The following is a 56,342-nucleotide window of genomic DNA, read 5'->3' on the forward strand; positions in this document are numbered from 1 at the left end:
GGATCGCCTTTTCGACGGCGGTCATGTCGGCCAGCGCCAGCTCGGTCTGGATGACGGCGATGTCGTCCAGCGGGCTGACCTTGCCGGCGACGTGGATGACGTTGTCATCTTCGAAGCAACGCACGACGTTGACGATCGCGTCGGTTTCGCGGATGTGCGCCAGGAACTGGTTGCCCAGGCCCTCGCCCTGCGACGCGCCGGCCACCAGGCCCGCGATGTCGACGAACTCGACGATGGCGTTGACGATGCGTTCAGGCTTGACGATCTCCGACAGCTGCTTGAGACGCGGATCCGGCACTTCGACCACGCCGACGTTCGGCTCGATCGTGCAGAACGGATAGTTCTCAGCCGGAATGCCGGCCTTGGTCAGGGCGTTGAACAGGGTGGACTTGCCGACGTTAGGCAGGCCGACGATGCCGCATTTGAGACTCATGGGAAGACTTTCTAATTCGATTGACGGTGGCGCCCCGCACGCAGGTGCGCCTTAACCCCACATTGTACCCTGCGAAGGCCCTTTTAGCCCCAAAAAGCGCGGAGTTGGCAGCTTGACAGCACCAGCGACGTGTCAGATCGGGCGCAACAGATCGGTGTCGGGCCGTGCGCTGAACGCGGCCAGTTCGTCGCGCAGGCGTTGGCCCTGCGACATCGCGATCTTCCAGTTGCGGATCCGCTCATCATGGTTGAGGCCGTAATGCTTGAAGTCCTTGCGATCGGGCAGCTTGCCAAGTGGCAGCGTGCGCAGGAATGCCGGCGTCGGCGCCACGATCACGACATTGTCGAGCCAGCCGCGGTTCGGGCCGCGCGCCGTGCGGCGCCACGGCAGGCCCTTGTCGAGCCAGCCAGGCACGATGTGTTCGGTAAAGTGCGGGTACAGCACCAGCGAGCCGTCGCCGTCGCCATGTGGCAACCGCGAATACGGCAGCGCGAGGTGGTAGTCGATGATGCCGCCGTCCCAGTAGGCGCCGCCGGGCGCACCGGCGATATCGCGCACCGGCCTCATGATCAGCGGCAAGGTTCCGGACGCCAGCAAGGCCGATGCGAGGTTGCCGCTGTCAAGATGCGAAAAATGCGTGGTGAAGGAATCAAACTTTTCGCGCAGCCATGGCGAGGTGTCGCGGCGGTCGCCCACCACCACGCGTTCGAGCATGTGGGCCAGCCGGTTGCGCGAGGCCAGGTTGAGCAGCGACGCCGTCGCAAAGCCGCGCATCTCGGCGCGCGGGTGGGCGGGCGAGGCCAGGCCGCGCAAGCCGCGCACCGTCAGCAGGTTGAGGCGGTAATGCGGATGGTTCAGGATTTCGTCCTCGCGCCCGCCGACAAATTCGCGCAGCAGGTTCTGGCAGACACCGTCGATCTCCTGCTGCGATGGCTTGGCCGTGTAGCGCTGATCGCAGTACAGGTCGCCAAGCCGCTGGAAGGCGCTCACCGGATCGGCCTGGCAAGCGGCAGCCATGCGCCAGGCGCCGATCGACGAGCCGATCAGGGTCCGTTCGCGCGGCGCCGAGGCTAGCCAGCTGCCGAACACCCACTGGTCCAAGGCCTGGAAAATCAGGCCTTTCGGCCCGCCGGCAGCAGCGGGGACGACCGCAATATCTCTGGCTTGCAGGCCGTGCTTGCGGATGTGCGCAAGGGCGCGCGGGCCGGCATGGAAGGAAAGTGCGTTCATTGTTCGATTATCGTAGCTGAAAGCGAGATCGTCCAGCGAGCGTCACGTCGAGCCACGCGCTGTTATCGGTGATATATTTGCATTATCTGTCCGTTTATCTGCACAACCAACCAAAGGATGTGAAACATGCGTGTACTCTCGAGAATGAACAAATCTCTCCTCGTCGCCTTCGCCGCGTCGGTCGTGTCCGTCAGCGCACTTGCCCAGGGCTGGCCGACCAAGACCGTGACCGTGGTCGTGCCATGGCCGCCAGGCGGCCCGTCCGACATCGCGGCGCGTCCGCTGTCGAAGGGCCTGACGGAAAACCTCGGCGAGTCGTTCGTCATCGACAACCGTGCTGGCGGCGGCGGCAACATCGGCACTGCGGCCGTGACCCGCGCGGCACCGGATGGCTACACCCTGCTGATCACGTCGAGCGCACCGATCGTCATCAACCCAAGCCTGTACAAGAAAATGACCTTCGATCCCTTGAAGGACCTGGTTCCTGTCACCAACCTGCTGCGCGCGCCGCTCGTGCTGGTCGTCAGCCCTACGCTGCCCGTCAAGAACCTCAAGGAACTGATGGCGCACATCAAGGCAAGCAACGGCAAGTTCTCATACGCCTCGTCGGGCAACGGCACCCCACAGCACCTGACCACGGAACTGTTCAGCAGCGTCACGAAACTGAACATGACCCACGTGCCGTACAAGGGTTCCGCGCCGGCGATCGCCGACGTGCTGGGTGGCCATATCCCGATGATGTTCGACAGCACGATCGCGATCATGCCGCACATTAAGAGCGGCAAGGTCCGGCCAATCGCCATTTCGGGCGCACAGCGTTCGCCGTTGCTGCCGGACGTGCCAACCTTCGCCGAAGCGGGCGTGGCGGGCATCGAATCGTACGCCTGGTATGGCCTGTTCGCGCCAGCCAATACGCCAAAGGATGTGATCGCCAAGATCAACGCCGAAGCCGTCAAGGTCATGAAGCAGCCTGAGTTCACGAAGATTCGTAGCGAAACCGGTTCGGACTTCGTTGGCGACACGCCGGAAAACTTCAGCAAATTCGTTCAGGCCGAAGCGGCGCGCTGGGGCAAGGTCGTCAAGGAAAGCGGCGCAACTGTCGACTAAACGACGCACTGGCCGGACCAAAATGGGATCGCAGTTCGCTGCGGTCCCTTTTTTTCGCCGATCACTTTAGCTTGCGAGGTGTCAAACGGAAACAGCACGGCATCGGTAGCATGGATTCTTTGGTCTTGCCGGAGAAATCACAATGCTGCGATTGCTTGCGATGCTGTGCCTTGCACTCACGGCGCCCTCTTCCTTCGCGGCCCTGCCCGACACGGGGACCGATTCCTCGCTGGTGATGGACAGGCAGCGCCAGCATTTTGTCGTCAATCCGGATGGCAGCTTTGTGTTCACGCTGGACATGACGACCACCATCGTCGAACCTCGCGCCGTGCCGGCGGCAAGCCAGCGCGCGGTGTCCTACAACGCCACGCTGGAAGAAATTGTCGCGCTCGAAGCGCATACGCACAAGCCCGATGGCCGCATCATCAAGGTGACGAAAGAGCAGATCAAAGACCAGCAGGAAACCAGCTCCGCCGACGCGCCGATGTTCCACGACACGCGCGTCAAGGTGGTGGTGTTTCCCGATGTCGCCGTGGGCGACAAGCTGGTGCTTCACTTCGTACGCAAGCGCCACACGCCATTGCTGCCGGGGCACTTCGAGGATTTGTCGGCGGCCGATTTCTTCGTCACCAAACAGTTCGAGCTGATCTACGACATGCCTGCGTCGATGCCTTTGTACGCCGATGCAGTGGGTTTCGAAACAGTGAACATTGACAGCGCTCCCGGCCGCAAGCGTTACCAGTGGCGTTTCGTCGATGGCCCGAACCAGCGCATGGAGGCAGATTCGGTCAGTTATTTTGACTACGGCAAGCGGCTCGCGGTATCGACCTTCGCCGACTATCCGGCCTTCGCCACTGCCTATCACGCGCGCGCCGGCGACAAGGCCGCAGTCACCCCGGCCATCGCGACACTGGCGCGCAGCGTTACGTCGGGACTCGCACAACCCCGCGCGAAGGCGCTCGCCTTGTCCGACTGGGTGCGTAAAAATATCCGTTATGTCGCTGTGTATGTTGGCGCGGGCGGCGTCGTGCCGCACGCCGCCTCGACGGTACTCGATAACCGCTATGGCGACTGCAAGGACCATGCGGTCCTGCTTGAGGCGATGCTCAACGCGGTCGATATCGCGAGCACCCCGGCGCTCATCAATTCCGGGAACGCCTACCGGCTCCCATCGGTGCCGACGCTGGGCGTCTTCAATCATGTGATCACTTACATTCCCGGCCTCGATCTCTACCTCGATTCGACGGCGGCCGATGTCGCCGCTGGCTACCTGCTCAACGACGAACTTGGCAAACCTGTGCTGCTGACCAAAACCGGCACGATCGGCAGAACCCCGGATGCACAGGCGATTCGGCACCACAACATCGCCACCTACAGCGTGCAGGCGGACGGGAAGACCGGCATACGCGTGCACAAGACCGCCGGCGGTGCCATTGCCGAGCACTTTCGCCGCATCGTCCGCGATACCGACCAGGCCGATCGCGACATGCTGGTCGAACGGCTGCTGAAGGAAATGGGCCAGCAAGGCAGCGGCGTGTTCGATCCCGGCAACGTTAACGGCGCGGACGGCGACTATGCGTTCGGCTTCAAGGGAAGCAGCGACAATTTCATCAACCTGCCGGGACCGACGGGTGTGCGGACGTCGATCAACTTCTGGGGCGGCCTGGGCGACGCGGCCTACCAGCTTGCCAGCGAAAACAAGCGTCACCAGAATTTTTCATGCTTCGGCTATGACGTGGGCGACGAGACGACGTTTGAATTCGCGACCGGCATCGAGATACTCGCCGTGCCCGCGCCGTTTCACTTGGAGGATGCGTACTTCACATATGACGCAAGATATATCCGCAAAGGAAATTCAGTCGTGGTCAGCCGTGCGCTCAAGTTCCACACCAACAAGGCCGTGTGCACGCCGGCCGATTTCGAGCGCTTCAACCCGACGCTCCAGCGCATCATGCGCGACTTGAAAGGCCAGATTATTGTCCGGGGAACCTGACGCAGTTATTTATGGTCAATCGTGACAGTAGGTGACTTTTACCACCAAGGCATTCTGCTATGCTAAGCGGAGCGGCCGGTCAGTGAGACCGCATTCACTTAAACGGACTTCAACATGACGGATAATCTTTGGGTGTGGGTTGGCGCACTCGGAGTGGCAGGGATCGTTGCACTCTATCTCGCCTTCCATTTCTCAAAACAACGCTGGCCGCGCGCGCTAGCCGTGACGGTTGCAGGCGCGATCGTTTCAGTTCTTATCGGAGATGGCAGCGCTACCATACCGATTCTGCTGACCGGCGTAATCCTCGCTGTTTGTTCCGCGGCGACGAGCCGCAGCTAGTTGAGGATGCGGTGAGAAACGCTCAAGGTATCAGGCGCTCGGCTCGCAAGCGCCCAAACAGATCGAAGAACGACATATCGGTCGCCTGGTAGGCTGAAAACCCGAGGCGGCGGCTATTTGCCATGTCGGTCATGACTTCCAGCGGCCGTCCCAAATCGAGGTCGGTGTGCCACGGCGATGCCAGGCGGTCGAGCTCGGGTTCTGCGAGGCCGTGCCTGGTAGCGATCTGGCGCCACAGCGGCGCATCCTGCGCCATCGCCACTTCCAGCGCTTGAATCCGGCCGCTGTAGCCGGCCGCTTCGACGCCAAACCATCCGGCCAGTTTCGGCCACAGCCAGCTCCAGCGGAACACGTCACCATTGACGATGTTGAAGGCTTCGTTCTTGGCCGCATCGGTATCGGCCGCCCAGACCAGCTGCCTGGCCAGCATGCGCGCGTCGGTTACGTCGGTCAGCCCCTTCCACTGCGCTTCCGATCCGGGAAACTGGAACGGCCGCCCGGTTTCCTTGCAGAGCGTCGCGTATACCGCCAGCGTCGTGCCCATGTTCATCGCATTCCCGACGGCCAGGCCAATGATCGAGTGCGGGCGGTGCACGCTCCAGGTGAAGCGGTCGCGTTCGGCAGCGGCATACACCTCGTCTTCCTGCGCATAGTAGAAATTATCCAGCGGCAGGCGCGGCTGGCTTTCGCGCAGCGGCGTATCGGGCAGCGTGCCGGAGCTGGCATACGCCTCGAAGGGGCCGAGATAATGCTTCAGACCGGTAACGAGGGCGACGTGGCGCAAGCTTTTTTTCGACGACAGCGCATCGAGCAGGTTGCGCACGAGCGCGGCATTGACGCGGATATTTTCCGCTTCGGTTTCCTGCCGCATCCACGTCGTAATGAACAGGTGCGTGGGCGCCACATCGGCCAGCGCGGCCTTCAAGGCAGACGGGTCCAGCAAGTCGGCCGATATGTGCCGGACCCCGGGCAGATCGAGCGGTGCGCGGCGCGACAGTCCCATCACATCCCATCCATGACCCAGCAATTCGCGGGCGACCTGGCTGCCCCCGATGCCAGTAATACCCGCTACCAAAGCAATTCGTTTCATGGCATTCCCTTCCGGTTCGATCCCCTATTCTAGCTGCAGTCCAGAGGCACTGTACGTTGGGCGTCCTGTACGTGCCGTCCGGTACACCGGGAAAGGGTGACCACTCGCGCACACACCCACGGCATTCCCCCTGTTGTCGAAAATCTTTACATCTAAGGCGGATGACATCTGTAAGTGCTTGTTTTTAAGAACTTTTGCATCCTGGCATGATGATTGCTACATACGCAATTAGTCTTTCAACTAGGAAAATTAAAATGAAAAAAAGCATTATTGCATTATGTTTGATGAGCGCCGTTCTGAGCGCGCCCGCCATGGCAACCGTGATCGACTTCGATGCCACCGGCACACCACGCAATGTCAATGATTTGAGCTACGCGATCGACGGTTTTCGCTTCAGCTTCAATATGGATAACGTCGACATCGGTAGCGACAGCCCTTGGAGCGGCACCGGGCCTGCGTACAGCGGCAACTACGCCGCCCTGAACAATTACGGCTCCGCCGGCCAGATGACCCGTGACGACGGTTCCACATTTTCGTTTCAGAGCCTGTGGGTGAAAAACTGGTTCAGCGGCTCGGACCGCACCGGCAACGTCTACGGCTACCGCAACGGCATCGCTGTTGGCCACGTGTCCAGTAATAGTTCCGGCGCATGGACCCAGGTCACCGGCAATTTCGCGGAAATCGATACACTTAGCTTCGACTTCGGCAACTATTTCTTGATCGACAACATCACTGTGAACGATACGCCGGATCCAGTCGACGTACCCGAGCCAGGTAGCCTGGCGCTGTTGGGCTTGGGCCTGGCCGGGCTGTTTGCTGGCAAAAAGCGTCTGCGCTGACCTGGTGAAGGGCTGCGCGTGGGTGCTGCTGTCAGGCGGTATGCAGCTGCATCGTCGCGATATCGAACTTGCCTTCGATCGCCAGCGGCAGCACGCGCAGGCTCTTCTCGATCGATTCCTCGATCAGCACCTGCTCTTCCTTGCGCGGCCGGTGCAGCACGAAATCGGCCACCGCCTGCTGCGAATTCAGGCTGCGCGGGTGGCCGATGCCGATGCGCAGGCGCCAGTAATCCTGGGTGCCCAGCGCTGCGGTGATGTCCTTCAGGCCATTGTGCCCGCCTGACGATCCGCCCTTCTTCATCTTGACCACGCCAGGCGCCAGGTCGAGCTCGTCGTGCACGACCAGCACTTCATCCGGGTTGATCTTGAAGAAGCGCGCCAGCCCGCCCACCGACTGTCCGGAGCGGTTCATGAAGGTCTGCGGCTCCAGCAGCCACACTTCCTGGCCCTTGATCGCCGTCTTGGCGACCAGCGCGTTAAAGCGCGATTCGCGCTGCAGGCGGCAGCCGGGCAGGCTGTTGGCGAGGTTGTCGACCAGCCAGAAGCCCGCGTTGTGGCGGGTCAGTTCATATTCGGGCCCGGGGTTGCCCAGGCCGACGATCAGGCGAATTGGCATGTTGTTCCAAATGCAAAAAACACTATTATCCGTGAAAACAGACAAAAAAAACCCCGTTTGCACTTAGCGCGATGTTGAGCACGCTAAGGCCTACGGGGTTTTCCGGCACACCGCATCGCTGCGGCGTTGCGAATTACTTCTTCGCTTTTGGCTTTTCTTCAGCTGCAGGCTCTGCTGCTGCAGCTTCAGCAGCAACGTGGCCTGCTGGTACAGCTGCGGTAGCGACGGTCTGGTTGGTGCCGTGGGTGATTGCGGTCACGCCTTTTGGCAGCGTCAGGTCAGCGACGTGGATCGAATGGCCGACATCGATGTTTGCCAGGTCAACATTGATGAACTCTGGCAGGTCAGCTGGCATGCACGAAATTTCGATTTCTTGCATGACGTGCGACACGGTTGCGCCGTGCAGCTTGACCGCTGGCGAAACGTCAGCGTTGATGAAGTGCAGTGCTACTTTCTTGTGCACTTTGCTCGATGCGTCAACGCGCTGGAAGTCAGCGTGCAGAACCAGTTGCTTGTATGCGTGCATCTGGAAGTCGCGCAGCAGAACTTGCTGGGTCTTGCCGTCGATTTCGAGGTCGAGGATCGAACCGTGGAACGCTTCTTTCTTCAGCGCGTGCCACATGGCGTTGCCATCCAGGGCGATCAGTACCGGGGCTTCTGCGCCACCGTAGATGATGCCTGGGGTCTGGCCAGCATTGCGCAGGCGGCGGCTCGCTCCGGTCCCCTGCAGAGTGCGGTTAAATGCGATAACTTTCATGTGAAACTCCAAAAAATGCGGGGCTTGATCGCCCTGCGTTGTGAGACCTCCCGCGACCAGGAGGCTCAAGAATGGGTGCAGCTTCGCACCCAAGAAAGGTTAAAACCTTGAAGACACAACGGCGCGCTGGCATTTTCGCCAGCGCGCCGCATGAATACAGCTAATTGGTTCGACCGCTTAGTCGATGAACAGCGACATGACCGAGTCGCCCTTGCTGATACGCTTGAACGTTTCAGCCAGCAGCGGTGCACAGGTCAGCTGGCGGATCTTGGTGCAGGCCTGGGCCGCGGCCGACAGCGGAATCGTGTCCGTCACCACCAGTTCGTCCAGCGGCGACGCGCTGATGCGGTCGATCGCCGGGCCGGACAGGACCGGGTGCGTGCAGTAAGCCACCACTTTCTTGGCGCCGCGCTCCTTGAGCACTTCGGCAGCCTTGGTCAGCGTGCCCGCGGTGTCGACCATGTCATCCATGATCACGCAGTTGCGGCCTTCGACTTCACCGATGATGTTCATCACTTCCGACACGTTCGCCTTCGGGCGGCGCTTGTCGATGATGGCCAGGTCGCAGCCGAGGCGCTTTGCCAGCGCACGGGCACGCACCACGCCGCCGACGTCCGGCGAGACCACCAGCAGGTCGTCGTAGTTGCGCTTTTGCAGGTCGCCCAGCAGGATCGGGGAAGCGTAGATGTTATCTACAGGAATATCGAAGAAGCCCTGGATCTGGTCAGCGTGCAAGTCCATGATCAGGACGCGCTCGACGCCGGCTTCTTCCAGCATGTTGGCGACAACTTTCGCCGAAATCGCCACGCGCGCCGAACGCGGACGGCGGTCTTGGCGGGCGTAACCGAAATAAGGGATCGCTGCGGTAATCCGGCCTGCGGAAGCGCGCTTGAGCGCGTCGACCATCAGGATGATTTCCATCAGGTTGTCGTTCGTCGGCGAGCACGTCGACTGCAGAACGAACACATCTTTGCCGCGGACATTCTCGTTGATCTCGACCATGACTTCGCCGTCCGAAAATTTGGACACGACTGCCTTGCCGAGGGGGATGCTGAGATTTTTTACGACTCCTTCTGCCAACGCAGGATTAGCGTTGCCGGTAAAAACCATCAGGTTTTCGTAAGCCATGGGAGTCCCAAGAGGTAAGCGTTGAATCTTGAATGTCGCCGCCCGGGTTACCGCGCGGCGCTGTGTTAAAAGTGACTCGCGAGAGCGAGGCCACCGACTTTACCTGCTGGACGCTGACTTCGCATCGACAGACCAGGCAAAATTGAATGGCAGGGGAACAAGGATTCGAACCTTGGTATGCTGGAATCAAAATCCAGTGCCTTAACCAGCTTGGCGATTCCCCTACGCAACTGACTGCTTGTCGTACCATTCAACGTGACTCACGCCGAACAAAACGCCAAACGAATTCTAGTCTAAAACTCCACCAACTTGCAACACCTCAGCCAGTGGATGTCGTGCCAGCGATTTCGCTTTCCACGCGGTCCAGACGGCAGGCACAGTACTGAGCACCCGGTCGGCTTCGCTTTCGGTGGAAAACGCGCAAAACACGCACGCCCCTGAGCCAGTCATCCTGGCTTTGCCGAACTGCGAGAGCCATTTGACCGCCTCGGCTACCGGCGGGAACAAGCGCTCTGCTACAGCTTGCAAGTCGTTCTTTCCAAACCCGCCCGGATTCGTTTGACTCACGAGGCATCTGGAAAAGTCCGCTATTGTGACGGGTTCCGTGTTCCTTGTCAAATCCCCTGACGAAAAAATTGCCGCAGTAGGCACAGAAATGCCCGGTTCGATCACCACATACCAGGACGCCGGCACCGCCACCGGCACCAGGGCCTCGCCCACGCCTTCGGCAAACGCGGTCTGGCCGAAGATGAAAAACGGAATGTCGGCGCCCAGCGGCAAGCCCAGCGCCATCAGTTCCTCGCGGTCCAGACCGGCCTGCCACAAATGGTTGGCCGCCATCAGCGCGGTGGCCGCATCGGATGAACCGCCGCCCAGCCCTCCTCCCATCGGCAGGATCTTGTCGATCTCGACATCGATCCCCGGCGCGGCGCGGCCATGGCGGCGCTCGAATTCAGCCGCCAGCAGGCGCAAGGCGCGCACGATCAGATCTTGCTGTTCCGGCACGCCCGCCACCTCGGTCAGGCGGCGAATCTGCCCGTCGTCACGTGCGGCGAAATGCAGCGTGTCGCCATGGTCGACCATCTGGAACACCGTTTGCAGCAGGTGATAGCCGTCAGGACGGCGGCCGCACACGTGCAAAAACAGGTTGAGCTTGGCCGGCGCGGGACAATCGCGCAAGGCATGCAGCGCCATCGTTCAGCCCTGTGCGTCGATAACGATGCGCAATGCCAGCGGCTCGGACGTGGCAGTCGCGGCGCGCACGGCGTCGATGCGCTTCGGTGCTGGCTGGGCGGCGTTCTCGTCCTGCCACGACACGAAGGTCAGTTGCCAGCCATCGGCGGTGGTGACGGAATTGCTGGCCGGCGAGGCGGTAAAGCGCTTGCCGCCGGGGCCGGTGGCGTAGCCCTGCAGCCAGTCGCGCAAGCCCGAGACCGGCAGCGACCAGCCCAGCGTCTGGGCGGTGAGGCTGTCGATGTCTTTGGCCACGCGCGGGGCCTGGTCGGTCTGGGTCAGCGTTGCCGATTCCGGCGTGACGATGATTTTCGCCAGCGTCTGGCCGAGCGGGGACGCCAGCGCGACATCGATCCGCTCGCCTTTCTGCGACCAATTGAACTTGCCGGACAAGGTTTCCGGCTTGCCGTCGCGTTCGTAGTTGACCGACAGGCGGCCGGCCAGGTCGATCGCGTCGCGGTAAGCGGCGACCGGGGCATGCGACATGCTCGTTGGCGCGGTGGTGGCGCAGGCTGTCAGCAGGATAGCCGCGCACGTTGTGGTGACGAGTTTGATCAGTTGATTATTCATTCGAGCCAGTTCAGAAGCCCCGTCGTTCGCGCCAAGGCGGGAACCCATGCCGCGACGGTGTCTCACGCGGCGCATGGATTCCCGTTTTCGCGGGAATGACGGAAAAGTTTTGGAATTCGTAGGGCGGATCAGCGTAAGCGCATCCGCCGATTGCTTACCGTGTCGCCAATTATCTCAGAGCTTGAGCTGAAGCCGCGCCAGCGTGTTCCTGAGCGTATCGTTCTTGGGGTCTTTCGCGCGCGCTTCGCGCAACAGCTTGCGCGCCTCTTCCTGCGCGCCCTTACGCCACAGCACCTCGCCCAGGTGCACCGCAATCTCGGCATCCTTGCGCAGCGCATACGCCTTGCGCAGCTGGGTCTCGGCGGCATCGAGGTTGCCCATCCGGTAATGCACCCAGCCCAGGCTATCCATGATGAACGGATCATCCGGCGCCATTTTCAGCGCCTTGTCGATCAGCACCAGCGCCTCATCGAGCCGCACGTTGCGCTCGGCCAGCGAATACCCCAGCGCGTTGTACGCATGGTGATTGTCCGGCGCGAGCGCCATCACGTCGCGCAGCGCTTTTTCCATCACGTCGACGCGCCCGATTTTTTCAGCCTGCAGCGCGAAGTCGTACAGCAAATCCGGATTTTTCGGGAACTTGCGCGCGCCATCTTCCAGCACCTGATAGGCCGCCTTGCCCTTCCCCGCGTCGCGCAAAATCTGGCCCTCGGCCAGTACCACCTGCGCCTGCTGCGCCGCCTCCGATGGCGACAACCCCGCCAGCACTTTGCGCGCTCCCGCCAGTTCACCCTGCTTGGCCATCAGCTGCGCGCGCTTGACCTGCGCGCCGAAGTACAGCGCCGGGTCGTCGCTTTCGATACTGGTGATCCATTTCAACGCGCCAGCCAGGTCGCCACGCTGCTCGGCCAGCTGCGACAGCATCAGCAGCACGCGCGACGGATCGCGCTCGTCCTCCGGGCTCGCGGCCAGTACCTCGGTGAAGTGAATCAGGTATTCCTCGGCGGACGCCGGGTCGTCCAGCTGCATCGACAGGATGCCCAGCGCATACAGCGTGCCGAGGTCTTCCGGCTGATCCTTCAGCAGCACCTCGAACGAATCGCGCGCCTTCTCAAACTGTTTCTGGTCTACCAGCAAGCGTGCGTGCGCCGCGCGCACCTCGCGCGCTTTCGGATTGGCGGCGATAAATTTGGCCAGCATCGCTTCGACACTGCCCTGGTCGACGGCGACCTGCGCCAGCGTCAGCATGGCGATTTCGGAATCGGGCTTGAGCGCCAGTGCCGCGCGCGCCTCGGTTTCGGCCTGCGGCTTGTCGCCGCGGGCGAACGCGCTTTGCGCGAGCAAAATACGCGCCTCGACCATGTGGCGGTATGGCGACAGCAGGCGCTCGAACATGGCTGCCGCGGCCGCCTTGTCCTTGGCGCGGCTGAGGAACTGGCGCGTCTGGAACATGGCAGCGCCGCGTTCATCCATGGCGGCCTCGGCAAGGCGTTGCCTGAGAATGGCTTCCGCTTCCGGCAGCTTGTCGTTGAGAACCGCCAGCCCAAGGTAGGCGCGCGCGGCTTCTTCGGAATCTGGCACCAGTTCGCGCCAGACGCCGACCGCCGCCATCGCGCTCTGGTGCTCGTTCACGCTGAGCGCCATCTCGGCGGCGCGGCGCGGCAGGCGCGGGTCGCGCGTCAGCTTGGCGGCCTCGAGCAGCGCCGCGTACGGCGCCTGCCAGTTACCTTCGCGGAAGTCGAGCTCAGCCTTCATGAGCTTGTACAGCAGGTCGCCGGTCAGCGCGACTTTGGGCAACTTGGCGAACTCGCTGGCCTCCTCGGCGGCGGCATTATCGGCGTCGTCGCTGGCATCGGCGGCAGCGGTTGCATCGGCAATCGCGGCAGGTGTTTCCTGCACGGGCGGCACGGCATCCGGCTGCGGCAGTTGCGCCACAGCGCACGCCGTTAACAGACCCGAGAGGGTTACAATGACGAAAGCGTTTTTCAAAGCAATTCCAGAATGACATCGATGATTTCTGATTCTACGCCTAACCTCCCGGTCGCGTGCGCACCCGCCCCCGCTGCCCCAATGTACACGATCCAAGCCCACCCAGATGCCAGAATTGCCAGAGGTTGAAGTGACGCGCCGCGGCGTCGCGCCGCATATCGAAGGACGCATGGTCGAAGGCGTGCTGCTGCGCCGCGACGGCCTGCGCTGGCCCTTCCCCGCCGGGCTCGACAAGCTGCTGGCCGGCCAGCGCGTGCTGTCGACCGGGCGCCGCGGCAAATATCTGCTGATTCACTTCAGCCACGGCACCCTGATCGTGCATCTGGGCATGTCCGGCCATCTGCGCGTACTGCCCGACGGCACCGAATTCAAGAAACATGATCATTTCGACCTGATCGTCGCCGGGCAGGATGGCCGCCAGGTGCTGCGCCTGCACGACCCGCGCCGCTTCGGCGCGGTGCTGTGGCATGGCAACGAGGACGGCGCGCTCGACGAGCACCTGCTGCTGCGCGGCCTCGGCGTCGAGCCGCTGGAAGATGGATTCTCCGGCGAGACGCTGTTTCGCGCCACGCGCCGACGCAAGGCGCCGGTCAAGCAGGTGCTGCTGGCCGGCGACATCGTGGTCGGCGTCGGCAACATCTACGCCTGCGAAAGCCTGTTCCGGGCCGGGATCAACCCGAAAATCCATGCAGGACGCATCAGCGCCGCCCGCTATGACCGCCTGGCGCTGGCCATCAAGGAGATCCTTGCCGAGGCGATTGTGCAAGGAGGCAGCACTTTGCGTGACTTTATTGCCGTAAATGGACAATCGGGCTATTTCCAGCAGACATATTTCGTCTATGATCGTGCAGGGATGCCGTGCAGAAACTGTTTGGCCGAGATACGCCAGATCAAGCAGGGTCAGCGGTCGACTTTTTATTGTGTAAATTGTCAGAAATGACGAGGGCAATGTGAGCAAAATGGTGCAGGATTTCGAGCAGTACAGCGCGTGGCGCCAGAACGTGGCGGCGGCGCTTGAAGCGTATCAGGCCGGCGTCAGCCAGGCCGGACTCGGCGACGCCGCCAGCGAGCAGGGCGTCGCCCGCGCGCTCGACCGCATCCGCGACGACAAACTGTCGGTCGCCTTCGTCGCCGAATTTTCGCGCGGCAAGTCCGAGCTGATCAACGCCCTGTTCTTCGCCGACTACGGCCAGCGCATCCTGCCATCGTCGGCCGGCCGCACCACCATGTGCCCGACCGAGCTGATGTACGACCCGTCGTATGCGCCCTGCCTGCGCCTGCTGCCGATCGAAACGCGCGGCGCCCAGCTGTCGACCAGCGACTACCGCGACGACCCCTCCGCATGGACGGTGCTGCCGCTGTCGCTGGACGCGCCCGACAGCATGATCGACACCTTCAAGCAGGTCAGCCTGACCCGCTACGTCAGCGTGGCCGAAGCCACCCGCTTCGGCCTGTATGACGAAACCGACCCGGATGCGGCGGCATCGCTGAACGACCAGGGCGAGGTCGAGATCTCGCTGTGGCGCCACGCGATCATCAACTTCCCGCACCCGCTGCTCAAGCAGGGCCTGGTCATCCTCGACACGCCCGGCCTGAACGCCATCGGCACCGAGCCTGAGCTGACCTTGAACCTGATCCCCAACGCCCACGCGGTGCTGTTCATCCTGGCCGCCGAAACCGGCGTCACCAAGAGCGACATCGAAGTCTGGCGCACCCACATCGGCGCCGGTCCGGGCCGCATCGCGGTGCTCAATAAAATCGACGCCATGTGGGACGAGCTGAAAACCGACGCCGAGAACGACGCCGACATCGAGCGCCAGCGCGCCAGCGTCGCCCAGCTGCTCGCGCTCGACCCCGGCAAGGTATACCCGGTCTCGGCGCAGAAGGCGCTGGTCGGCAAAATCAACGGCGACATGGCGCTGCTGGAGAAAAGCCGCCTGAACGCCCTCGAAAGTGCGCTGTTCCACGAACTGATCCCGTCAAAGAAAGACATCATCCGCACCCAGCTGGCAGAGGAAATGGCCAGCGTGGTAGGTGCGCAGCAAGGCATGGTCACCGCGCGCACCCGCGACATCGTCGAACAGCTGCAGGAACTGAAAAGCCTGCGCGGCAAGAACCAGAGCGTCGTGGCCCACATGATGCGCCGCATCGACGTCGAGAAAAAAGAATTCGACGCCAGCCTGATCAAGCTGCAAGGCACCCGCTCGGTGTTCGCGCGCCTGTCCACGGAGCTGTACACCACGCTCGGCATGGACGTCGTACAGAAGGAAATCGACGGCGTGCGCGATGCGATGGCGGCCACGCGCTTTGCCACCGGCATGCGCGGCCCGGTGCGCCAGTTCTTCGACCAGGCCCGCCGCAACCTTGATTCGTCCAACATCAAGATCGGTGAAATCAGCGCGATGATGGAATCGATGTACCGGAAATTCTCGGTCGAACACGGCCTCTCGCTGTCGATCCCGATGCCTTTCTCGCTCAACAAGTACAAGCGCGAGATCGACGCCATCGAAGACGCCTACGCGCGCCAGTTCGGCACCACCACCCTGATCATCAGCAGCCGAAACGCGATCATGGAACGCTTCTTCGACTCGATCGCCTCGCGCGTGCGGCGCAGCTACCGCGCCGCCAACGCCGATGTCGAAGCGTGGCTCAAGGTCGTGATGGCGCCGCTCGAATCGCAGATCAGGCAGCACAAGGACCAGCTCAAGCACCGCCTCGCCTCGATCCAGCGCATTCACGACGCCACCGACAGCCTGGAACAGAAGATCTCCTCGTTCGAAAGCACCCAGGAAGAACTCGACCGGCTCAAGGCGCGCATCGCCCAGCTGGCGGGCGGCGTCACCCGGGCGATCGAATCCGAACTGCGCCTCCTGGAAGCGGCTGCGTGAAACGCGCGACCGAATTCGACGACCTGGCCGACCCGACGTTTTCGGCAGCCGTCATCGGCTGGCAGAAGGCGCACGGCCGCCACGCGCTACCGTGGCAAAACACGCGCGACGCCTACCGCATCTGGCTCTCCGAGATCATGCTGCAGCAGACCCAGGTCAGCGCGGTGCTTGGCTATTACGCGCGCTTCCTCGAGCGCTTCCCTACCCTCGCCGACCTGGCATCCGCCCCGTCCGAAGACGTGATGGCGCTGTGGAGCGGCCTTGGCTACTACACCCGCGCGCGCAACCTGCACGCCTGCGCCAGGCGCGTGATGGCGGAATATGACGGCGTGTTCCCGAGCGACCCGGCGCTGCTCGCCGACCTGCCCGGCATCGGCCGCTCGACGGCCGCGGCGATCACGGCGTTCGCCAACGGCACGCGCGCCGCGATCCTGGACGGCAACGTCAAACGGGTATTCGCACGCACCTTCGGCATCGACCAGTTCCCCGGCTTGAAGCCGGTCGAGGACGCACTGTGGCGCCGCGCCGACGCGCTGCTGCCGGCCGAGGGCATCGAATCGTACACGCAAGGCTTGATGGACCTGGGAGCGACGCTATGCACGCGCAGCAGCCCCGATTGCGGGCGTTGTCCGCTGCAGCAGCGCTGCGTGGCCTATGCGACCGGGCGCACGGCGGAACTGCCGGTGCGCAAACCGAAGAAGACCGTGCCGGAAAAGCAGGCGGCGCTGATGGTGGTGCTGCATGGCGGCCAGGTGCTGCTCGAGCAGCGTCCCGATTCGGGCATCTGGGGCGGCCTGATGTCGCTGCCGGAGCGCGACGGGCATCAGGCGCGCGAGCTGGACGCGGCCGCGATCGAGGATATGGTGCTGGCCGCGGGGGCGTTCGGCGACGTGGTCGAGACCGAGGCGCTGCTGCCGCTGGTGCACGTGTTCACGCATTACAAGCTGCATATTGCGCCGTATCGTATCGGGCTGGCAGAGCGCGCGGAACTCGACGCGCGTTACGTGTGGTGGGATATGGCGAAGATTGAGCAAGCGCCGCTTCCTGCGCCGGTGAAGAAGCTGCTGGCGCAGCTGGCGACACCCTCGCTGTTCAAATAGCCGTCGTTTCCGCGCAAGTGGAAACCTATGCAAGCCATCAGCGCCTGCTCGCTATGGATTCCCGCCTGCGCGCCGCTGTTGACAGTGCCGTTGCGTCAATCGGAGTCGGGGCACTCACAGAAATCGCGACGTTGAGACTTGGAATGCAAGATTCAACGTCGCCCCTGCGAAGGCAGGGGTCCATACTCGGCATGTTCGGTATTGACCCCTGCCTTCGCAGGGGCGACGTTGGCCTGCATTGCCGATTTCGTCGTGGCTGTAGCTTCTAAAACGACGCCTGGCTGCCAAGCGATTCGTCTCAAGCAGAATACTCCGGACAGCAGCGCGCCTGCGCGGGAACGACGAAGTTACAGCTCTTCCAGCGAAAAAATCCTGCGATGCTCGCGAATCGCATAGCGGTCGGTCATGCCGGCGATGTAATCGGCGATCATGCGCACCTGCCTGGCTTGGTCGCCCGTACCATCCTGATAATCCGGCGGCAGCAACACCGGCTCGGCGCTGAAGGCTTCATACAGCTCGCGCACGATCTTGCTGGCCTTTACCCGCATCCGGTTCACCTGGTAATGCCGGTACAGGTTCTGGCGCAGGAAGCGTTTGAGCTCCGTCGCATCCTTGCGCATCCCATCCGAAAAACGGATCAGCGGCGCGCTGGCGCGCACCTCATCGACACTGCCCGGCTGCGCGTCCGCCAGCAAGGCGCTGGACGTGGCGATCAAGTCGTCGGCCAGCGCGGTAATCAAACGCCGCAGCGTCTCGTAGATCGCGCGCCGCCCCGACACGCCGGGGAACGTGGTCTGCACCTCATGCCACAGCCGCGCGAAGAATTCCACCTCTTCAAGCTGCTCGATCGTGATCAGCCCTGAGCGCAGTCCGTCATCGATGTCGTGGCTGTTGTAGGCGATTTCATCGGCCAGGTTGGTCAGCTGCGCTTCCAGCGAGGGCTGGGTGCGGTCGATGAAACGCAGGGCCACCGGTCCAAGCGCCTTCGCGTTGGTCAGCGAGCAGTGCTTGAGGATGCCCTCGCGCGTTTCAAACATCAGGTTCAGGCCGTCGAACGCCCCATAGCTTTGCTCCAGCGTGTCGACCACGCGCAGGCTCTGCAGGTTGTGTTCGAACCCGCCGTGTTCCTTCATGCATTCATTGAGCACGTCCTGCCCCACATGCCCGAACGGCGTGTGGCCAAGGTCGTGCGCCAGCGAGACCGCTTCGACCAGGTCTTCGTTGAGGCGCAGGCTGCGCGCCAGCGAGCGGCCGATCTGCGCCACTTCGAGGCTGTGCGTCAGCCGCGTGCGGAACATGTCGCCTTCGTGGTTCAGGAATACCTGGGTCTTGTATTCAAGCCGGCGGAACGCCGAGCAGTGGATGATGCGGTCGCGGTCGCGCTGGAACTGGCTGCGCGAGGCGTGCGCGGCCTCGTCGAAGCGGCGCCCGCGCGCACTGGCCGATTGCACGGCATACGGCGCCAGGTACTGTTCGGGCGTCATGGCCGCATCATCCACTGCTCTTCACGCAGGCGGCGATCGTCGCCAGCAGTGTCTCGTGCGGCACCGTCGTGATGACCGCGCTGCCGAGAGGTTTCAGAAGGATGAACCTGATCGCGCCGCCTTCATTCTTCTTGTCCACTTCCATCAGCTCGAGCCAGCGTTCGGCGCCGAGGTCGGGCGCGTCGGCCGGCAGGCCGGCGGCGTTGACCAGCGCGCGCATCCGCTCGACGGCGGCGCGCTCGATGTAGCCCATGCGGCAAGACAGCTCGGCCGCCATCACCATGCCGCAGCCGACCGCTTCGCCGTGCAGCCATTTGCCGTAGCCCAGGCCATTTTCAATCGCGTGGCCGAAGGTGTGGCCGAAATTGAGGATCGCGCGCAGGCCGCTTTCGCGTTCGTCCTGGCGCACGATGTCGGCCTTGATCTCGCACGAGCGCGCGATCGCGTGGGCCAGCGCGGTCTGGTCGCGCGCCAGCAGCTTGCCGATGTTTTGTTCGATCCAGTCGAAGAACGGCGTGTCGATGATGGCGCCGTGCTTGATCACTTCGGCCAGGCCGGCCGACAGCTCGCGCTCGGGCAGCGTCGCCAGGGTGCCGGTGTCGGCGAACACGGCGCGCGGCTGGTAGAAGGCGCCGATCATGTTCTTGCCAAGCGGATGATTGATGCCGGTCTTGCCGCCGACCGAGGAATCGACCTGCGACAGCAAGGTCGTCGGCACCTGCACGAACGGCACGCCGCGCATGTAGCTCGAAGCGGCATAGCCGGTCAGGTCGCCGATCACGCCGCCGCCCAGCGCCACCATGGTGACCTTGCGGTCGCATTTGCTGGCCAGCAGCGCGTCGAACACCTGCATCAGCGAGTCCCAGTTCTTGTACTGCTCGCCGTCGGGCAGGATGATCTCGATCACTTCGCGGCCGGCTGCGCGCAGCGGCGCGGCGACTTGTTCGAGGTACAGCGGCGCGACGGTGGTGTTGGTGACGATGGCCACCTGGCGGCCCTCGACATGGCGTACCAGCAGCCCGGCGTTTTGCAGCAGGCCGGAACCGATCGCGATCGGGTAGCTGCGCTCGCCGAGATTGACGTTCAGGGTGGTGTTGGATGCTTCGTTCATCGCGCCTCGCGGTTCGGGTTTCACACCTGTCCGCGGATGCGGCGCGTTGAGCGCCTCCAGCTGGTTCAGGATGGTCTGAACCATCGATTGTACGTTAGGGCGGCCGGTGTCGATGACGAGGTCCGCAACTTCGCGGTACAGCGGCTCGCGCTGCGAGGTGAGCTCTTCGAGCCGGCCGCGCGGGTCGGCCGTCTGCAGCAGCGGACGGTTCTTGTCGTGGGCGGTGCGCGCCATGATGCTGTTGACGTTCGCGCGCAGGTAGACGACGGTGCCGCGCGCCTTGAGCAGGGCGCGGGTTTCCGGATTGAGCACCGCGCCGCCGCCGGTCGCCAGCACGATGCCCTGGCGCGCGGTGAGGTCGCGAATCACATCTGCCTCGCGGCGCCGAAAGCTCGGCTCTCCCTCGATCTCGAAGATCCACGGAATCGATGCGCCGGTGCGGGCCTCGATCTCGTGGTCGGAATCGATGAACTGCTTGCCCAGCTTGCGGGCAAGGATGCGGCCGATGGTGGTCTTGCCGGCCCCCATCAGGCCTATCAGGAAGATATTTTCAGAACTCAATTATTGTGATTTGAACGCAAACGTTTTAGCGGTTCCTTTCGGAGTCGTGACCTTCACGACCAGGCTTCCGGATGCACATGCGGAATCGGGCTTGACGGTCACCGCGTGAATTGTACCGCCGATTGCGTTCGAGGATGGAACCGATGCGGGGACCACTTCCCCAAGGCTCAGCTTGACCAGGTCGATGCCGGAAATGCTAGTGTTCTCAGGCAACGGATTGTTGTTCTTGTCGTGCAAGCGGAAATACAGGGTACGGGCACCGCAGGATGCGCCGGCCACGCCAGCGATTTCATCGACGGCGCCATCGGCTGTCGCCCAGTCGCGGCAGACGTCGCCGGTGCACACCTGGCGCTTCAGGAACGGGGTCGACTCGCTGAACACGATGACGGTCGAGGCGCTGATGTAGTTGATGCCCCACTTGCCGTTGCCGGTAGCGCGGTACACCGTGCTGTTATACGGAATCGGCAGGTCGCCTGAGGCGGCGGAATAGACGCCGTCTTCGCCCGTGTCGAGGAACGGATCGCTCAGGTCGGCAAACGGCTCGCCGCCGGACAGGCAGGTGTCGACCAGCGGACGGTAGACGGCTGGGACAGCGCCGTTGGCGTCGACGAAGCTGGTGCAGCTGTACTGGCCGTCACCATTCAGGTCGGTGAAGTTCTCGATGCCCTGGACGAAGGCCAGCACGGTGACGCGGCCGTTGGCCGGGCGGAAGTTCTGCGAGATCAGGTCAACCTTGCAGCCGCCATCCTTGGTGGTGCAGGCGCCCTGCGCCGCGGTGCCAACGGCGCCGCCTTCGGTGATGAAGTTGACTGCGGTGTTATCGGAGATCGGATTGCCGTACTGGTCGGCGAGCCTGATGTTGATTTCCGACTTTTCGCCGTCGTAGTTGCCGCCTTCGATGTTATGGCTCGAAGCGCTGATCGACATCGCCTTCATGATCGGCAGGCCGGTCGAAATCGTCAGCGCGTCGGACAGGCCGCTGATGGTCGAACCATTGCGGGTCGCTTCGGCGATCACGCGCACCGGGGTCGGGATGGTGCCCGACGACACCGTCGTCGTCACGCGGCCGGTCGCATCGGTAGTGGCGCTGGCTGGCAGTACGGTCAGGCCGCCGGTGTTGGTGGTAGCGCGGAAGTTGACGTCCACGCCGGCCAGGCCGTTGTTGTTGCGGTCGACCACGCGGAAGGTCAGCACTGCCGCTTCCTTGCGTCCCAGGCCGCCCGATCCCTTCAGCACGATCGAGGTGCCTTGCAGGTCGGAGCCGATAAACTGCATGGTGCCGATGTTGGCGGCGTCGACGTCGATATTGACGCTCTGCGACGAGTTGCCGATCGAGGCGGTGATGCGGTCGGTGCCGCGCAGGCAGCCGTTGTTGGTGTAGGTCGCGGTCTGAACGCCATTGGCGAGCGCGCCCATGACGATGGTGGCCGAGCCGTCGCCCACGCACAGCGAGGTCAGGGTCAGACCGGGTACGCTGGTGGCAGGCTGGCCGCCGCTGGTGACAGGAATATTGATCGCCACGGTGCTGAAGGCCGGCAGCTTGCCCGCTGGCGCAGGCGTGAGGGTCAGCGCGCCAACGGTCAGCGGGGCCGCGCCGACGGCGAGGTTGACGCTTCCCGTGGCGGTCTTGCCGGCGACTACGCCTTCGGCGGTGATCGCCACGGCGCCGGCCGCGGTCACGCTGGTCGGCTTGACGCTGATGACGGCGGTGCCGGTGGCATCGGTAAGGGCCGAGCCGGAGGATGGCGTGAACTCGACCAGCGCGGCGTCCGACGCGGTGAACTTGACGATCGCGTTGGAAGCGGCGATGCCGGTGCTGTCGGTCAGCTTGACGCGTACCTGGCCGGTCTGGCCGCCGGACAGCGAGTTGACCGAGGCGCCGCTGCCATCGACGACGCTGACGGTCAAGCGCGGCTCGCCTACTGCTGTGCCGGTGCCAGGAGTGGTGGTGCCGCCGCCCCCGCCCACCGCGCCGGGATTGCCGCCGCCGCCGCCGCACGCGGCCAGCGCCAGCGCCAAGGTGGCGCAGATAAGCAGTTTAAGAGGCGGGAGACCCGGAGTGACGGCGGCGGTATGCGACATGTTGAATCCTGATTTTTATTGTGTTGGGTTGTACTTAGCGGCCGGTGACGCGGTCGGCAACGATCTTCGGCGTGATGAAGACCAGCAGTTCAGTCTTGCTGGTGGTGCGTCCGGTGGTCTTGAACAGGTAGCCCAGCACCGGCACGTCGCCAAGGAAAGGCACCTTGTTTTCGGAGTTCGATTCGGTTTGCTGGTAAATGCCGCCCAGGACCACGGTGCCGCCGTTTTCAACCATCACCTTGGTCTTCACGTGCTGGGTATTGATGGCGAAGCCGGCGCGGGTTTCCTCGCCTTTCGAATCCTTGTTGACGTCGACGTCGAGCACCACATTGCCGTCCGGGGTGATCTGCGGCGTCACTTCCAGGCGCAGGTTGGCCTTCTTGAAGGTGATCGAGGTGGCGCCGCTGCTGGTGGCGACCTGGTAAGGCAGTTCGATACCCTGCTCGATCACGGCCAGCATCTTGTCTTCGGTGACCACGCGCGGGCTCGAGATGATCTTGCCCTTGCCGTCAGCTTCCAGCGCCGACAGCTCCAGGTTCAGGAAGCGGTTGGCCGCCGACGAGAACAGGCTGAAGGCCACGGTGGCCGGCGACTGGCCGCCGATGCCCGCTGCCGGCAGGTTGATGAACTGGGTATTGGTATAAGCGTCGCCGGTGTCCGGGGTCTGGCCGGTGACCTGGCCCACGCCGGTGATGTTGCCGCCGATGGCGACCCGCTCGTTGCCCTTGACCTGGTAGCCAGGGTCGCCGCCGCGGAAGCCGCGCAGGTCGGCAAAGCCAAGCTTGGCGCCGAGGTTGCGCGAGAAGCCGTCGCTCGCTTCCACCAGGCGCGCTTCGATCACCACCTGGCGCGAGGCCACGTCGGTTTTCAAAATCAGCTTGCGGATGTCTTCGATCTTCGACGGGATGTCGGTGACGAACAGCTGGTTGGTGCGCGGATCGATGATCGCACTGCCGCGCTTGGACAGCACGCGGTTCTGGTTGTTCTCGGCGCCGCCGGCAGCCGCGCCGCCGTTGGCGTCGAGGCCGAACACGGTACGGAACGACTCAGCCTTCTGGTAGTTCAGCTGGAAGATCTCCGAGCGCAGCGGCTCCAGGTCGGCGATCTGCGCGCGCTGCTCGAGTTCGAGCTTTTCCTTGGTCAGCAGTTCATCCTTTGGCGCGATCCACAGCACGTTGCCGTTCTTGCGCATGTCCAGGCCCTTGGCCTGCAGGACCACGTCGAGCGCCTGGTCCCACGGCACTTCGCGCAGGCGCAGGGTCAGGTTGCCGGTGACCGAGTCGCTGGTGATGATGTTCAGGCCCGAGATGTCGGCGATCGCCTGCAGTGCGGCGCGCACTTCCACGTTCTGGAAGTTGAACGACAGCTTTTCGCCGCGATAGCCCTGGGTGCCCTGGGTCAGGCGGTTCGGGTCTTCCTTGATCGGCTTGACGTCGACCACCAGCTGGGTCTCGCTCTGGTAGACGCTTTGCTCCCACAGGCCGTTCGCCTCGATCGTCATGCGCACGTTGTCGCCTTGCGAGGCGGTGGTGATCAGGCCGACCGGGGTACCGAAATCGGTGACGTCGAGGCGCCGGCGCAGCGTTTCAGGCAGTCCGGTCTTGAGGAAATCGACGATGATCTTGCCGCCGACCTGGCGCACATCGACCGCCACCTGGTTGTTCGGCAGGTCGACCACGACACGGCCTTCGCCGTTGGCGCCGCGGCGGAAATCGAGGTCGCGCAGCAGCGGGCGAACCGCCGGCGCCGCGGCAACCGGCGCCGCCACGGGCACGCCGCTGCGGTCGACTGCCTGGGCCACGCCGCCGCTGCCTTCCACCGTCAGGATCACGGAGTTGCCGTCGATCGCGGTGGCGTAGTTCAGCGGGCGTTTCAGGTTCAGCACCAGGCGCGTACGTTCGCCGGCCTGCACCACATTGACGTTGCGGACATCGCCAAGGTTCACTTCCTGGGTGCTCTTGCCGGTGGCGTTGGCGGTGGCGCCGAAGTCCAGCGCGATGCGGCTCGGATTGGTGATCGAGAAGCCGATCGGGGCGCGCGCCGGCGCATTTTTCATCGCGATGTTGACGATGACGTTGGCGCCTTGCTGGTTGGCCGTGATCGATTCGATCGCATTTTCCTGCGCCAGCGCCGCGCCACTGGCGACGACCATAGCGAGCCATGCGCCCATGCGTACTGCGATCCCCGTCAGCGAGGCGGCGCCATTCATTCGTAATGCGATCATTTCGTGCTCTCCTTACTATCCTGCAACTCCAACTTCGACATGCGCTCGACCCAATCGCCGGTGGCGTCCTGAACCACTTCTCTGATATTCACTTCCTGCTCCGTCACGCTGGTGACGACGCCGAAATTCTGGCCGATGCGCTGTCCCGAGCGCACCTGATGCACCGCGCGGTCGATCTGCACCAGCGCGTGGTTGTTGCCGGCCTTTTGCAGCAAGCCGACCATGCGCATCGTGTCGAGCGGGAAGGTCTCGAGCAGCTCGCGGCGCCGCTCGGTGTCCGGCTTGAGCGGGTTGGTCGAACCGGCGTCGGTGCGCGCCAGTTCGGCCAGCAGCTTGTTCTGGCTGAACGGATCAATCGCGTCGCCGGCCTGGTAGGCAAACGCCGTGAAGGTTTTCGGCTCGGCCAGCGGCTTGACCGTGACCTTGGTTTTTTTCTCGGTGTCGGCCATCCACTGCTGGACTTCGCGTACATCGCGGTCGCTGCACGCGCCCAGCATGACGGCCAGCGCCAGCAGCGCGGCTTTGTTCAGGTGCGTCATTTTCCCGCTCCCTTTTTCTTGGTCGGCTTGGCGGCTTTGCCCTTCTTGCCTTTTTTATCCTGCTTCTCGCGCTCGACGCGCGCCACGCGCTGGGCCTCGGCTTCTTCCTCGTCGAGGTAGCGGAACGTCTTGACCACCGCCTCCAGCATCAGGCTGCCGTCTTTCGACGTCGACAGCGCCATGTCGTTGAGTGTGACGATGCGCGGCAGGTTGGCCATGTCGCCGGCGAAAGAGCCGAGGTCGTGGTAGCTGCCGGCGATCTTGATGTTGATCGGCAGTTCGGCGTAATAATCGCGCACCACCACCTGGCCAGGCTTGAACAGCTCGAACTGCAGCCCACGGCCGACGCCGGCCTGGTTGATGTCCGACAGCAGCGCCGCCATTTCGGCCTTGCTTGGCAACTGCTTCTCAAGGCGCGAGACATACTGGTCGACCTGCAGCTTCTGCGCTTCCAGCGCCTCCAGGTTGATCGCCTGGGCGATCTTGGTGGTGTACTCGGCGCGCAGCTTGGCTTCCTGCTTGGCGCCGGCTTCCTGCTCGTCGAACTGCGAACTCCAGTAAGCGAAATAGCCAAGCACGATCACCACCGCCATCACGCCGAGCGCCAGCAGCAGGCGCGGGGCCAGCGGCCACTGGCCCGGATGGCGCCCCTGCAGCCCCTGGAACTGCGACTGCAGCGAATGCGACAGGTCTTTCAAATCGATGTTCTTGCTCATGGCTTGCCTCCGCCTGCGCCCGCGGCGGCGCCTGCCGCAGCTTCCGCTGCCGCATCGATATCGCGCGGACGCTTGATGCTCACGCCGAGCGTGAACTCGACCACCTTGCGGCCGGCCTTGTTTTTATCCAGGCTGACGGCACGCACCTCGGTCAGGTCAGGACGCTCCAGCCACTGTGAATTGCCGGCCAGGTTGCGCAGCAGTTCAGCGACGCGCTCCTGCGACTGGGCGAAGCCGGTCACCGTGACGCGCTGGCCTTCCTGCTTGAACGACTTCAGGTAGACGCCCTCCGGGGTCTGCCGGACCAGTTCATCGAGCAGGTAGACCGGCTGGTTGCGGTCGCCCTGCAGGTCTTCAACGGCCTGCTGGCGCGCCTTCAGCGCTTCGATTTCCTGTTTCAGGCCGGCGATCTTCTCGATCTTGACGTCCAGTTCCGCGTTGGCGTTGGCGATCACGCGGTTGCGCTCTTCCTGGATCGAGATGCGGCTGGCGTTGTAGGCGCCGACCATCAGCACCACCACCACGCCGAGCACCGCGCCCAGCACCATCAATGCGATGAATGCGGCCTGCTTCTGTTTGCGTTTGGCTTCCCGATGGGGAAGCAGGTTAATCTTGATCATGCGCCCGCCTTTCGCATCGCCAGCCCGCAAGCGACCAGGTAAGCCGGCGCTTCGGTGCGCAGCTGCGACTCGCGCACGCTTGATGCCAGCTGCATGCCTTTGAACGGCGACACCACGGCGCTGGAGATGCGGGTGCGGCTGGCGACGATGTCGAGCAGCCCCGGCATCAGCGCGCAGCCGCCGGCCAGGAACAGCTGGTCGATGCGGGTGTACGGTGTCGAGGTGTAGAAGAACTGAACGGCGCGGGTGACTTCAAGGGCGGCGTTCTCGAGGAAAGGGGTCAGCAATTCGGCCTGGTAGTTTTCTGGCAGGTCGCCGGCGCGCTTGCGCGCTTCGGCATCCTCGAACGACAGCCCGTAGGCGCGCACGATGTCCTGGGTAAGCTGGTTGCCGCCGAACGGCTGCTCGCGCTCGTAAATGGTGTCGCCGTCGAGCATGACCGAAATATGGGTGACCTGGGCGCCGATCTGGAACAGCGCGACGATCATGCCGGCGCCAGCCTGCGGCATCATCGCCGTCACGCGGTCGAGCGCGGCGCGGGCGGCGTACGATTCGATGTCCATCACAACCGCGGTCAGGCCCGCCGCTTCGGCCAGCGCCACGCGGTCCTCGACTTTTTCCTTGCGCGAGGCAGCCAGCATGACTTCGATGTCGTCGGGCGAATTGGCGGCCGGGCCGATCACGTCGAAATCGAGGCTGACCTCGTCGAGCGCGAACGGGATGTACTGGCTCGCTTCGGACTCGACCTGCACTTCCAGCTGGTCTTCCGACAGGCCGGCCGGCAGGATGATCTTTTTGGTGATGACCGACGCCGGCGGCATGCCCAGCGCGGCCAGCTTGACGCGGGTGCCGCTCTTTTTCCAGACCCGGCGCACCGCCTCCGAGACCTGCTCGAGGTTTTCGATATTGCCATCGACGACGGCGCCGCGCGGCAGCGGCTCGGACGCGTAGCGTTCCAGCCGCAGCTCGCCCTTGCCAAGCTGGGTCAGCTCAACCAGGCGAACGGTGGACGTACTGACGTCCAACCCGATCAAGGGGGGACTGGATTGCCCGAACAAGGAACCTAGATTAACCATTTACGAGCCCACTCCTCCCAATCACCAAATTTCTATTAACCTCTGAATAACTTGCTTCTCAGAAAGATAATATTGTTTGCCTTAATGGGGTTATTTGATATAAAACCGCTATTTAGACGGCATACATAAGACAGTACATTAAATCGTAGCAACATCACTTGGGCCGTGTAAAGGTATTTCTGCATTGGAACTTTCGGGGTACGGGCGGATTCACCACACTCTGTGAACCCCGTGACATCATAGTTGTCGGCAGGTTCACAGCCCGCATTAGGTTGCCTTAGCGAAATCGGTGTGCGCGATGCAGTGCTTTATAATGAAGCACATCAATATGTGAGAGATTGACCTGCATGACTTCCAAATCGGATACACCAGCCGCGCAGAAAAAAGGCGCTGGCAAGCGCAGCCCCAAGCGGATGCTGCTCATTGCGCTCGGCGTCATCACCGGCACCGGCCTGGCGGCGCTGCTGATTGTCGTGTTTGCGCTGGCGATGGCCTACCCCAACCTGCCCCCGCTCGACAGCCTGACCGACTACCGGCCAAAGATGCCGCTGCGGATCTTTTCTGCTGACAATGTCCTGATCGGCGAATTTGGCGAAGAGCGCCGCACGCTGGTCCATATCAAGGACATTCCTACGGTCATGAAAAAAGCCGTGCTGGCGATCGAGGACGACAACTTCTACGAGCACAGCGGCGTTTATTACAAGGGCATCCTGCGCGCGGCGTTCAACAACGCCAGCGGCGGCGCACGCCAGGGCGCATCGACCATCACCCAGCAGGTGGCGCGCAACTTCTTCCTGTCGTCCGAACAGACCCTCAAGCGCAAGGCCTACGAGATCCTGCTGGCCTGGAAGATCGAGAAAAGCCTGACCAAGGACCAGATCCTCGAGGTCTACATGAACCAGATCTACCTGGGCCAGCGCGCCTACGGCTTCTCGTCGGCGGCCCAGATCTACTTCGGCAAGGACCTGAAGGACATCAGCGTTGCCGAAGCGGCAATGCTGGCCGGCCTGCCGAAAGCGCCGTCGGCCTACAACCCGGTGGTCAATCCGAAGCGCGCGCGCACCCGCCAGCAGTACATCCTGGTGCGCATGCACGATCTGGGCTACATCACCACCGCCCAGTTCCAGGCCGCCAAGGAAGAACAGCTCAAGATCAAGACCGACAGCAATGAATTCGGCGTGCACGCCGAGTACGTCGCCGAGATGGCGCGCCAGTTGGTGTATGAACAGTTCAAGGAAGAGACCTACACGCGCGGCCTGAACGTGTTCACCACCATCACCAAGGCCGACCAGGACGCCGCCTACCTGGCGCTGCGCCGCGGCGTGATGGACTACGAACGGCGCCAGGCCTACCGCGGGCCGAAGTCGTACATCGAAATCCCGAGCAAGAAGGAAGAAGCCGAGGAAGCGATCGAAGCCGAGCTGGCCGAACACCCGGACAGCGACGACATCATCGCCGCCATCGTGCTGCAAGCCTCGCCGCAGCAGGTGACGGCGGTGACGGCATCGGGCGAAGAGATCAAGATCAGCGGGCCGGGGCTGTCGTTCGCCAAGGCCGGCCTGTCGGAAAAAGCGCCGGCGAACCGCAAGATCAAGCGCGGCGCGGTGATCCGCGTCACGCAAGGCGGCGGCACCACCTGGAGCATCACCCAGATGCCGGAAATCGAATCGGCCTTCATCGCCGCCGACACCCGCGACGGCGCGATCCGCGCGCTGGTGGGCGGTTTCGACTACAACCGGAACAAGTTCAACCACGTGACGCAGGCATGGCGCCAGCCGGGTTCGGCGTTCAAGCCGTTCATCTACTCGGCCTCGCTGGAGCGCGGCCTGTCGCCATCGACCCTGATCAACGACGCGCCGATCTCGTTCGACGCCGGGCAGACCGGCGGCCAGGCATGGGAACCGAAGAACTACGACGCCAAGTATGAAGGACCGATGAGCATGCGGCGCGGGCTGACCAAGTCGAAGAACATGGTCTCGATCCGCATCCTGCACCGCATCGGCGCCAAGTACGGCCAGGAATACACCACCCGCTTCGGCTTCGACGCCGAAAAGAACCCGCCCTACCTGACGCTCGCGCTGGGCGCCGGCGCCACCACGCCGCTGCAGCTGGCTGGCGCCTATGCGGTCTTCGCCAACGGCGGCTACCGCGTCAGCCCCTACCTGATCACCAAGGTCACCGACAGCAACGGCACCATCCTGTCGCAAGCCTCGCCCGACCGTGCTGGAGAAGAAGGCAACCGCGTGATCGACGCCCGCAACGCCTACCTGGTCGACAGCATGCTCAAGGACGTCGTCCGCTACGGCACGGCGACCAAGGCCCTGTCGCTCAAGCGCACCGACATCTCCGGCAAGACCGGCACCACCAACGACTCGATCGACGCCTGGTTCGCCGGCTACAACCCGAACGTGGTGGGGATTGCCTGGATCGGCTACGACCAGCCCAAGAACCTCGGCAACAAGGAAACCGGCGGCGGCCTCGCGCTGCCGATCTGGATCGGCTACATGAGCAAGGCGCTCAAGGACGAGCCGATGGCCGAGCGCGCGGTGCCGGGCGGGCTGGTCAACGTTGGCGGCGAGTACTACTACGCCGAGAACCCGCCGGGCACGGGCGTCCAAAGCATCGACGTCGGCACCCGCAGCACGCCGGCCGAAGAAGCGGTAAAAGACGCGGTCAAGAACGAGCTGTTCTAAACGCGAATCGCAACGTTCCAAAATCGGGGACAGACCACCATTTTAGAATCTTCTAAAATGGTGGTCTGTCCCCGATTTTGGAACGTTGGAAGGCTGAAACTAGCCGGTGACGGTGACGGCGGTGCCGCCTTGTTCGCTGGCAAGTGTGGAGAGCGCGGCGTAGAGCTCGGAGCCGTCGCGGGTGTTGATCCACTGGCCGTCGGCGCGCTTATAGTGGAAGCCGCCGGATTTGGCGGCGACCCACATTTCTTGCAGCGGGGCCTGGCTGTTGACGATGATCTTGCTGCCGTTGTCGATGAACTCGATTTCGAGCACGTTGCCGCTGCGCTTGCATTCGACGTCGATCACGTCGTCGTCGTTGAGCCGGTCCATCGCCGCTTCGATCGTGCCCAGGGTGCTGTCGGCCAGGTCCAGGAATTCGGTTTCACTCATCATGCTACACTCCAAGGTCTTCTAATTAAACCGTGATTCTAATCGTGAAGCCTTCTATTGCGCTGAATATCGGCGCTGCCGCCGTGGTCTTTGTTGCGCTCGCCGGTTGCGGACAGACCGGGCCGCTGTACATGCCTACCCCGCCCGCCAAGCCGCAGCCAACACCCGCCGTGCCGCCTGCAATGCCGCCAGTTTCTTCTTCCGTCGCCCAGTAAGCTACCCTATGTCGCAATTCTCCTACCAAGACGGCGCCTTGTTCGCCGAAAGCACCTCCTTGTCCAGCATCGCCGAGCAGTTCGGCACCCCGACCTACGTGTATTCGAAGGCGGCGCTGCTGAAAAACTTCGCGTCGTATTTCGATGCGTGCAAAGGGCGCGATGCGCTTGTCTGCTATGCGATGAAGGCCAATTCCAACCTCGCGATCCTCGATCTGCTGGCGCGCCAAGGCGCCGGTTTCGATATCGTGTCGGGCGGCGAATTGCTGCGCGTGCTGGCCGCCGGCGGCGATCCACGCAAGGTGATCTTCTCGGGCGTCGGCAAGACGTCCGACGAAATCCGGCTGGCGCTGTCGCACGATATCCTGTGCTTTAACGTCGAGTCGATTCCAGAACTGCACCGCATCAATGAAGTCGCCGGCATCATGGGCAAAACCGCGCCGGTTTCGCTGCGCGTGAACCCGAACGTGGATGCGAAAACCCATCCATATATCGCCACCGGCCTGAAGGCGAATAAATTCGGCGTGGCCTTTGACGATGCGCTCGATACCTACCGTACCGCGGCGGCCTTGCCGCACCTGCAAGTGGTAGGCATCGATTGCCATATCGGCTCGCAGTTGCTGGACGACGCGCCCTTGCTGGAAGCGCTGAATAAACTGATCGAATTGATCGATACGCTGGCCGACGAGGGCATCGTGATCCATCACCTGGATATGGGCGGCGGTATCGGCATTAACTATGGCGAAGCTGGCGAAGCCGAGCCGGTCGCGGTAGGCGATTACCTGGGCCGCGTGTTCGCCCATATCGACGCCTGGCGCGCGCGCAAATATGACGGCAAGCCGATCAAGGTGGCGTTCGAACCAGGCCGCTCGATCGTCGGCGATACCGGCCTGCTGCTGACCAAGGTCGAATACCTGAAGCCGGGCGCGGAAAAGAATTTCTGCATCGTCGACGCGGCGATGAATGACCTGATGCGCCCTGCCCTGTACCAGGCGTGGATGGATGTGCAGCCGGTAGCGCCGCAAACCGGCCAGAAGGTGACCTACGACATCGTCGGACCGGTGTGCGAGTCGGGCGACTGGCTGGCGCGCGATCGCGCACTGGCAGTCAATCCGGGCGATCTGCTGGCGATCATGCAGGCGGGCGCGTATGGACTGACCATGTCATCCAATTACAATACCCGCGGCCGCGCAGCCGAGGTCATGGTCGATGGCGACAAGGTGCACTTGATTCGCCAGCGCGAAAACCCGGCCGATCTGTTTGCGTTGGAGTCGGTGATTCAATAAGCCGGCGGCGGATCATGGCGGATGACGGCCTCTGGCCGCTTCCGCCGTAGCGGCCATGAGCGGCCAGGCGACGCAGGGGACAACAGGCCGCAGCCCGTCACCCGCCGGCCGCCGCCACCGCCTTCGGCTTCGACCAGCTCCAGTACACCCGCGCTCCCAGCAGCACCGCCACGATCACCCCGAAGATAAACGGTTCGGTGAAGTTGCTCTTCCCCGCCCGCATCCACCAGAAGTGCAGGATACCCAGCGGCGCGATCAGGTAGATCAGCCGGTGCAGCCACATCCAGCGCTTGCCGCCCAGCCGCTTGATCATCGCGTTCGTGCTCGTCACCGCCAGCGGTATCAGCAGCACAAAAGCGATAAACCCGACCAGGATAAACGGCCGCTTGGCGACGTCGCGGAACATGGTTTCGACATCGAAGAAATGGTCGAACCAGAAGAAGGTCATGAAGTGCAGGAACGCGTAGAAGAACGCAAACAGCCCGAGCATCCGGCGCAGCTTGATCAGCCAGTTCATTTTGGTGAGCCGGCGCAGCGGCGTCACGGCCAGGGTGATGCACAGGAAGTACAGCACCCAGTCCCCGGTGCCCCGCGTGATGAATTCAAGCGGCTCGACCAGCTGCCCGCTGACGGTCAGCCACACCATGCGCGCCAGCGGCACCAGCGCCAGCAAGAAAATCGCCGCCTTGATGCCTGTGAGCTGCTTTGGACTCGGAATGAACGCCATCAGAAGTATTTCTTCAAGTCCAGTCCGGTGTACAGCGATGCCACATCGTTATAGCCGTTGAACATCAGCGTCTTGCGCTTGGCTTTGAAGAAGCCGTCTTCGCCGATCCGGCGTTCGGTGGCCTGCGACCAGCGCGGGTGATCGACGTTCGGATTGACGTTCGAGAAGAAGCCGTATTCCGATGGCGCCGAGACATTCCAGGCCGTTTTCGGCTGTTCGCGCACGAAACGGATCTTGACGATCGACTTGGCCGACTTGAAACCGTATTTCCAAGGCACCACAAGGCGCACAGGCGCACCGTTTTGATTCGGCAAGGTCTGGCCATACATGCCAAGCGTGAGCAGCGTGAGCGGGTGATTGGCTTCGTCGATGCGCAAGCCTTCGACATACGGCCAGTCGAGCACGCGGCTGCCGATGCCCGGCATCTGCTTGCGGTCGGCCAGGGTGGTGAACTCGACGAATTTGGCGTTGCTGTTCGGCTCGACCTTCTTGATCAGGTTCGACAGCGAATAGCCAACCCATGGAATCACCATCGACCAGCCCTCGACGCAGCGCAGGCGGTAGACGCGCTCTTCCAGCGGCGCGAGCTTGAGCAGGCTGTCGATGTCGAGCGTCATCGGCTTCTTGACTTCGCCTTCGATCGACACGGTCCACGGCCGGGTCTTCAGCGTGTGGGCGTACTCGGCCGGGTCCGACTTGTCGAGCCCGAATTCATAGAAGTTGTTATAGCTCGACGCATCCTTGAACGGGGTCGGCTTGTCGAGGATGGTGTAGGCGGGGTTGGCCTTGCCGGCCAGCTTTTGCGCGGCGGGCTGCTGGGCAAACGCCTGGCGGTTCGCCATTTCCCACAGCGCGCTGCCGGCCACGGCGCCGGCAGCCATCTTGGCGATGAAGCGGCGGCGCGACTCATAGACTTCTTGCGGCGTGATTTCCGATCCGAACGGGATCTCCGCCTGGTTCGGACTGCGTTTGATCAGCATGGCTTGCTCCGGCAAAATGAAGGTAACGACTTAACATTACACCATTTTGCCGATGCTAGCCGGCCACCCTCGCGCCGTCTTTACAACGTTCCGTACGAGTGTAGGCCCGACAGAAACATATTCACGCCGATGAAGGCAAACGTGGTGACCAGCAAGCCGACCAGCGCCCACCAGGCAGCGACCCGGCCGCGCAGGCCGGTCATCAAACGCATGTGCAGCCAGGCCGCGTAGTTCAGCCAGACGATCAGCGCCCAGGTCTCTTTCGGATCCCACGACCAGTAGCCGCCCCATGCTTCGGCCGCCCACAGCGCGCCAAGGATGGTGGCCACGGTGAAGAACGCGAAGCCGACCGAGATCGATTTGTACATCACGTCATCGAGCACTTCCAGCGGCGGCAGGCGGTCGGCCAGGATGCCGTGCGACTTGAGCAGGTAGGCCGAGCCGACCATCGCGGCCAGTGCGAACGTGCCGTAGCCGATGAAGTTGGCCGGGACGTGGATCTTCATCCACCAGCTTTGCAGCGCAGGCACCAGCGGCTCGATGCCGGCGGCGTCGCGCGACACGGTGTACCAGAGCAGGAACACGACCGCTGCGGCAATGATCAGCATGACAAACGCGCCCAGCTGGCGGGTGGCGTAGTGCTGCTCGTAGTGCAGGTAGAACATGGCGGTGATCAGCGCGAACAGGATGAACACTTCGTACAGGTTCGATACCGGGATGTGGCCGACGTCGGCGCCGATCAGGTAAGACTCGAACCAGCGCACCATCATGCCGGTCCAGCCGAGCACCAGCGCGGCCCAGCACAGCTTGGAGCCGACCGAGGTGCCGAAGTTGCTACGGCTGAGCAATCCGACCCAGTAGAACACGGTAGAGAACACGAACAGCGTGCTCATCCACAAGATCGCGGACTGCGACGACAGCATGTACTTCAGGAAGAATTTCTCATTGGCGTTCTGCAGGTCGCCCGCGTACATGCCGATGGCCGCCAGCGACAGCAGGAACACCAGCGGCATCAGCCAGCGCACCGCCTTGAACTGCCAGCCGATCAGCGCGAAGGTCGGCGCGGACAGCAACAGGATCACCTTTTCATAGATGTCCATGTACGCGCCGTAGCGGGCCAGGCCAAACACCGCGCCGGCGATCAAGGCCGCCGCGAACAGCCAGTCGAACATCGTCAGGCGCTTGAAGAATCCCGGCGTCTGGGTGTACGTTGTTTGAGTTTGCGAAATTTCCATCATTTTCTCCAAATACCGCCGCCATGGGGCGGCATACAGCTTACGCCGATTGCGGCAGCTTCGTTTTCAGGTCGTTAAATTCGTGCTCGAAATCAAGTGTTTTGCGCTGGGTGCTCATCGCCATCAGCGCGTGGGCGCCGCCGGACTCGTCATCGCGCACCCAGATCCACAGGCGCCGTTCGCGGATATAGAACATGGCAAAGATGCCCATCACCAGGAACAGGCAGCCGGTGTAGACGATGGCTTTGCCCGGCGAACGCGTCACTTGCAGCACCGATGCCTTGACCTCGGTAAATTCATCCATCTGCAGGAACACCGGTGCGCCGTAGAAGAAGCTATCGGACAGCGCATTGGTCGACATCTGCAGGAAACGCGCGTGCTTCTCGTCGACGGCGGCCGGCGCCAGGCCGTCTTTCGCGCGCGCGGCCTGCCACAGTTCCCACATGGTGCCGTTGAGGATCTTCATGAAGATGCCTGCGGCCTTTTCCTGCTCGGCCGCGGGAATCTGCTCGAGGAACTTCGATACCGCCAGGTAGCCGCCCTGCGAGTTGGCGCCGGCGAAAATGCCCAGGCTGCGCGCGGCCGAGTCTTCCAGCTGCTTGGCCATGCCGGCCGCATTCGCGCCCGCCGTGGCCGGCATGGCGCGCTCGGCGTAGCGGGCCGCGGCGGCCTGGCGCATTGCCGGGTCGGCCAGTGCGGCGCGCAGGCGCATCCAGTCGCGCACGCTGTATTCATCATCGGCCGGAATGCGCAGGTAGCTGAACGCTTCGGACGGCGTCGCGCGCATGCCCGCCAGGTAGAACTGGGCGCCGTCGAGGGTGACCGGCTGCATGTAGTTCTGGTATTCGCGGGCCTGCCCGGTCTTGTCGCGCAGCTTGTAGGTGACGCTCGGGCCGACGTTCTTCAGATCCTTGTTCTCGGCCTTGGCGCCGGAACCGAGCTGCTTGTTCAAGCCAGCTGCGAACTCTTCGTTGAGCGACTTGCCCTTGGTGACGGCGCGGACGTCCGGGGTGGTGCCGGTGTTTTCGACGTTGAACGGACGGAAGCCGGTCCATTCGACCGAGTAGGCTTCGCCGCCGCGCTTGAGCTCGGACGCGGTGCCGATTGCGCCCGCCATCTCGAACGATGTCGCGTCAACGCCCTGCATCGGGAAGGCGGTTATTTTCAGCTTGGTGCCGCCGTCCTCGAAGCTGGACTGATACACGGCAACGCCCTTGTAGATCAGCGGCTCGTTGACCTTGATGGTGGCCGGGAAGGTCTTGCCGGTCTCGTGGTCGCGCACGATGACATCGCTGGCAAACAGCTTCGGCATGCCGGTCGAGTAGAAGTCGATATGGAATTTGGCCAGCTTGATGGTGAACGGCAGGTCCTGCACCAGCACGCCGTTGGCTTGCGGGATCAGGGCGACGTCGCTCGACTGGCCTTCCGGAATCATGGTGTTGCCCCGGTAGGTCGGGTTGCCCAGGCCGAGCCGGTGCTGTTCAGGAATCGCCGAAATCAAGCCACTGCCCGCGAACGGGGTTTTGCCGAAGAACCATTGCTGGAAGCGGATAGGCAAGTCGGAGTCGAGCATGCCGCCAACCAGGATGATGATGATGGCCGAGTGCGCGAAGATATAGCCGAAGCGGGTGCCGGCGCCCTTCTTGGCGGTGACCAGGGTGGCGTTGGGCTTCTCGACGATCTTGGTGCCGTAGCCGGCGTCGGCCAGGCGCGCGGCGCTTTGCTGGGCAAGCGCGGCGCGCGACAGCGGGGCCACCCATTCAGCCTTGTGGTGGAAATTGCGCAGCGAAACCTCGCGCACGTTCTCGCGCCAGCTGCGCATATCCTTCATCATCTTCGGCGTACTGCGTACGATGCACAGCGAGGTCGACAGCAGCAGGAACGCCAGGATCAGCAGGAACCACCAGGCCGAGTACACCGTGTACAGGCCCAGCTTGTCGAACACCGAGAACCAGAACGGGCCGAACTGGTTGACATAGTTCGTCATCGGCTCATTCTGTTTCATCACGGTGCCGATCATCGAAGCGATCGAAATGACCGTCAGCAGGCTGATGGCAAAACGCATCGACGAGACCAGCTCGACCGCTTCGGCAAGCCGGCGGCGGTTCGTCTTCAGTTCAATTCCGGTGGTGCTCATTTTAATTCCAGTGCGCGGCAGCCATCGGCCGCGAAAGAAGTGAAACAAAAGCAAGGCTCCGCTCTTGTCCGATACTGCTCAGCAAAAAGGGCAGCCCGCTTACGCGCCGCCGCCCTTTAAGGTTTCTTGCTCGAACGTTACGCGGCATCGCGCCGCGCTTCGCAGTCAGCAGGCATCGAAAGATGCCGCGAATTTTACTTCAATCCGGCGATGTAATCGGCAACGGCCTTCATTTCCTGGTCCGACATGCGCTGCGCCAAGGTGGTCATCTGGGCACTGTTGCTGCGCGAACCACCCTTGAATGCCTGCAGCTGGGCTACGGTGTAGTCCTGGTGCTGGCCTGCGAGGCGTGGATACTGGGCAGGAATACCGTTGGCGTTGGCGCCGTGGCAGCTGGCGCAGGCAGCGACGCCACGCTCAGCAATACCGCCGCGGTAGATCTTTTTGCCCAGTTCGACGGTGTCCTTGTTCTTGGCCGCGCCTGGCTTTGGCTTCTGGATCGCCAGGAAGGCAGCGATGTCGCGCTTTTCGGCATCCGACAGCATCTTCGCGTAAGTCGTCATGACTGGCTGGTTACGCGCAGGGGTGGTGAAATCAACCAGTTGCTTGTGGGTGTAAGCCTCGAACTGTGCGGACAATTTCGGGTTGGCGCTGATGGTCGAATTGCCGGCGGCGCCGTGGCACGATGCGCAAGCTGGCAGGCCGCGGGCAGCATCGCCGGCGTCGTACAGGGTTGCGCCTTTGGCGGCATCAGCCTTGGCAGGAGCTGCGGGTGCGGCGGCAGACGCCAGGCCGGATACAGCCAGGGTTGCAACCAATAAGGACTTCACAAACGCCGCGCCGGCGGCCGGGAAAAACGCACGATTCATTCACACACCCTGACTTGTAAAAATTGAGTTCTATTTGAAAATATGGCAGTGCAACCGCTTGTCGCATGACGCTGGAACTACCGCATCGCAACAATACGCAACCCCTTATTGTACAATAGCTTTCTCGGGTCATCGCCCCCTTTTGTTGCATTTTCTGCCCATTCCATGTCCAAACTCTGGCAAGCCCGCTTCTTTACGACCGTCAACCAACTGCGTGATCTGCCCGATACGCAGGTCCCCGAAATCGCGTTTGCGGGACGCTCCAATGCGGGTAAATCGACCGCAATCAACATCCTGACCAACCAGAAGGGCCTCGCCTTCGCGTCCAAGACGCCAGGCCGCACCCAGCACATCAACTACTTCTCGATCGGCGGCGCCCACGTGGGCCAGCACCGCAAGGACCCCACCATCGTCGAGGAAATTGAAGGCCTGCTGGTCGACTTGCCGGGCTACGGCTATGCGGAAGTGTCCGGCTCGGCCAAGCTGCACTGGCAAAAGCTGCTGGGCGACTACGTCCAGCGCCGCGAGCAGCTGGCCGCGCTGGTCCTGATCATGGACTCGCGCCGTCCGTTCACCGAACTGGACGTGCAGATGCTCGAATGGTTCGCCCCGACCGGCAAGCCGATCCACTGCATCCTGACCAAGTCCGACAAGCTCAACCGCAACGAGACGACCAACGCGCTGCGCAGCGCCCGCGCCACCCTCGACAGCTATGTCGATGAAGACGGCGAAGGTTTCCCGTTCACGGTGCAGATGTTCTCGGCGCTCAAGCGCGTCGGCATCGACGAAGCCAACGACAAGATCCTCGAACTGCTCGGCATCGCCGACGACGATAGCGGCGCCGCGCCGTCGCCCGAACAAGGCGCCGCGCCCTTCACCGACGACGCTGACGACTAATTTTTACTTCCTCCCAGGAACCTGAGATGACGATACCCGCCACCTACCCGGCAATCCGCATGCGCCGCATGCGCCGCGACCCGTTCTCGCGCGCCTTGATGCGCGAAAACACGATCACTGCGTCGGACCTGATCTACCCGGTGTTCATCCTCGACGGCGCCAACCAGCGCCAGCAGGTTGGCTCGATGCCGGGCGTCGAGCGCATGTCGGTCGATTTGTTGCTGGAAGTGGCGGACGAGTGCGTCAAGCTGGGCATCCCCGCGCTGGCGCTGTTCCCGGTGATCGACGCCTCGTTCAAGACGCCGGACGGCATCGAAGCGACCAACCCGGATGGCCTGGTGCCGCGCGCCGTGCGCGAACTCAAGCGCCGCTTCCCTGAGTTGGGCATCATCACCGACATCGCGCTCGACCCGTATACCAGCCACGGCCAGGATGGCCTGATCAACGACGATGGCTACGTGTTGAACGACGAAACGATAGAAATGCTGATCCGCCAGGCGCTGACGCAGGCTGAGGCCGGCGTTGACGTGGTGGCGCCGTCGGACATGATGGACGGCCGTATCGGCGCGATCCGCCAAGGTCTCGAAGACAAAGGGTTCATCCACACGCGCATCATGGCGTATTCGGCCAAGTACGCCTCGGCGTTCTACGGGCCATTCCGCGATGCGGTTGGCTCGGGCGCGAACCTCGGCAAGGCGGACAAGAATACCTACCAGATGGATCCGGCCAACACCGATGAAGCGCTGCGCGAAGTGGCGCTCGATATCGCCGAAGGCGCCGACATGGTCATGGTCAAGCCAGGCATGCCCTACCTCGACGTGGTGCGCCGCGTGAAGGACGAGTTCAAGGTACCGACCTTTGCTTACCAGGTCAGCGGTGAATACGCGATGATCAAGGCCGCCGCGCAAAACGGCTGGCTCGATCACGACAAGGTAATGATGGAATCGATGATGGCGTTCAAGCGCGCAGGCGCCGATGGCGTGCTGACCTATTTCGCACGCGATATCGCGCGCATCCTGAAAGCCCGTGCCTGAGGCAGGCTTCGCATGGCCGGCAACGCGAAAGCGGCGGACCAACCGCCGCTTTTTTTTGCCTTTACACCGGGGTCGGGTTCAGCGCAGCGCCGGACGCTTTGGTCTGCGCCACCAGGTTTGCCGCGCGCGCCGCGAAATACCCGCTGAAGCAGCCGTAGGCCAGGCTGAATGCCATCGCAAACGCCGGACTATTGACTGCGCCGAATTTCATGGCGGTCATGACGGCAAACGCGTATTTGGTCAAAAAGATCGCCATGATCACGGCCAGCGGATACCAGCTACCCGGGATGAAAAAGGAATTGGTCGCTGGATCGAAGATGAGCCGGGTGTTCGGGAAAAGCTTGTAGCCGGCGAAGGCGACCACGATCAGTCCCGTAGCCCATAGTGCGACCGGCACCGGCGCCAGGCCAAAACTCGACTGCACCCCCGACAGGGACAGGGCGACCATCCCGGCCGGCAGCAGGTAAGCCATGGTCCGGTTGACGTTGCGGCTGCGCGTCTGGAGCAAGCCAAAAGCCAGCAATCCTGCAAACAGGGCGAATACCCACGGCGGGGTGTGAGTCAGGATTTGCGACATGAATGTTTTCTCCGGAACGCAGGGCAAAGACCGACGAGGACTCTAACGCATCCGGAAACGCTTGTCATCTGGTCAAGCACCTGGCTTGCCGTCACCGCCTCAAGTGGCGTGTGGGCCGCGGCATTACCGCCCTGTACGATATTCCGGGAACATCTCTTTAAACAGGAACGCTTCCAGTTCCGCCGTATCCTGCACCCGCGCGCTCATTTTCACCACGCGCTGCAAACGCTGCGAATCCCAGTCGAAATCGCCGGTCTTTTCCTTGCGGATCAACTCGATCATCTTCTTGACGATCGCCGTTTCGATGTCTTTTTCGCCGCCCAGCTCCACATTCACCTGCTGCAGCCAGCGGCGCTTGAAATTCGGGTTCCAGCCGCGGAATTTCAGCTGGGCGCTGGAGAACGACTTATCGGTCACACTGAATACGCCGCCGGTTTCATTGCGGTCATCGCCCCTGCTGCGGCCATTGGCGGCCGCGATATTGGCCAGCGCATTGCGCGTTCCGCGCGCGGCTTCGCTTTCGGCCGCCGGCTGCTCGGCCGCCGCCCCGCGCTCCTGCCGGCGCTTGGCGATATAGGCCGCCATGTCGACTTCCTCGGGAGGCTCCATCTTTTTCGGCGGCTCTTCGACGATTTTCACCGGCTGCTCGTCCGGCAGCGTGATCGTATCGGGCAAGCGTTCGATCTTCGGCGGCGGCGTGGCAGATTTTTTGACCGCCTTGCTGGCCTGCTTGCGCGGCTGCTCGGGTTGTTGGGGCTGCTGCTTGGGCTGCTCGGCCACCGGTTTGATGTACACCATCTCCCCACCCGACGGCGGCAATGCCACCGTTTCGGTTTCCGGCTTGAACGCGTAGATCGCCACCAGCAGCAAGTGCAGCCCGATCGTGACGGCCAGGCCGATCCGATTGACGCGCGGCGACGCCCCATAGCTCAGCGTGGTGGCTGGCAACGGCTGACCGCAATGCTCGCAGTACCCGGTGTTTTGCGGCGAATGGTGGGAATGATCACGCAAGATAATGACGGTTTTCCAGGTGCAGCTTCAGCTAAAAGGGGGACGAGTGGCGCAGTCTATACGTTTTGACGAAATTGCGCACCAGCACGACGCCTTGAACAGCTTATAACACCCTGGCAGGCGCGGCTGTTACCAGTTGTATCCAGCGCCTGCGGCTGGAACAAAGAAGTTGACAGTGCGATTGCAGCAATCGGGTTCAGGGCGCTCACAGAAATCGCGACATGAAGACCTGGAATGCAAGACTTAACGTCGCCCCTGCGAAGGCAGGGGCGACGTTGGCCTGCATTGCCGATGTCCTTGTGGCTATACCTTCTAAAACGATGTCCTCAGTGCGCAGCGTCCGCCGCCGCCAGTTGCTCGTCCGACAACGGCCCCTTGCCGCTGTACTTGTCGAGGTACAGGTAGATCACCGGCGTGATGTACAAGGTGATGACCTGCGAGAACAGCAGGCCGCCGACCACCGCCAGGCCGAGCGGCTGGCGCAGCTCGGCGCCGGCGCCAATGCCCATGGCGATCGGCAGCGCGCCCGTCATTGCCGCCAGGGTGGTCATCAGGATCGGCCGGAAGCGCAACAGGCAGGCTTCGCGGATCGCGAATTCGGGCGTCTTGCCTTCCACCCGCTGGGCGTGCAACGCGAAGTCGATCATCATGATCGCGTTCTTTTTCACAATGCCGATCAGCATCAGGATGCCGATGATCGCAATCATCGTCAGGTCCATGCCGAATATTTCCAGCGTCAGCAGCGCACCAACCGCCGCCGATGGCAGCCCGGCCAGGATCGTCAGCGGGTGGATGTAGCTCTCGTAGAGCACGCCCAGCAACACGTAGATCACGCCCAGCGCGGCGATGATCAGGATCAGCTGGCTCGATTGCGATTGCTCGAACACGGCCGCGTCGCCGCCGTAGCGGGTGATGACCGAGGCCGGCAGCTTCATCTCGGTGGCCATGCGGTCGATCGCCGCCGTGGCGTCGCCAAGCGGCATGGTCGGCGCAAGGTTGAACGACACGGTGATCGCCTGCAGCTGGCCCTGGTGGTTGACCGAGGTCGGGCCGACCGTGCGCTCGACCGTCGCGATGCTCGACATCTGCACCAGCTGGCCGTTCTTGCTGCGCACCGACACGCGCGTGAGCGCATCGTCGAAGTGGCGGTCTTCCGGCGCTGCTTCCATGATCACGTTGTAGCTCGCCGCCGGCGAGTAGATGGTCGATACCTGGCGCTCGCCGAATGCCGCGTACAGCGCGGTGCGCACGTCGGACATCTGCACGCCCAGGCTGTTGGCCTTGTCGCGGTCGACCTTCAAGGTAGCCTGCAGGCCGCCGGCCTGCGAGTCGCTGGTTACGTCGAGGAAGCCCGGCGTGGTGCGCATGCGCTCGAGGAAGCGGTTCGACCAGACCCCAAGATCGTCTGCGCGCACGCTCTGCAAGGTGTACTGGTAGCGGCTCTTGCTCGGGCGTCCTCCCAGCTGCAGGTTCTGGGTCGGGCTGAGGAACACCGTCACGCCGGCAACCGAGCGGGTCGACTGGCGCAGGCTGCTCACGACGTCGGCCATGGCATCGCGCTCGCTGCGCGGCTTGAGCACGATGAAACCGCGGCCGGTGTTGCCGCCGCCAGTAAACGAGGTCACGTCCTTGACCGCCGGATGGGCGCGCACCTTGTTGACGACCTGCTCCTGCAGCAGCGACATCTTGTCGGTCGAGGTGTCTTCGGACGCTTCGACGCTCATGCGGATCTGGCCCAGGTCTTCTTCAGGGAAGAAGCCTTTCGGGATCGTCGTGTACATGATCACCGTCAGCGCAAAGGTGGCGAAGGCGACCAGCAAGATGATCGGCCGGTTGGCCAGCGCCATGTCGAGCGTCTTTTCATAGCCGCGCAGGACCTTGGCGAAGCCAGCTTCGAAATGGCGGCCGATCCAGCTTTTCTCGCCGCCGCTGTTGACGTCATGGGCTGGCAGCAGGCGGCTGGCCAGCATCGGCACCAGGGTCAGCGAAACCACCGCCGACACCAAGACCGCCAGGCCGACAACCACCGCGAATTCATGGAACAGCAGGCCGATTACGCCCGGCATGAAGAAGATCGGAATGAACACGGCGACCAGCGAAATCGAGATCGAGACAATCGTGAAGCCCACTTCGCGCGAGCCGACCAGCGCCGCTTCCAGCGGCCGTTTGCCCATTTCGATGTGGCGCACGATATTTTCGAGGACCACGATGGCGTCATCGACCACCAGGCCGACGGCCAGCGTAATGCCCAGCAGCGAGACGTTATCGAGGCTGTAGCCGAACCAGTACAGCAGCGCCACCGCGCCAAGCAGCGAAATCGGCAGCGTCACGGCGGGAATGAAGGTGGCCGAGGCGCGGTGCAGGAACAGGAAGATCACCAGCACCACCAGCAGCACGGTACCGAGCAGGGTCAGGTTGACGTCGTGGATCGCTTCGCGGATCGATACCGAGCGGTCGTTGACGAGGCTGATCTTGATCGAGGCCGGCACCTGGGCCTGGAAGCCCGGCAGCAGCTTGCGCACCGAGTCCACCACCTGCACCGTGTTGGCATCGGGCTGGCGCTGCACCATCAGCACGATCGAGCGTTCGCCGTTGAAGCTGCCGGCGGCCTTGATCGACTGGAAGCTGTCTTCGACCGTGGCCACATCCTTCAGGCGCACCGGTTCACCGTTGCGCATGGCGACGATCACTTCCGAAAATTCGGCGGCGTTCATCAGCTGCGGGTTGCCCTGGATCGTCAGCGTCTGGTTGGGGCCATCGAGCACGCCGAGCGGCGCGTTCGAGTTCGAGGCGCGCAGCGCGGTGCCCAGTTCGTCGTAGGTCAGGTCGCGCGCGTTCATCAGGTCGGCCTTGGCGCGCACCCGCACGGCGAAGCGCTTCTGGCCGTTGACCGTCACTTGCGCCACGCCCGGCAGCGTCGACAGGCTAGGCGCGATCAGGTTTTCGGCGTAGTCGTTCAGGTCCGACAGGCTCATCGACGGCGACGTCATCGCCATGAACAGGATCGGCGCGTCGGCGGGGTTGACCTTGCGGTACGACGGCAGCTCCGTCATCTCCTGCGGCAGCTGGCGCTGCGCCCGCAGCAGCGCCGCCTGGACGTCGACCGCGGCGGCGTTGACGTCGATGCTCGAATCGAATTCGAGCGTGATATCGGTGTCGCCCTGGGTACTGGTCGAGGTGATCAGCTTGATGCCGGCGATCGTCGAAAACTGCTTTTCGAGCGGCAGCGCGACCGACGACGCCATCGTTTCAGGGCTGGCCCCGGACAGGTCGGCCGAGACGTTGATGACCGGGGTGTTATAGCTCGGCAGCGCGGCGACCGGGATGTTGACGTAGGCAAGCACGCCGACCAGCACCAGCGCCAGCGACAGCAGCACCACCATCACCGGACGGCGGATGCACAGTTCGGAGATGTTCATGGCGTGGCTGCCTTGCGTGCCAGCGTGGTGCCGCTGTCAGGCGCGGCGCCGGCCAGGCGCACCTTGCCGCCCGGGCGCAGGTTCTGCTTGCCCTCGGTGATCACCTTCTCGCTGCCCGACAGGCCGGTGACGGCGGCGCTGTCGCCGTAGGCGTAGACGCGCTGCACCGGCACTTCCCTGGCGGTCTGGCCTTCGCCAACCACGTACACGAACGTGCCGCGGGTGTTGATGATGATGGCCGCCTGCGGGATCACGGTCGCGTTTTTCAGCGTGCGCAGGGTGACGCGGGTGGTGACGTACTGGCCCGGCCACAGGCCGGTGTCGCGGTTGTCGAACTGCGCCTTGGCCTTGATGGTGCCGGCCTGCGCGTCAACCGCGTTGTCGATGAAGGTCAGCTTGCCGACCACCGGCTTGCCGCCGGACGGCTGCGCTTCGACCGGCACCTGGCCGGCGCGCTGCGCCGACAGCAGATCAGGCAGCGACGATTCCGGCAGGGTGAAGGCGACGTCGACCGGGTCGAGCTGGGTAATCGTGGTGAGCGAGGTGGCCGGCTGCACCAGGCTGCCGGGGTAGACCGAAATGGCGCCCACCCGGCCCGACATCGGCGCGCGGATGGTGCCGAAGCTGGCGGTGACACGCTCGCCCTGCAGGGCGGCCTGGTTCGACGCCACCAGCGCGCGCTGGGCGTCGACCTGGCTGCGCAAGGTGTCGATCGCGCTCTGAGCCAGGAACTTCTGCTCGACCAGCTCCTGGTTGCGCTTGTACTGGCGCTCCAGGTCGGCCAGGGTGGCGCGGTCGCGCGCGATCTGCGCCTGCGCCTTGCTGACGTTGGCCTGCTCGTTGCGGTCGTCCAGCGAGAACATCAGCTCCCCTGCCTTGACCGACTGGCCCTCCTTGATGTGTACCTTGCGGATCGTACTGGTGGTCTGCGGGCGCAGGTCGACCGAGTTGATCGGGGTGACCGTGCCGTTGGCCTGCAGCGTGATCGGCACGTCCTGGCGCAGCGGCGCCACCACATTGACGGTGGCCGGCGGCTGCTCGCCGTTACCGCGGCCGCCGCCCTTGGCGCCCGGCTTTTCAGCCTTGCCGTTGTTCAGGTACCAGGCCGATCCGCCAACGATGGCAATGATGCCGATGACGAGTACGAGATTTTTCTGCTTCATTGGTTCTTCCTGGCCGCTCGGCGGCTCTTGATTAATCGTCAAACTGAATGGGGCAGGACCGGGTTATATGCCCCGGTAGGCTTCGGGCAGTACCAGCGTCACTTCGAGGCCGCCTTCATGATGATTGGCGAGGCTGACGCTGCCGCCGTGCTGTTCGGCGATGTTGCGGGCGATCGGCAGTCCGAGCCCGGTGCCGCCCGACTCGCGCGAACGCGAGCTTTCGATACGGTAGAACGGCTCGAACACGCGCGGCTGTTCCTCGTGCGCGATGCCGGGGCCGCGGTCGCGAATGCGGATGCGCGCGGCGCCCGCGGTGCGCTCGACCACCAGTTCGGCCTGGTGGCCGTACTTGACTGCGTTGTCGATCAGGTTGGCAAGGCAGCGGCGCAGCGCCATCGGGCGCCCCATCACGGCCATGCCGGCGCGGCCGATCAGCGTGACCTTCTGGCTGGCGTCGGTGGCGTCGGAACAGACGCTATCGAGCAGCGAGTCGACGTCGAGCGCCTGCATGTCTTCGGTGTTGTCGGTGCTGCGCGCCAGGTCGAGGCCTTCGCGCACCATCTCCTGCATCGCCGAGAGGTCGCCGATCAGGCGCTCCTGCAGCTCGTGGTCGGCGACTTTTTCAAGGCGCAGGCGCATCCGCGTGAGCGGCGTTTGCAGGTCGTGGGTGATCGCGGCCAGCATCTGGGTGCGCTGCGCGATGTACTGGCGGATGCGCGCCTGCATCGCGTTGAAGGCGGCGCTGGCCTGGCGGATTTCACTGGCGCCGGCCAGTGTCAGCGGCGGGTGGTTGATGTCGTTGCCAAGGTCCTTGGCGGCCTGCGCCAGCTGGTTGAGCGGCCGCGTGGTCATGCGCGCGACCAGGTAGGCGAGGAAGGCAATGCTGATCAGGAACAGCGCGATGATCATCGAATAGTCGGTGGCGCCGGCGATCACCGAACCGGGCGGCGGCAGGATCTGCAGGCGCAGCAGCTCGCCGTCGCGCAGGCGCACGTCGATGCTTTCGCAGACGCCCTTCCACAGCGCTTCCTTGGGGCCGAACATGCTTTGCTGGATGCGCGGGACGTCGCACTCCTTCGGGCGCAGCGCGATGGTGGAGAACTCGTAGCCGCTGCCCATGCGCTTGGTCAGCGCGGCGGTAAACGGCGAGTCGACCGGCGCGACCGGCAGGTCATGGGTGATTTCTTCGATGCGGATGCCGGGACGGTTGGCCACGCCCAGGTAGGCCATGCGCGCCGATGCGGGGACGATCTCGGTGGCGGTGATCAGCTGCTCGGCGCGGTCAAGCGCATGGCTGGTGCGGAAGTCTTCGATCACGCGCTGGCGTTCGTTCTCGGCCAGCAGCTGGGTGATCACGGACGAAAACACGATACCCAGCAGCAGTGTCAGGAACACCCTGCCGGTCATCGATCCGAAGAACGCCCTCATGGACTTGGCTCCACGGTGACCTGCCCGGCCAGCACGTAGCCGCCGTTGCGCACCGTCTTGATGATCTGCGGCAGGCGCGCGTCTTCGCCGAGCTTCTGGCGCAGGCGGCTGATCTGGATGTCGATCGAGCGGTCGAACGGGTCGGCGTCGCGGCCCTGCGTCAGGTTCAGCAGCTGGTCGCGGTTGAGCACGCGGTTGGGATGTTCGAGGAACACGCGCAGCAGGCGGAACTCGGCGCCCGACAGCATGATCACCAGGCCGTCGGGATTGATCAGGTGGCGCGCGGTCAGGTCGAGCGTCCAGCCGGAAAAGCGCATGCGCTGGGCGTTCTCGGACTGCGCGTTGGATGGCATCGCATGGCTGCGGCGCAGCACGCTGCGGATGCGCGCCAGCAGTTCGCGTGGCTCGAACGGCTTTGGCAGGTAGTCGTCGGCGCCCATTTCGAGGCCCAGGATGCGGTCGAGCGGCTCGCTGCGCGCGGTCAGCATGATCACCGGCAGGGTCGAGGTGGCGCGCAGCTTGCGGCACAGGGTCAGGCCGTCGTCGCCGGGCATGTTCAGGTCAAGCACGATCAGCTCGGGACGCGCCTCGTCCAGCACTTTCCACATGCCGGTGCCATCAGCGGCCACCAGCGTGCGGTAGCCGTTCGATTCGAGATAATCGGCGAGCAGCGAGCGGATGTCGCGGTCGTCGTCGACGATCAAAATGGTGGTGGGAGTATCCATGTTCGCAATTATCCCGACTTACGACCAGCCTGCACAGGGCATTTGTATCGCCATGTATATTGACAGGTAGTCGAAACATATTGATACAAAGTGTTCGGTACAAGACATGCCTCGGTTACACCTGAGGCTCATGATGAATCCCGTAGTCCAACCACTCCACAAAGGGAACCAACATGAACGCACTTCGCAAGAATATCCTCATCGGCCTCACCGTCCTTGGCATGGGTAGCGCCGTGCTGCCGCTGCACGCGGCTGAAGAAGGCCGCCAGGGCCACGCCATGACACAAGAGCAGCGCGACGCCAAACGCGCCGAGTGGCGCGCCAAGCGCGGCGAACACTTTGCCAAGCGCCAGGCCAAGGTGCATGATGCCCTGAAACTGACCCCGGCGCAGGAGCCTGCCTGGGCCGCCTACCAGGCGGCCATCAAGCCCCAGCCACGCATGGCGGCCCGCGCTGACCGGGCCGACTGGAAAGCGATGCCGGCGCCGCAGCGGATGGAGAAAAAGATCGAGATGTCGAAGCAGCGCATTGCCCACATGGAAGCGCGGCTGGCTGCCACCAAGAGCCTGTATGCGGTACTGTCGCCTGAGCAGCAAAAACTGTTCGATGAGAACAGCAAGCGCGGCGGCCACCGCATGAAGCACCGCGGCATGCACAAGGGTCATGGCGAGCACATGCACCCGAAGGCAAGCTGATCGCTTGTGTGGAAATGTAAAAAGGAGCGCTCGATGCGCTCTTTTTTTTGACAATCAGAGGAACATGCCGCCCGACGCTTCGACGCGCTGCCCGTTCAGCCAGCGGCTGTTATCGCTGAGCAGCGCGGCAATCGCGCCGCCGATATCGTCCGGCTGGCCCACCCTGCCAAGCGCGGTTTGCGCGGCGATGAAGCTGTTCAGTTCCGCGTTGTCGCGCACGCTGCCGCCGCCGAAATCGGTCTCGATCGCGCCAGGGGCGATGACGTTGACGGCGATGCCGCGCTGGCCCAGCTCTTTCGCCAGGTAGCTGGTCAGCACTTCGACCGCGCCTTTCATCGCTGCGTAGGCGGCGAAGCCCGGCAGCGTAAAGCGGGTCAGGCCGGTGGACACGTTCAGGATACGGCCGCCGTCGCCAATCATCGGCGCCAATTGCTGGGTGAGGAAAAACACGCCCTTCAGGTGGACGTTGACCAGCTCGTCGAACAGCGCTTCGCTGGTGTCGGCGAAGGCGGCGTGGCCGGCCACGCCGGCGTTATTGACAAGAAAATCGATGCTGTGACGCTGCCAGTTGCTGGCGAGGAGTTCCTGCAGCTGCCCCGCGAACGCGGCGAAGGAACCCACGTCGCCGACGTCAAGCTGGAGCGCTGCCGCATGGCCGCCGCGCGCCTGGATGGCGGCAACCACGTCGGCAGCTTCCTGCGCCTTGGTGCGATACGTGAGGACGATATCGACGCCCTGGGCTGCAAGGTGCATCGCTGCGCTTTTGCCGAGTCCGCGGCTGCCGCCGGTGATGAGTGCGATCTTGTTGCTCATGTGGTTCTCCTTCTGCTGGATAAGTGACGGAAGCAGTTTATTTGTTTAGACCCATGACACAAAGATGCTAGAGTCGATAACACTGTTCGCTGGTGAAGAACAATTGGCTGGAGGATCTTTGTTGGATACATCTGAATTTCTACAGGTATTTGTGCGGGTCGCGGAGCTTGGCAGCTTTACCAAGGCTGCCGACAGCCTGGGAATGTCGAAGGCCAGTGTCTCGGTGGCGATCAGCCAGCTGGAAGCGTCGGTGGGCACGCGCTTGCTGCAGCGGACGACCCGCAAGGTGCAGATGACGCAGGACGGGCACAGCTTCTACGAGCGCAGCAAGCAGGTGCTTGCCGACATTGAAGACTTGCGGGGCATGTTCCAGGGCGAAGCGGAAATCAGCGGACGACTGCGGGTCGACATGCCGCTCGGCGTGGCGCGCCATATCGTGTTGCCGAAGCTGGCCGCGTTCCTGGAAGCGCATCCCCAGATCAAGGTGGAACTGAGCAGCACCGACCGGCGCGTCGACGTCGTCGCCGAGGGCTTCGACTGCATCGTGCGGGTTGGTAAGCTCGACGATTCGAGCCTGGTCGCACGGCCGCTGGGCAATTTCCGGCTGGTCAACTGTGCGAGCCCGGCGTACCTGGCGCGTTACGGAGTGCCTCGGTCGCTGGACGACCTCGCCGCACACCGGCTGGTCGACTACGCGCCGTCGTTGGGCGCGCAGGCAGCGCTGTTCGAGTATGTCGACGGAGATGTCGTGCGTTCGGTGGAGATGCCGGCAGCGGTGGCGGTCAACAACAGCGACGCCTACCAGGGCGCCTGCCTTGCCGGCCTGGGCATCATCCAGGCACCCGAGAGCGGGCTCGGCGAACTGCTGGCCAACGGCCGGCTGGTCGAGGTGCTGCCTGGGTACCGCGCGGCGCCGATGCCGGTCACGCTGCTTTATCCGAACCGCCGCCAGCTGGCCAAGCGCGCGCGCCTGTTCATGCTGTGGCTTGGCGAAGTGATGCAGCCTTGGGTGCTCTAGCGCCGTTTAGTTCAGGCGGCCCAGCGAATTGAGGAACTTGTCGGGCGCCTGGTAGCCAATCACGCGGCTATCGGCGATCTCCTGTCCCTTGTTGTCGAACAGAATGATCGCCGGCGGGCCGAACAGGGTGAAGCGTTTCAGCATCGCCTTGTCGGCCTCATCGTTGGCGGTGACGTCAACCTGCAGCAACAGCGTGTTATTCAGCTTGGCCTGGACGCGTTCATCGACGAACGTCAGCTTTTCCATTTCGATGCACGACACGCACCAGTCCGCATAGAAATCGAGCATCACCGTCTTGCCGTTGGTATTCGCCAGGGCCGCATCGAGCTGCGCCACGGTCTTGATGCGCTGGAAGGTCAGGCCGTGTTGCTGGCCGCCGCCGAGATGGGCCAGCGGCGCCAGCGCGTCGCGCCCGCCGGTGGCGACGCCCACCAGCTGGATCGCACCCAGGATCGCGAATGCCGCGCCGAGCGCCATCGCCGCGAAATGACGGGACGATCGCAGCAGATAGAAGCCGTAGCCGAGGAACAGCACGGTCCAGCCGGCCATCTGGGCCGCGGCCGGGATAACCGGCGACACCAGCCACAGCGCCATTGCCAGCATCAGCACGCCGAAGAATTTCTTGACCGCCTCCATCCATGCGCCGGCGCGCGGCAGCAGCGATCCAGCCGACAAGCCGACCAGCAGCAACGGGATGCTCATGCCGACGGCCATCGCGAACAGCGCCGCGCCACCGATCAGCACGTCGCGGGTCTGGCTGATGTAGACCAGCGCACCGGCCAGCGGCGCGGCCACGCACGGCCCGACGATCAGCGCCGAGATCGCGCCCATCGCGAACACCCCGGCCAGCTTGCCCGACGACTGGCGGCCCGATGCGCCGGCGAGGCGGGTCTGCAGGGCTGCGGGCAGCTGCAGGTTATAGACGCCAAACATCGACAGCGCCATCACGACGATCAGCACGGCGACCGCGCCGAGGACCCACGGGTTCTGCAGCGTGGCAGCCAGGCCCTCGCCCGCCAGGCCGGCGGCGACGCCGAGGGCTGTGTAGACGATTGCCATGCCAAGCGAATAGGCGAGCGAGAGGATGAAGCCGCGCGAGCGCTTGGCCTGCGCGCCCTCGCCGACGATAATCGACGACAGGATCGGCACCATCGGCAACACGCACGGCGTAAACGCAAGGCCGAGGCCGAGCAGCATGAAGGCAGGGAGAATCACCAGCAGCTTGCCGCCGCCGAGTACCGAAGCGATGCCGGACAGTTCGGACGCCGGCGCCGGCGCCGCTGGCGTGGCTGGCGACACTGGCGCGGGCGCCCCGGGAAGGCTCATCGACGGACCGCTGCCGCCGGCAACGAGGCGGGTGGACGCCTCCTGCGGCGAATAGCACAAGCCGGCGTCGGCGCAGCCCTGGCTGACCGCCTTCAGGGTGAACATCCCGCTGCCCTGCACCGGGATCATGATCGTGATGAATTTGCGATAGGTCTCGACCTCCTTCTGGAAGGTCTCGTCGTACTTCACCTTGCCGGCCGGCAGCTCGGGCGTACCGAGGGTGGCGCCGGTTGCCGTGAAGGCAAAGCGCTCGCGATACATATAGTACTTATCGGCGATCTCATAGGTGACGGCGATGGTCTGCGGATCGGCCATACGCGCCGAAAATTTGAACGCGACATTCGGATCGAGGAACTCCTCCTCCGCGCGGGCGTTGGCGGCGCCAAACAGCACCGACAACGTAAGTAGCAACAACGCGACGGCCTGGACGGCGAGCGGACGGAGGGACGGCAAACGGGACATGAGTTCCTTTTTTATTCTGCAATTCAAACGCGCGCAAGCGCGCAGCAGAATAGTACACCGGAGGAACGCATCCATGCTTAGACGAAGCTTATTGCTGACTTCTCGCAAACATTCCAAAATCGGGGACAGACCGGGTCACGCAGACCACCATTTTAGAATCTTCTAAAATGGTGGTCTGTCCCCGATTTTGGAATTGTTTTTGGGCGAAAAAAAAGCCAGGCTGAGCCTGGCTTTTTTTTCGCTACCGGCTGATTACTCAGCGGTTGGAGCGTCGTCAGCATCGCTGACTTCTGGACGGTCCAGCAGTTCGACGTATGCCATCGGTGCATTGTCGCCAACGCGGAAACCCATTTTCAGGATACGCAGGTAGCCGCCGTTGCGGTTTGCGTAGCGTGGGCCGAGTTCTGCGAACAGCTTCAGAACCATTTCGCGGTCGCGCAGGCGGGCAAATGCCAGGCGCTTGTTGGCCAGCGTGTCGGTCTTGCCCAGGGTCAGGATCGGCTCGATGACGCGGCGCAGTTCCTTGGCTTTTGGCACGGTGGTTTTGATGGCTTCATGACGCAGCAGGGAAACGGTCATGTTGCGCAGCATTGCCAGACGGTGGGACGAAGTACGATTCAGCTTGCGAAGGCCGTGACGGTGACGCATGGTAGTTCCTTTCGGTTGTTTAATTCCAGCTCTTCGATCGTCTCAGACGCGGGCCGGTTGAATAAGGTTAATTTACTGCGGTGCTGCCATGCACCCGGAAGCACAATCGCACTTCCGGGTGAATTCTTCTTACTTTTCCAGGCCGGCAGGCGGCCAGTTTTCCAGCTTCATGCCGAGGGTCAGGCCGCGCGATGCCAGCACTTCCTTGATCTCGTTGAGCGACTTGCGGCCCAGGTTCGGCGTCTTGAGCAGTTCGTTTTCCGAACGCTGGATCAGGTCGCCGATGTAGTAAATGTTTTCTGCTTTCAGGCAGTTGGCCGAGCGGACGGTCAGTTCCAGGTCGTCGACTGGACGCAGCAGGATCGGATCGACCAGCGGTGCGCGCGATGGCGCTTCGGCCGCAGCTTCGGTGCCTTCCAGCGCGGCGAATACGTTGAGCTGGTCAACCAGTACGCGTGCCGATTGGCGGATCGCTTCTTCCGGCGTGATCACGCCATTGGTTTCGATGTTGATGATCAGCTTGTCCAGGTCGGTACGCTGTTCGACACGCGCCGATTCCACTGCGTACGAAACGCGGCGTACTGGCGAGAACGAAGCGTCCAGGATGATGCGGCCGATGGTCTTGTTGGTGTCTTCCGACAGGCGGCGCACGTTACCAGGAACGTAGCCACGGCCCTTCTCGACTTTGATCTGCATGTCCAGCTTGCCACCGGCGGTCAGGTGAGCGATCACGTGGTCCGGGTTGATCAGTTCGACGTCATGCGGCAGGTCGATGTCCGATGCCAGGATCGCGCCTTCGCCTTCCTTTTTCAAGGTCAGGGTGACGGAATCGCGGTTGTGCACTTTGAAGACAACGCCCTTCAGGTTCAGCAGCAGGTCGACAACGTCTTCCTGTACGCCGTCCAGCGACGAGTATTCATGGACAACACCAGCGATGGTCACTTCGGTTGGCGCGTAGCCGATCATCGACGACAGCAGGACGCGGCGCAGTGCGTTGCCCAGGGTGTGGCCATAGCCACGCTCGAACGGCTCCATCACGACTTTGGCGTGACCGGCACCGAGTGCTTCGACATCGATAATACGTGGCTTCAACAAACTGTTTTGCATGAAATGTCCTTTTCAATACCCTCGGCTCATTACACCGATAAGGCTGATGGCATTAGTAAAAACGCCCGCTCGTACGAGCAGGCGGGGAAAAACCTGAATTCTGGTGTCGTTCCCGCGTCGGCGGGAACCTATGCTGAGCTGAACTTGCCGCGTCAGCATGGGTTCCCGCCTTCGCGGGAATGACGGTGTCGCGGGTGACCGCGACATCGTCAATTAACGCGAGTACAGTTCGACGATCAGTGCTTCGTTGACGTCGTTGGCGATCTCGTTACGCTCTGGGAACGAACGGAAGGTGCCTTCCATCTTCTTGCTGTCGACCGATACCCAGCTTGGCATGCCAACTTGCTCAGCCAGCGACAGGGCTTCGACGATACGAACCTGCTTCTTGGCCTTTTCGCGCACAGCGACGACGTCGCCGGTCTTGACCGCGTACGACGCGATGTTGACGACGTTACCGTTGACGGTGAATGCCTTGTGGCTGACCAGCTGGCGCGCTTCGGCGCGGGTCGAGCCAAAGCCCATGCGGTATGCCACGTTGTCGAGACGCGATTCCAGCAGCTTCAGCAGGGTCTCGCCGGTGTTGCCCTTGCGGCGGTTCGCTTCTGCGAAGTAGCGGCGGAACTGGCGCTCGAGGATGCCGTACATGCGCTTGACCTTCTGCTTTTCGCGCAGCTGGTTGCCGTAGTCCGAGGTGCGGGCACCCGACTTGACACCGTGCTGGCCTGGCTTGACGTCGAGTTTGCACTTCGAGTCGAGCGAGCGGCGTGCGCTCTTGAGGAACAGGTCCGTGCCTTCGCGGCGGGACAGTTTTGCTTTTGGTCCGATATAACGTGCCACAGTACTTCCTTCACAATAAATGACGCCCCGACACACTTGCGTGCGACAGGCGCTAGTCCGGTACCCAAACGGCCCGGACGTGGCTTAAACCCGCGCGCAGATGCAGCACGGGCGACAATAGCCGGGCAGTATATCCTATTCGGACACTGCACCGGCGATCTTTTTCAACGAACAGCCGACAGGCGCGGCGATCCTGCAACAGGACGAGGTTGCCCTCGCCGGCTGTTACTTAGATACGACGACGCTTCGGTGGACGGCAGCCGTTGTGCGGCACTGGCGTCACGTCCTGGATCTCGGTGATCTTGATACCCAGGTTGTTCAAAGCGCGAACCGCGGATTCGCGACCTGGGCCTGGGCCCTTGATGCGCACTTCCAGGTTCTTCACGCCGCACTCAACAGCGACCTTGCCTGCTGCTTCAGCCGCAACCTGCGCTGCGAACGGGGTCGATTTACGCGAACCCTTGAAGCCAGCACCGCCGGACGTCGCCCACGACAGGGCATTGCCCTGGCGATCGGTGATCGTGATGATGGTGTTGTTGAACGAAGCGTGCACGTGTGCGATACCTTCGGCGACGTTCTTTTTAACTTTTTTGCGTACGCGCGCTGCTGCGGCGCTGCTTTGTTGCTTAGCCATGGTCGTTTCCTAGATTATTTCTTGAGCGATTGTGCGGCCTTGCGCGGACCCTTGCGAGTACGAGCATTGGTGCGGGTACGCTGACCGCGCACTGGCAGGCCCTTGCGGTGACGCATGCCGCGGTAGCAACCCAGGTCCATCAAACGCTTGATGTTCATGGAGAGCTCACGGCGCAGATCGCCTTCAACTACGAACGTGCCAACTGCATCACGCAGCTTTTCCAGTTCGGAGTCGTCCAGGTCCTTGACC

50 protein-coding genes and 1 tRNA gene (2 of these 51 cut by a window edge) are annotated in these 56,342 nt (G+C 63.0%); 14 read left to right on the forward strand and 37 right to left on the reverse strand.

The features are described 5' to 3' along the window. Both ychF and I4X03_RS01035 read right to left on the reverse strand, forming a co-directional pair. Nucleotides 1-433: the beginning of a redox-regulated ATPase YchF gene (gene ychF / locus I4X03_RS01030; protein ID WP_223464442.1), read on the reverse strand. 659 nt of this gene lie to the left of the window's left edge; the window shows 433 of its 1,092 coding nt (coding positions 1-433); it begins with the start codon at nucleotides 431-433; the stop codon falls past the left edge of the window. 132 nt (nucleotides 434-565) lie between these two features. Continuing rightward, nucleotides 566-1,663, reverse strand: a complete 1,098-nt coding sequence (locus I4X03_RS01035; RefSeq protein WP_223464450.1) for a patatin-like phospholipase family protein — start codon at nucleotides 1,661-1,663, stop codon at nucleotides 566-568. 144 nt (nucleotides 1,664-1,807) lie between these two features. Between I4X03_RS01035 and I4X03_RS01040 the strand changes: the two genes are divergently transcribed. From I4X03_RS01040 to I4X03_RS01050, 3 genes are all read left to right on the forward strand, one after another. Further along, a complete protein-coding gene (locus I4X03_RS01040) occupies nucleotides 1,808-2,770 on the forward strand; it encodes a Bug family tripartite tricarboxylate transporter substrate binding protein (protein ID WP_223464452.1) in 963 nt (320 codons plus the stop codon). A gap of 142 nt (nucleotides 2,771-2,912) precedes the next feature. Then, nucleotides 2,913-4,763 carry a DUF3857 domain-containing transglutaminase family protein gene (locus I4X03_RS01045; protein ID WP_223464454.1) on the forward strand — a complete coding sequence of 617 codons (1,851 nt, stop codon included), beginning with the start codon at nucleotides 2,913-2,915 and terminating at the stop codon, nucleotides 4,761-4,763. 114 nt (nucleotides 4,764-4,877) lie between these two features. Next, nucleotides 4,878-5,102 carry a hypothetical protein gene (locus tag I4X03_RS01050; RefSeq protein ID WP_223464456.1) on the forward strand — a complete coding sequence of 75 codons (225 nt, stop codon included), beginning with the start codon at nucleotides 4,878-4,880 and terminating at the stop codon, nucleotides 5,100-5,102. A 22-nt stretch (nucleotides 5,103-5,124) separates the two neighbouring features. Here the strand turns inward: I4X03_RS01050 and I4X03_RS01055 are convergent, their stop codons facing one another. Further along, nucleotides 5,125-6,192, reverse strand: coding sequence for an SDR family oxidoreductase (locus I4X03_RS01055; RefSeq protein ID WP_223464458.1), 1,068 nt, complete (start codon nucleotides 6,190-6,192; stop codon nucleotides 5,125-5,127). 254 nt (nucleotides 6,193-6,446) lie between these two features. Here I4X03_RS01055 and I4X03_RS01060 point away from each other — a divergent pair, with 254 nt between their 5' ends. Continuing rightward, on the forward strand, nucleotides 6,447-7,031 hold the full coding sequence (locus I4X03_RS01060; RefSeq protein ID WP_223464463.1) for a PEP-CTERM sorting domain-containing protein: 585 nt from the start codon (nucleotides 6,447-6,449) through the stop codon (nucleotides 7,029-7,031). Between the two features lie 31 nt (nucleotides 7,032-7,062). Here the strand turns inward: I4X03_RS01060 and pth are convergent, their stop codons facing one another. The 7 genes from pth to I4X03_RS01095 all read right to left on the reverse strand — a co-directional run bounded on the left by pth (nucleotide 7,063) and on the right by I4X03_RS01095 (nucleotide 13,270). Then, on the reverse strand, nucleotides 7,063-7,647 hold the full coding sequence (gene pth / locus I4X03_RS01065) for an aminoacyl-tRNA hydrolase (protein WP_223464473.1): 585 nt from the start codon (nucleotides 7,645-7,647) through the stop codon (nucleotides 7,063-7,065). Nucleotides 7,648-7,780: 133 nt separating this feature from the next. After that, nucleotides 7,781-8,404, reverse strand: a complete 624-nt coding sequence (locus tag I4X03_RS01070; protein ID WP_223464475.1) for a 50S ribosomal protein L25/general stress protein Ctc — start codon at nucleotides 8,402-8,404, stop codon at nucleotides 7,781-7,783. A 177-nt stretch (nucleotides 8,405-8,581) separates the two neighbouring features. After that, the gene (locus I4X03_RS01075; protein WP_223464477.1) at nucleotides 8,582-9,532 is read right to left on the reverse strand and encodes a ribose-phosphate pyrophosphokinase; all 951 of its coding nucleotides are present in this window, start codon (nucleotides 9,530-9,532) and stop codon (nucleotides 8,582-8,584) included. Between the two features lie 147 nt (nucleotides 9,533-9,679). Then, nucleotides 9,680-9,756 (reverse strand) — tRNA-Gln (locus tag I4X03_RS01080). 64 nt (nucleotides 9,757-9,820) lie between these two features. Then, on the reverse strand, nucleotides 9,821-10,726 hold the full coding sequence (gene ispE, locus I4X03_RS01085) for a 4-(cytidine 5'-diphospho)-2-C-methyl-D-erythritol kinase (protein ID WP_223464488.1): 906 nt from the start codon (nucleotides 10,724-10,726) through the stop codon (nucleotides 9,821-9,823). A gap of 3 nt (nucleotides 10,727-10,729) precedes the next feature. Beyond that, on the reverse strand, nucleotides 10,730-11,335 hold the full coding sequence (locus I4X03_RS01090; protein ID WP_223464490.1) for an outer membrane lipoprotein LolB: 606 nt from the start codon (nucleotides 11,333-11,335) through the stop codon (nucleotides 10,730-10,732). 174 nt (nucleotides 11,336-11,509) lie between these two features. Then, on the reverse strand, nucleotides 11,510-13,270 hold the full coding sequence (locus I4X03_RS01095) for a tetratricopeptide repeat protein (RefSeq protein WP_223464492.1): 1,761 nt from the start codon (nucleotides 13,268-13,270) through the stop codon (nucleotides 11,510-11,512). Between the two features lie 160 nt (nucleotides 13,271-13,430). Between I4X03_RS01095 and mutM the strand changes: the two genes are divergently transcribed. The 3 genes from mutM to mutY are packed head-to-tail and all read left to right on the forward strand — an operon-like array spanning nucleotide 13,431 to nucleotide 17,312. Further along, on the forward strand, nucleotides 13,431-14,264 hold the full coding sequence (gene mutM, locus I4X03_RS01100) for a bifunctional DNA-formamidopyrimidine glycosylase/DNA-(apurinic or apyrimidinic site) lyase (RefSeq protein ID WP_223464494.1): 834 nt from the start codon (nucleotides 13,431-13,433) through the stop codon (nucleotides 14,262-14,264). Nucleotides 14,265-14,283: 19 nt separating this feature from the next. Continuing rightward, on the forward strand, nucleotides 14,284-16,212 hold the full coding sequence (locus tag I4X03_RS01105; protein ID WP_223466163.1) for a dynamin family protein: 1,929 nt from the start codon (nucleotides 14,284-14,286) through the stop codon (nucleotides 16,210-16,212). Continuing rightward, complete coding sequence (gene mutY / locus I4X03_RS01110; RefSeq protein WP_223464495.1) at nucleotides 16,209-17,312, forward strand: A/G-specific adenine glycosylase; 1,104 nt, start codon at nucleotides 16,209-16,211, stop codon at nucleotides 17,310-17,312. The genes I4X03_RS01105 and mutY overlap by 4 nt, the downstream gene beginning before the upstream one ends. A 347-nt stretch (nucleotides 17,313-17,659) precedes the next feature. Here the strand turns inward: mutY and I4X03_RS01115 are convergent, their stop codons facing one another. From I4X03_RS01115 to I4X03_RS01150, 8 genes are read right to left on the reverse strand one after another with little or no spacing between them, the layout of a single operon-like run. Beyond that, a complete protein-coding gene (locus tag I4X03_RS01115; protein WP_223464496.1) occupies nucleotides 17,660-18,796 on the reverse strand; it encodes a deoxyguanosinetriphosphate triphosphohydrolase in 1,137 nt (378 codons plus the stop codon). 7 nt (nucleotides 18,797-18,803) lie between these two features. Beyond that, nucleotides 18,804-20,435 carry a bifunctional shikimate kinase/3-dehydroquinate synthase AroKB gene (aroKB, locus tag I4X03_RS01120; protein WP_229428046.1) on the reverse strand — a complete coding sequence of 544 codons (1,632 nt, stop codon included), beginning with the start codon at nucleotides 20,433-20,435 and terminating at the stop codon, nucleotides 18,804-18,806. A gap of 33 nt (nucleotides 20,436-20,468) precedes the next feature. Then, on the reverse strand, nucleotides 20,469-22,550 hold the full coding sequence (locus I4X03_RS01125) for an Ig-like domain-containing protein (RefSeq protein ID WP_223464497.1): 2,082 nt from the start codon (nucleotides 22,548-22,550) through the stop codon (nucleotides 20,469-20,471). Between the two features lie 34 nt (nucleotides 22,551-22,584). Further along, nucleotides 22,585-24,720 (reverse strand): type IV pilus secretin PilQ, encoded by a 2,136-nt coding sequence (locus I4X03_RS01130; RefSeq protein WP_223466173.1) that lies wholly within the window; start codon nucleotides 24,718-24,720, stop codon nucleotides 22,585-22,587. A gap of 50 nt (nucleotides 24,721-24,770) precedes the next feature. Then, nucleotides 24,771-25,313 carry a pilus assembly protein PilP gene (locus I4X03_RS01135; protein ID WP_223464498.1) on the reverse strand — a complete coding sequence of 181 codons (543 nt, stop codon included), beginning with the start codon at nucleotides 25,311-25,313 and terminating at the stop codon, nucleotides 24,771-24,773. Continuing rightward, nucleotides 25,310-26,029, reverse strand: coding sequence for a type IV pilus inner membrane component PilO (locus I4X03_RS01140; protein WP_223464499.1), 720 nt, complete (start codon nucleotides 26,027-26,029; stop codon nucleotides 25,310-25,312). Before I4X03_RS01140 ends, I4X03_RS01135 begins: the two co-directional genes overlap by 4 nt. Beyond that, nucleotides 26,026-26,649 (reverse strand): PilN domain-containing protein, encoded by a 624-nt coding sequence (locus I4X03_RS01145; RefSeq protein ID WP_223464501.1) that lies wholly within the window; start codon nucleotides 26,647-26,649, stop codon nucleotides 26,026-26,028. Before I4X03_RS01145 ends, I4X03_RS01140 begins: the two co-directional genes overlap by 4 nt. Then, on the reverse strand, nucleotides 26,646-27,725 hold the full coding sequence (locus I4X03_RS01150) for a pilus assembly protein PilM (protein ID WP_223464503.1): 1,080 nt from the start codon (nucleotides 27,723-27,725) through the stop codon (nucleotides 26,646-26,648). The genes I4X03_RS01145 and I4X03_RS01150 overlap by 4 nt, the downstream gene beginning before the upstream one ends. Before the next feature lie 347 nt (nucleotides 27,726-28,072). On the opposite strand from I4X03_RS01150, the gene I4X03_RS01155 reads away from it, so the two are divergent. Continuing rightward, nucleotides 28,073-30,418, forward strand: coding sequence for a penicillin-binding protein 1A (locus I4X03_RS01155; RefSeq protein WP_223464505.1), 2,346 nt, complete (start codon nucleotides 28,073-28,075; stop codon nucleotides 30,416-30,418). A 99-nt stretch (nucleotides 30,419-30,517) separates the two neighbouring features. Here the strand turns inward: I4X03_RS01155 and cyaY are convergent, their stop codons facing one another. Then, complete coding sequence (gene cyaY / locus I4X03_RS01160; protein WP_223466176.1) at nucleotides 30,518-30,850, reverse strand: iron donor protein CyaY; 333 nt, start codon at nucleotides 30,848-30,850, stop codon at nucleotides 30,518-30,520. A gap of 83 nt (nucleotides 30,851-30,933) precedes the next feature. Here cyaY and lptM point away from each other — a divergent pair, with 83 nt between their 5' ends. Next, nucleotides 30,934-31,065 carry an LPS translocon maturation chaperone LptM gene (gene lptM / locus I4X03_RS01165; protein WP_223466185.1) on the forward strand — a complete coding sequence of 44 codons (132 nt, stop codon included), beginning with the start codon at nucleotides 30,934-30,936 and terminating at the stop codon, nucleotides 31,063-31,065. An 8-nt stretch (nucleotides 31,066-31,073) separates the two neighbouring features. Beyond that, nucleotides 31,074-32,351, forward strand: a complete 1,278-nt coding sequence (gene lysA / locus I4X03_RS01170) for a diaminopimelate decarboxylase (protein WP_223464507.1) — start codon at nucleotides 31,074-31,076, stop codon at nucleotides 32,349-32,351. Nucleotides 32,352-32,448: 97 nt separating this feature from the next. Here the strand turns inward: lysA and msrQ are convergent, their stop codons facing one another. From msrQ to I4X03_RS01195, 5 genes are all read right to left on the reverse strand, one after another. After that, the gene (msrQ, locus tag I4X03_RS01175; RefSeq protein ID WP_223464509.1) at nucleotides 32,449-33,078 is read right to left on the reverse strand and encodes a protein-methionine-sulfoxide reductase heme-binding subunit MsrQ; all 630 of its coding nucleotides are present in this window, start codon (nucleotides 33,076-33,078) and stop codon (nucleotides 32,449-32,451) included. Continuing rightward, complete coding sequence (gene msrP, locus I4X03_RS01180; RefSeq protein ID WP_223464514.1) at nucleotides 33,078-34,058, reverse strand: protein-methionine-sulfoxide reductase catalytic subunit MsrP; 981 nt, start codon at nucleotides 34,056-34,058, stop codon at nucleotides 33,078-33,080. The genes msrQ and msrP overlap by 1 nt, the downstream gene beginning before the upstream one ends. A gap of 80 nt (nucleotides 34,059-34,138) precedes the next feature. Beyond that, nucleotides 34,139-35,293, reverse strand: a complete 1,155-nt coding sequence (gene ccsB, locus I4X03_RS01185; protein ID WP_223464515.1) for a c-type cytochrome biogenesis protein CcsB — start codon at nucleotides 35,291-35,293, stop codon at nucleotides 34,139-34,141. Nucleotides 35,294-35,333: 40 nt separating this feature from the next. Then, nucleotides 35,334-37,430 carry a cytochrome c biogenesis protein ResB gene (locus I4X03_RS01190; RefSeq protein WP_223464516.1) on the reverse strand — a complete coding sequence of 699 codons (2,097 nt, stop codon included), beginning with the start codon at nucleotides 37,428-37,430 and terminating at the stop codon, nucleotides 35,334-35,336. Between the two features lie 194 nt (nucleotides 37,431-37,624). Next, complete coding sequence (locus I4X03_RS01195; RefSeq protein ID WP_223464517.1) at nucleotides 37,625-38,299, reverse strand: c-type cytochrome; 675 nt, start codon at nucleotides 38,297-38,299, stop codon at nucleotides 37,625-37,627. A 165-nt stretch (nucleotides 38,300-38,464) separates the two neighbouring features. On the opposite strand from I4X03_RS01195, the gene yihA reads away from it, so the two are divergent. Together yihA and hemB are read left to right on the forward strand one after the other, a co-directional pair. Then, nucleotides 38,465-39,196, forward strand: a complete 732-nt coding sequence (gene yihA, locus I4X03_RS01200; protein WP_223464521.1) for a ribosome biogenesis GTP-binding protein YihA/YsxC — start codon at nucleotides 38,465-38,467, stop codon at nucleotides 39,194-39,196. Between the two features lie 26 nt (nucleotides 39,197-39,222). Continuing rightward, nucleotides 39,223-40,230, forward strand: a complete 1,008-nt coding sequence (hemB, locus tag I4X03_RS01205; protein WP_223464522.1) for a porphobilinogen synthase — start codon at nucleotides 39,223-39,225, stop codon at nucleotides 40,228-40,230. Between the two features lie 61 nt (nucleotides 40,231-40,291). On the opposite strand, the gene I4X03_RS01210 is transcribed toward hemB, so the two are convergent. From I4X03_RS01210 to I4X03_RS01235, 6 genes are all read right to left on the reverse strand, one after another. Then, entirely contained in the window at nucleotides 40,292-40,807 is a 516-nt protein-coding gene (locus I4X03_RS01210; protein ID WP_223464523.1) for a DUF6622 family protein, read from the reverse strand. Nucleotides 40,808-40,930: 123 nt separating this feature from the next. Then, a complete protein-coding gene (locus tag I4X03_RS01215; protein WP_223464525.1) occupies nucleotides 40,931-41,818 on the reverse strand; it encodes a hypothetical protein in 888 nt (295 codons plus the stop codon). A gap of 326 nt (nucleotides 41,819-42,144) precedes the next feature. Beyond that, nucleotides 42,145-45,237, reverse strand: a complete 3,093-nt coding sequence (locus I4X03_RS01220) for an efflux RND transporter permease subunit (RefSeq protein WP_223464527.1) — start codon at nucleotides 45,235-45,237, stop codon at nucleotides 42,145-42,147. Next, nucleotides 45,234-46,400 carry an efflux RND transporter periplasmic adaptor subunit gene (locus I4X03_RS01225; protein WP_223464529.1) on the reverse strand — a complete coding sequence of 389 codons (1,167 nt, stop codon included), beginning with the start codon at nucleotides 46,398-46,400 and terminating at the stop codon, nucleotides 45,234-45,236. The genes I4X03_RS01220 and I4X03_RS01225 overlap by 4 nt, the downstream gene beginning before the upstream one ends. A 63-nt stretch (nucleotides 46,401-46,463) precedes the next feature. Further along, entirely contained in the window at nucleotides 46,464-47,828 is a 1,365-nt protein-coding gene (locus I4X03_RS01230) for an ATP-binding protein (RefSeq protein ID WP_223464531.1), read from the reverse strand. Continuing rightward, complete coding sequence (locus tag I4X03_RS01235) at nucleotides 47,825-48,553, reverse strand: response regulator (protein WP_223464533.1); 729 nt, start codon at nucleotides 48,551-48,553, stop codon at nucleotides 47,825-47,827. Before I4X03_RS01235 ends, I4X03_RS01230 begins: the two co-directional genes overlap by 4 nt. Before the next feature lie 173 nt (nucleotides 48,554-48,726). On the opposite strand from I4X03_RS01235, the gene I4X03_RS01240 reads away from it, so the two are divergent. Continuing rightward, the gene (locus I4X03_RS01240; protein WP_223464535.1) at nucleotides 48,727-49,248 is read left to right on the forward strand and encodes a Spy/CpxP family protein refolding chaperone; all 522 of its coding nucleotides are present in this window, start codon (nucleotides 48,727-48,729) and stop codon (nucleotides 49,246-49,248) included. A gap of 54 nt (nucleotides 49,249-49,302) precedes the next feature. Here the strand turns inward: I4X03_RS01240 and I4X03_RS01245 are convergent, their stop codons facing one another. After that, complete coding sequence (locus I4X03_RS01245) at nucleotides 49,303-50,061, reverse strand: SDR family NAD(P)-dependent oxidoreductase (protein ID WP_223464537.1); 759 nt, start codon at nucleotides 50,059-50,061, stop codon at nucleotides 49,303-49,305. 118 nt (nucleotides 50,062-50,179) lie between these two features. Here I4X03_RS01245 and I4X03_RS01250 point away from each other — a divergent pair, with 118 nt between their 5' ends. After that, nucleotides 50,180-51,079: a LysR family transcriptional regulator gene (locus tag I4X03_RS01250; RefSeq protein WP_223464539.1), complete on the forward strand. Its 900-nt coding sequence runs from the start codon at nucleotides 50,180-50,182 to the stop codon at nucleotides 51,077-51,079. Nucleotides 51,080-51,085: 6 nt separating this feature from the next. On the opposite strand, the gene dsbD is transcribed toward I4X03_RS01250, so the two are convergent. From dsbD to rpsM, 6 genes are all read right to left on the reverse strand, one after another. After that, the gene (dsbD, locus tag I4X03_RS01255; RefSeq protein WP_223464541.1) at nucleotides 51,086-52,867 is read right to left on the reverse strand and encodes a protein-disulfide reductase DsbD; all 1,782 of its coding nucleotides are present in this window, start codon (nucleotides 52,865-52,867) and stop codon (nucleotides 51,086-51,088) included. A 252-nt stretch (nucleotides 52,868-53,119) separates the two neighbouring features. After that, on the reverse strand, nucleotides 53,120-53,515 hold the full coding sequence (gene rplQ, locus I4X03_RS01260; RefSeq protein WP_223464543.1) for a 50S ribosomal protein L17: 396 nt from the start codon (nucleotides 53,513-53,515) through the stop codon (nucleotides 53,120-53,122). Nucleotides 53,516-53,644: 129 nt separating this feature from the next. Then, the gene (locus I4X03_RS01265; protein ID WP_131429186.1) at nucleotides 53,645-54,622 is read right to left on the reverse strand and encodes a DNA-directed RNA polymerase subunit alpha; all 978 of its coding nucleotides are present in this window, start codon (nucleotides 54,620-54,622) and stop codon (nucleotides 53,645-53,647) included. A gap of 213 nt (nucleotides 54,623-54,835) precedes the next feature. Then, on the reverse strand, nucleotides 54,836-55,459 hold the full coding sequence (gene rpsD, locus I4X03_RS01270; RefSeq protein ID WP_223464548.1) for a 30S ribosomal protein S4: 624 nt from the start codon (nucleotides 55,457-55,459) through the stop codon (nucleotides 54,836-54,838). 229 nt (nucleotides 55,460-55,688) lie between these two features. After that, entirely contained in the window at nucleotides 55,689-56,093 is a 405-nt protein-coding gene (rpsK, locus tag I4X03_RS01275; RefSeq protein WP_008444339.1) for a 30S ribosomal protein S11, read from the reverse strand. A gap of 14 nt (nucleotides 56,094-56,107) precedes the next feature. Beyond that, nucleotides 56,108-56,342 carry the 3' portion of a 30S ribosomal protein S13 gene (gene rpsM, locus I4X03_RS01280; protein ID WP_131429184.1) on the reverse strand. Its footprint extends 131 nt past the window's final position, so 235 of the gene's 366 nt are visible here — the last part of the coding sequence; its start codon lies beyond the right edge, outside the window; the stop codon is at nucleotides 56,108-56,110.

This window comes from Massilia soli (assembly GCF_016809835.1).
Taxonomy (GTDB): Bacteria; Pseudomonadota; Gammaproteobacteria; order Burkholderiales; family Burkholderiaceae_D; genus Telluria_A; species Telluria_A soli.

Bases quoted from the DNA above. Each gene is read 5' to 3' on its own strand.
- rpsK (WP_008444339.1), bottom strand. From the start codon at position 56,093: ATGGCTAAGCAACAAAGCAGCGCCGCAGCAGCGCGCGTACGCAAAAAA.
- I4X03_RS01265 (WP_131429186.1), bottom strand. From the start codon at position 54,622: ATGCAAAACAGTTTGTTGAAGCCACGTATTATCGATGTCGAAGCACTC.
- pth (WP_223464473.1), bottom strand. From the start codon at position 7,647: ATGCCAATTCGCCTGATCGTCGGCCTGGGCAACCCCGGGCCCGAATAT.
- mutM (WP_223464494.1), top strand. From the start codon at position 13,431: ATGCCAGAATTGCCAGAGGTTGAAGTGACGCGCCGCGGCGTCGCGCCG.
- I4X03_RS01045 (WP_223464454.1), top strand. From the start codon at position 2,913: ATGCTGCGATTGCTTGCGATGCTGTGCCTTGCACTCACGGCGCCCTCT.
- I4X03_RS01245 (WP_223464537.1), bottom strand. From the start codon at position 50,061: ATGAGCAACAAGATCGCACTCATCACCGGCGGCAGCCGCGGACTCGGC.
- yihA (WP_223464521.1), top strand. From the start codon at position 38,465: ATGTCCAAACTCTGGCAAGCCCGCTTCTTTACGACCGTCAACCAACTG.
- I4X03_RS01060 (WP_223464463.1), top strand. From the start codon at position 6,447: ATGAAAAAAAGCATTATTGCATTATGTTTGATGAGCGCCGTTCTGAGC.
- I4X03_RS01240 (WP_223464535.1), top strand. From the start codon at position 48,727: ATGAACGCACTTCGCAAGAATATCCTCATCGGCCTCACCGTCCTTGGC.
- I4X03_RS01125 (WP_223464497.1), bottom strand. From the start codon at position 22,550: ATGTCGCATACCGCCGCCGTCACTCCGGGTCTCCCGCCTCTTAAACTG.
- I4X03_RS01210 (WP_223464523.1), bottom strand. From the start codon at position 40,807: ATGTCGCAAATCCTGACTCACACCCCGCCGTGGGTATTCGCCCTGTTT.
- I4X03_RS01075 (WP_223464477.1), bottom strand. From the start codon at position 9,532: ATGGCTTACGAAAACCTGATGGTTTTTACCGGCAACGCTAATCCTGCG.
- ccsB (WP_223464515.1), bottom strand. From the start codon at position 35,293: ATGGAAATTTCGCAAACTCAAACAACGTACACCCAGACGCCGGGATTC.
- ispE (WP_223464488.1), bottom strand. From the start codon at position 10,726: ATGGCGCTGCATGCCTTGCGCGATTGTCCCGCGCCGGCCAAGCTCAAC.
- I4X03_RS01225 (WP_223464529.1), bottom strand. From the start codon at position 46,400: ATGAAGCAGAAAAATCTCGTACTCGTCATCGGCATCATTGCCATCGTT.
- I4X03_RS01190 (WP_223464516.1), bottom strand. From the start codon at position 37,430: ATGAGCACCACCGGAATTGAACTGAAGACGAACCGCCGCCGGCTTGCC.
- I4X03_RS01050 (WP_223464456.1), top strand. From the start codon at position 4,878: ATGACGGATAATCTTTGGGTGTGGGTTGGCGCACTCGGAGTGGCAGGG.
- I4X03_RS01130 (WP_223466173.1), bottom strand. From the start codon at position 24,720: ATGGGCGCATGGCTCGCTATGGTCGTCGCCAGTGGCGCGGCGCTGGCG.
- I4X03_RS01230 (WP_223464531.1), bottom strand. From the start codon at position 47,828: ATGAGGGCGTTCTTCGGATCGATGACCGGCAGGGTGTTCCTGACACTG.
- I4X03_RS01035 (WP_223464450.1), bottom strand. From the start codon at position 1,663: ATGAACGCACTTTCCTTCCATGCCGGCCCGCGCGCCCTTGCGCACATC.
- I4X03_RS01140 (WP_223464499.1), bottom strand. From the start codon at position 26,029: ATGAGCAAGAACATCGATTTGAAAGACCTGTCGCATTCGCTGCAGTCG.
- I4X03_RS01150 (WP_223464503.1), bottom strand. From the start codon at position 27,725: ATGGTTAATCTAGGTTCCTTGTTCGGGCAATCCAGTCCCCCCTTGATC.
- rplQ (WP_223464543.1), bottom strand. From the start codon at position 53,515: ATGCGTCACCGTCACGGCCTTCGCAAGCTGAATCGTACTTCGTCCCAC.
- lysA (WP_223464507.1), top strand. From the start codon at position 31,074: ATGTCGCAATTCTCCTACCAAGACGGCGCCTTGTTCGCCGAAAGCACC.
- I4X03_RS01135 (WP_223464498.1), bottom strand. From the start codon at position 25,313: ATGACGCACCTGAACAAAGCCGCGCTGCTGGCGCTGGCCGTCATGCTG.
- I4X03_RS01235 (WP_223464533.1), bottom strand. From the start codon at position 48,553: ATGGATACTCCCACCACCATTTTGATCGTCGACGACGACCGCGACATC.
- I4X03_RS01145 (WP_223464501.1), bottom strand. From the start codon at position 26,649: ATGATCAAGATTAACCTGCTTCCCCATCGGGAAGCCAAACGCAAACAG.
- I4X03_RS01195 (WP_223464517.1), bottom strand. From the start codon at position 38,299: ATGAATCGTGCGTTTTTCCCGGCCGCCGGCGCGGCGTTTGTGAAGTCC.
- I4X03_RS01070 (WP_223464475.1), bottom strand. From the start codon at position 8,404: ATGAAAGTTATCGCATTTAACCGCACTCTGCAGGGGACCGGAGCGAGC.
- I4X03_RS01105 (WP_223466163.1), top strand. From the start codon at position 14,284: ATGGTGCAGGATTTCGAGCAGTACAGCGCGTGGCGCCAGAACGTGGCG.
- I4X03_RS01055 (WP_223464458.1), bottom strand. From the start codon at position 6,192: ATGAAACGAATTGCTTTGGTAGCGGGTATTACTGGCATCGGGGGCAGC.
- I4X03_RS01155 (WP_223464505.1), top strand. From the start codon at position 28,073: ATGACTTCCAAATCGGATACACCAGCCGCGCAGAAAAAAGGCGCTGGC.
- I4X03_RS01220 (WP_223464527.1), bottom strand. From the start codon at position 45,237: ATGAACATCTCCGAACTGTGCATCCGCCGTCCGGTGATGGTGGTGCTG.
- aroKB (WP_229428046.1), bottom strand. From the start codon at position 20,435: ATGGGGGCCGGCAAGACCACCATCGGCCGCATCCTTGCCCGCAAGCTG.
- cyaY (WP_223466176.1), bottom strand. From the start codon at position 30,850: ATGAGTGAAACCGAATTCCTGGACCTGGCCGACAGCACCCTGGGCACG.
- I4X03_RS01040 (WP_223464452.1), top strand. From the start codon at position 1,808: ATGAACAAATCTCTCCTCGTCGCCTTCGCCGCGTCGGTCGTGTCCGTC.
- msrQ (WP_223464509.1), bottom strand. From the start codon at position 33,078: ATGGCGTTCATTCCGAGTCCAAAGCAGCTCACAGGCATCAAGGCGGCG.
- msrP (WP_223464514.1), bottom strand. From the start codon at position 34,058: ATGCTGATCAAACGCAGTCCGAACCAGGCGGAGATCCCGTTCGGATCG.
- I4X03_RS01090 (WP_223464490.1), bottom strand. From the start codon at position 11,335: ATGAATAATCAACTGATCAAACTCGTCACCACAACGTGCGCGGCTATC.
- dsbD (WP_223464541.1), bottom strand. From the start codon at position 52,867: ATGTCCCGTTTGCCGTCCCTCCGTCCGCTCGCCGTCCAGGCCGTCGCG.
- hemB (WP_223464522.1), top strand. From the start codon at position 39,223: ATGACGATACCCGCCACCTACCCGGCAATCCGCATGCGCCGCATGCGC.
- I4X03_RS01115 (WP_223464496.1), bottom strand. From the start codon at position 18,796: ATGACGCCCGAACAGTACCTGGCGCCGTATGCCGTGCAATCGGCCAGT.